General features: G+C 63.7%; 41 protein-coding genes, 1 tRNA gene and 2 pseudogenes. 23 read left to right on the top strand and 21 right to left on the bottom strand.

Features of this window, described 5'->3' with window-relative positions:
* The 3 genes from A3AI_RS46075 to A3AI_RS0108575 all read right to left on the bottom strand — a co-directional run.
* Positions 1-166: helix-turn-helix domain-containing protein (locus tag A3AI_RS46075; protein WP_156927678.1), on the bottom strand; the 166-nt coding region annotated here is incomplete at its 3' end.
* Positions 167-458: 292 nt separating this feature from the next.
* On the bottom strand, positions 459-3,836 hold the full coding sequence (locus tag A3AI_RS0108580) for an AAA family ATPase (protein ID WP_024515197.1): 3,378 nt from the start codon (positions 3,834-3,836) through the stop codon (positions 459-461).
* Between the two features lie 172 nt (positions 3,837-4,008).
* Positions 4,009-4,815 carry an N-acyl homoserine lactonase family protein gene (locus tag A3AI_RS0108575; protein ID WP_024515196.1) on the bottom strand — a complete coding sequence of 269 codons (807 nt, stop codon included), beginning with the start codon at positions 4,813-4,815 and terminating at the stop codon, positions 4,009-4,011.
* Positions 4,816-5,168: 353 nt separating this feature from the next.
* Here A3AI_RS0108575 and A3AI_RS0108570 point away from each other — a divergent pair, with 353 nt between their 5' ends.
* The 4 genes from A3AI_RS0108570 (at position 5,169) to A3AI_RS0108555 (ending at position 11,600) form a co-directional block, all read left to right on the top strand.
* Positions 5,169-6,632 carry a caspase family protein gene (locus tag A3AI_RS0108570; protein WP_024515195.1) on the top strand — a complete coding sequence of 488 codons (1,464 nt, stop codon included), beginning with the start codon at positions 5,169-5,171 and terminating at the stop codon, positions 6,630-6,632.
* A 160-nt stretch (positions 6,633-6,792) separates the two neighbouring features.
* Positions 6,793-7,452, top strand: a complete 660-nt coding sequence (locus A3AI_RS0108565) for an OmpA family protein (RefSeq protein ID WP_036047626.1) — start codon at positions 6,793-6,795, stop codon at positions 7,450-7,452.
* A gap of 78 nt (positions 7,453-7,530) precedes the next feature.
* Positions 7,531-8,451 carry an efflux RND transporter periplasmic adaptor subunit gene (locus tag A3AI_RS0108560; protein WP_024515193.1) on the top strand — a complete coding sequence of 307 codons (921 nt, stop codon included), beginning with the start codon at positions 7,531-7,533 and terminating at the stop codon, positions 8,449-8,451.
* Positions 8,451-11,600 (top strand): efflux RND transporter permease subunit, encoded by a 3,150-nt coding sequence (locus A3AI_RS0108555; RefSeq protein WP_024515192.1) that lies wholly within the window; start codon positions 8,451-8,453, stop codon positions 11,598-11,600. Before A3AI_RS0108560 ends, A3AI_RS0108555 begins: the two co-directional genes overlap by 1 nt.
* A gap of 13 nt (positions 11,601-11,613) precedes the next feature.
* On the opposite strand, the gene A3AI_RS0108550 is transcribed toward A3AI_RS0108555, so the two are convergent.
* Together A3AI_RS0108550 and A3AI_RS0108545 are read right to left on the bottom strand one after the other, a co-directional pair.
* The gene (locus tag A3AI_RS0108550) at positions 11,614-12,579 is read right to left on the bottom strand and encodes a DNA-methyltransferase (RefSeq protein ID WP_024515191.1); all 966 of its coding nucleotides are present in this window, start codon (positions 12,577-12,579) and stop codon (positions 11,614-11,616) included.
* 21 nt (positions 12,580-12,600) lie between these two features.
* A complete protein-coding gene (locus A3AI_RS0108545) occupies positions 12,601-13,275 on the bottom strand; it encodes a Crp/Fnr family transcriptional regulator (protein ID WP_024515190.1) in 675 nt (224 codons plus the stop codon).
* Between the two features lie 212 nt (positions 13,276-13,487).
* Between A3AI_RS0108545 and A3AI_RS0108540 the strand changes: the two genes are divergently transcribed.
* Positions 13,488-15,530 (top strand): AsmA family protein, encoded by a 2,043-nt coding sequence (locus A3AI_RS0108540; protein ID WP_024515189.1) that lies wholly within the window; start codon positions 13,488-13,490, stop codon positions 15,528-15,530.
* A gap of 307 nt (positions 15,531-15,837) precedes the next feature.
* Positions 15,838-18,294, top strand: coding sequence for an adenylate/guanylate cyclase domain-containing protein (locus A3AI_RS0108535; RefSeq protein ID WP_024515188.1), 2,457 nt, complete (start codon positions 15,838-15,840; stop codon positions 18,292-18,294).
* A 97-nt stretch (positions 18,295-18,391) separates the two neighbouring features.
* Here the strand turns inward: A3AI_RS0108535 and A3AI_RS0108530 are convergent, their stop codons facing one another.
* Entirely contained in the window at positions 18,392-19,600 is a 1,209-nt protein-coding gene (locus A3AI_RS0108530; protein ID WP_024515187.1) for an MFS transporter, read from the bottom strand.
* A 123-nt stretch (positions 19,601-19,723) separates the two neighbouring features.
* Here A3AI_RS0108530 and A3AI_RS0108525 point away from each other — a divergent pair, with 123 nt between their 5' ends.
* Positions 19,724-20,236, top strand: coding sequence for a winged helix-turn-helix transcriptional regulator (locus tag A3AI_RS0108525; RefSeq protein WP_024515186.1), 513 nt, complete (start codon positions 19,724-19,726; stop codon positions 20,234-20,236).
* A 32-nt stretch (positions 20,237-20,268) separates the two neighbouring features.
* Here A3AI_RS0108525 and A3AI_RS0108520 read toward each other — a convergent pair whose 3' ends face one another.
* Positions 20,269-22,119, bottom strand: a complete 1,851-nt coding sequence (locus A3AI_RS0108520; RefSeq protein WP_024515185.1) for an outer membrane protein assembly factor BamB family protein — start codon at positions 22,117-22,119, stop codon at positions 20,269-20,271.
* A 225-nt stretch (positions 22,120-22,344) separates the two neighbouring features.
* Between A3AI_RS0108520 and A3AI_RS0108515 the strand changes: the two genes are divergently transcribed.
* Positions 22,345-23,247: an efflux RND transporter periplasmic adaptor subunit gene (locus tag A3AI_RS0108515; protein ID WP_502685739.1), complete on the top strand. Its 903-nt coding sequence runs from the start codon at positions 22,345-22,347 to the stop codon at positions 23,245-23,247.
* A gap of 42 nt (positions 23,248-23,289) precedes the next feature.
* On the opposite strand, the gene A3AI_RS0108510 is transcribed toward A3AI_RS0108515, so the two are convergent.
* A complete protein-coding gene (locus tag A3AI_RS0108510) occupies positions 23,290-24,156 on the bottom strand; it encodes a caspase family protein (protein WP_024515183.1) in 867 nt (288 codons plus the stop codon).
* A gap of 425 nt (positions 24,157-24,581) precedes the next feature.
* Here A3AI_RS0108510 and A3AI_RS0108505 point away from each other — a divergent pair, with 425 nt between their 5' ends.
* The 6 genes from A3AI_RS0108505 to A3AI_RS0108480 all read left to right on the top strand — a co-directional run bounded on the left by A3AI_RS0108505 (position 24,582) and on the right by A3AI_RS0108480 (position 34,924).
* Positions 24,582-26,312, top strand: a complete 1,731-nt coding sequence (locus A3AI_RS0108505) for a hypothetical protein (protein ID WP_024515182.1) — start codon at positions 24,582-24,584, stop codon at positions 26,310-26,312.
* 121 nt (positions 26,313-26,433) lie between these two features.
* Positions 26,434-27,156, top strand: a complete 723-nt coding sequence (locus A3AI_RS0108500; protein WP_024515181.1) for a thermonuclease family protein — start codon at positions 26,434-26,436, stop codon at positions 27,154-27,156.
* A 142-nt stretch (positions 27,157-27,298) separates the two neighbouring features.
* The gene (locus tag A3AI_RS0108495; RefSeq protein WP_024515180.1) at positions 27,299-28,486 is read left to right on the top strand and encodes a pyridoxal-phosphate-dependent aminotransferase family protein; all 1,188 of its coding nucleotides are present in this window, start codon (positions 27,299-27,301) and stop codon (positions 28,484-28,486) included.
* A gap of 159 nt (positions 28,487-28,645) precedes the next feature.
* Entirely contained in the window at positions 28,646-30,754 is a 2,109-nt protein-coding gene (locus A3AI_RS0108490; protein WP_036047718.1) for a S9 family peptidase, read from the top strand.
* 157 nt (positions 30,755-30,911) lie between these two features.
* A complete protein-coding gene (locus A3AI_RS0108485) occupies positions 30,912-31,346 on the top strand; it encodes a response regulator (RefSeq protein WP_024515178.1) in 435 nt (144 codons plus the stop codon).
* Positions 31,347-31,417: 71 nt separating this feature from the next.
* Positions 31,418-34,924, top strand: a complete 3,507-nt coding sequence (locus tag A3AI_RS0108480) for a PAS domain S-box protein (protein ID WP_024515177.1) — start codon at positions 31,418-31,420, stop codon at positions 34,922-34,924.
* A 133-nt stretch (positions 34,925-35,057) separates the two neighbouring features.
* Here the strand turns inward: A3AI_RS0108480 and A3AI_RS0108475 are convergent, their stop codons facing one another.
* Positions 35,058-35,696: a response regulator transcription factor gene (locus tag A3AI_RS0108475; protein ID WP_024515176.1), complete on the bottom strand. Its 639-nt coding sequence runs from the start codon at positions 35,694-35,696 to the stop codon at positions 35,058-35,060.
* Between the two features lie 147 nt (positions 35,697-35,843).
* Between A3AI_RS0108475 and A3AI_RS0108470 the strand changes: the two genes are divergently transcribed.
* Positions 35,844-36,089, top strand: coding sequence for a hypothetical protein (locus A3AI_RS0108470; RefSeq protein WP_024515175.1), 246 nt, complete (start codon positions 35,844-35,846; stop codon positions 36,087-36,089).
* A gap of 129 nt (positions 36,090-36,218) precedes the next feature.
* Here the strand turns inward: A3AI_RS0108470 and A3AI_RS0108465 are convergent, their stop codons facing one another.
* From A3AI_RS0108465 to A3AI_RS0108435, 7 genes are all read right to left on the bottom strand, one after another.
* Positions 36,219-36,545: a hypothetical protein gene (locus A3AI_RS0108465; protein WP_024515174.1), complete on the bottom strand. Its 327-nt coding sequence runs from the start codon at positions 36,543-36,545 to the stop codon at positions 36,219-36,221.
* Positions 36,546-36,547: 2 nt separating this feature from the next.
* Positions 36,548-37,429 carry a CheR family methyltransferase gene (locus tag A3AI_RS0108460; RefSeq protein ID WP_024515173.1) on the bottom strand — a complete coding sequence of 294 codons (882 nt, stop codon included), beginning with the start codon at positions 37,427-37,429 and terminating at the stop codon, positions 36,548-36,550.
* A gap of 18 nt (positions 37,430-37,447) precedes the next feature.
* Complete coding sequence (locus A3AI_RS0108455; protein WP_024515172.1) at positions 37,448-37,837, bottom strand: response regulator; 390 nt, start codon at positions 37,835-37,837, stop codon at positions 37,448-37,450.
* 69 nt (positions 37,838-37,906) lie between these two features.
* Positions 37,907-38,380, bottom strand: a complete 474-nt coding sequence (locus tag A3AI_RS0108450) for a chemotaxis protein CheW (RefSeq protein WP_024515171.1) — start codon at positions 38,378-38,380, stop codon at positions 37,907-37,909.
* Between the two features lie 46 nt (positions 38,381-38,426).
* Positions 38,427-41,222 (bottom strand): hybrid sensor histidine kinase/response regulator, encoded by a 2,796-nt coding sequence (locus A3AI_RS0108445; protein WP_024515170.1) that lies wholly within the window; start codon positions 41,220-41,222, stop codon positions 38,427-38,429.
* 194 nt (positions 41,223-41,416) lie between these two features.
* A complete protein-coding gene (gene chpT / locus A3AI_RS0108440; protein WP_024515169.1) occupies positions 41,417-42,064 on the bottom strand; it encodes a histidine phosphotransferase ChpT in 648 nt (215 codons plus the stop codon).
* A gap of 194 nt (positions 42,065-42,258) precedes the next feature.
* Complete coding sequence (locus A3AI_RS0108435; RefSeq protein ID WP_024515168.1) at positions 42,259-42,786, bottom strand: YHS domain-containing (seleno)protein; 528 nt, start codon at positions 42,784-42,786, stop codon at positions 42,259-42,261.
* A 173-nt stretch (positions 42,787-42,959) separates the two neighbouring features.
* Here A3AI_RS0108435 and A3AI_RS0108430 point away from each other — a divergent pair, with 173 nt between their 5' ends.
* The 3 genes from A3AI_RS0108430 (at position 42,960) to A3AI_RS0108420 (ending at position 45,182) form a co-directional block, all read left to right on the top strand.
* The gene (locus tag A3AI_RS0108430) at positions 42,960-43,565 is read left to right on the top strand and encodes a DUF1134 domain-containing protein (protein WP_024515167.1); all 606 of its coding nucleotides are present in this window, start codon (positions 42,960-42,962) and stop codon (positions 43,563-43,565) included.
* Positions 43,566-43,695: 130 nt separating this feature from the next.
* Positions 43,696-44,973, top strand: a complete 1,278-nt coding sequence (locus A3AI_RS0108425) for a coiled-coil domain-containing protein (RefSeq protein ID WP_024515166.1) — start codon at positions 43,696-43,698, stop codon at positions 44,971-44,973.
* Positions 44,974-45,107: 134 nt separating this feature from the next.
* A tRNA-Val gene (locus tag A3AI_RS0108420) sits at positions 45,108-45,182 on the top strand.
* 227 nt (positions 45,183-45,409) lie between these two features.
* Here A3AI_RS0108420 and A3AI_RS0108415 read toward each other — a convergent pair.
* A complete protein-coding gene (locus A3AI_RS0108415; protein ID WP_024515165.1) occupies positions 45,410-45,940 on the bottom strand; it encodes a phospholipase effector Tle1 domain-containing protein in 531 nt (176 codons plus the stop codon).
* 264 nt (positions 45,941-46,204) lie between these two features.
* Between A3AI_RS0108415 and A3AI_RS46070 the strand changes: the two are divergent.
* Positions 46,205-46,468, top strand: a pseudogene (locus tag A3AI_RS46070) (transposase); the annotation flags it as partial.
* A 4-nt stretch (positions 46,469-46,472) separates the two neighbouring features.
* Here A3AI_RS46070 and A3AI_RS0108405 read toward each other — a convergent pair.
* The 3 genes and pseudogenes from A3AI_RS0108405 to A3AI_RS0108390 all read right to left on the bottom strand — a co-directional run.
* A pseudogene (locus A3AI_RS0108405) lies at positions 46,473-46,784 on the bottom strand (chemotaxis protein CheW); the annotation flags it as partial.
* Positions 46,785-47,043: 259 nt separating this feature from the next.
* On the bottom strand, positions 47,044-47,424 hold the full coding sequence (gene flbT, locus A3AI_RS0108395) for a flagellar biosynthesis repressor FlbT (RefSeq protein ID WP_024515162.1): 381 nt from the start codon (positions 47,422-47,424) through the stop codon (positions 47,044-47,046).
* A gap of 132 nt (positions 47,425-47,556) precedes the next feature.
* Complete coding sequence (locus tag A3AI_RS0108390) at positions 47,557-49,110, bottom strand: flagellin N-terminal helical domain-containing protein (RefSeq protein ID WP_024515161.1); 1,554 nt, start codon at positions 49,108-49,110, stop codon at positions 47,557-47,559.
* 774 nt (positions 49,111-49,884) lie between these two features.
* Between A3AI_RS0108390 and A3AI_RS0108385 the strand changes: the two genes are divergently transcribed.
* Both A3AI_RS0108385 and A3AI_RS0108380 read left to right on the top strand, forming a co-directional pair.
* Positions 49,885-50,601 carry a Crp/Fnr family transcriptional regulator gene (locus A3AI_RS0108385; RefSeq protein WP_024515160.1) on the top strand — a complete coding sequence of 239 codons (717 nt, stop codon included), beginning with the start codon at positions 49,885-49,887 and terminating at the stop codon, positions 50,599-50,601.
* 116 nt (positions 50,602-50,717) lie between these two features.
* On the top strand, positions 50,718-50,969 hold the full coding sequence (locus A3AI_RS0108380; protein WP_024515159.1) for a hypothetical protein: 252 nt from the start codon (positions 50,718-50,720) through the stop codon (positions 50,967-50,969).
* Positions 50,970-51,100: 131 nt separating this feature from the next.
* Here the strand turns inward: A3AI_RS0108380 and A3AI_RS0108375 are convergent, their stop codons facing one another.
* Positions 51,101-51,733 (bottom strand): helix-turn-helix domain-containing protein, encoded by a 633-nt coding sequence (locus tag A3AI_RS0108375; RefSeq protein WP_024515158.1) that lies wholly within the window; start codon positions 51,731-51,733, stop codon positions 51,101-51,103.
* A 371-nt stretch (positions 51,734-52,104) separates the two neighbouring features.
* On the opposite strand from A3AI_RS0108375, the gene A3AI_RS0108370 reads away from it, so the two are divergent.
* A complete protein-coding gene (locus A3AI_RS0108370) occupies positions 52,105-53,280 on the top strand; it encodes a hypothetical protein (protein ID WP_024515157.1) in 1,176 nt (391 codons plus the stop codon).
* Between the two features lie 271 nt (positions 53,281-53,551).
* Positions 53,552-54,883, top strand: coding sequence for an MFS transporter (locus A3AI_RS0108365; protein WP_024515156.1), 1,332 nt, complete (start codon positions 53,552-53,554; stop codon positions 54,881-54,883).
* Positions 54,884-56,876 lie beyond the last annotated feature (1,993 nt).

The raw sequence follows: 56,876 nt of genomic DNA, 5'->3' as shown, positions 1-56,876 counted from the left end.
GGTCCTCAACGTCCTGGTCGGCCCGCCATCGCGCAAGCCATTTGTAGCCCGTATCGGGATGGATATTAAATCGCCGGCAGAGCTCCCGCCGATTCGCTTTTTCCTGCATCGCAAGTCGAACGAACTCCCGCCGCTGATCCATAACCGACACCTCTCGCCAGGGCATGGACTTGGCCTCCCACACTGCCAAATCCGTGCACTATGATGTGTCGGCTATGTCCCCGAACACCCGTCGGTCATGTCCCCGGGCTGAACACTCGACCGGGCGATCCAGCATTCCGCAAACGCCGGAGTTCTCGCTGAGAAGCCTCTGGAATACTGGATGCCCCGCTTCCGTGAGGTCTGACACCGAGAGAGCATGAAACAGCATTCTCGCGACGATATTCGTCCGAGCTCCAACGATGACCCTCGAGAAGTCGAGGGCGCAAGGAAGGCCGGGTGGCCGCTGCACCCGGGGGTCAATGAAGCTCGTCGAGCAAGGCCTCGGCCTGTCGCAGATCACTGGTGTCAAAACCTTGGCTGAACCAATCGTAGATCGGGGCGAGGAGGTCACGTGCTGTTTGCCGGTTGCCTTGATCCTTCAAAAGCCGCGCCATGCTCATCGCCGCACGCAATTCCCACGACTTTGCCTGCTGTGCTCGCGCAAGGGCCAGGGATTGCTCGAAATGGGCCCGTGCTTTGGTTACGTCCCGTTCTGGCGACCTGAGCACGATTTCACCGGCAACGCGATGAACCTCGGCCTCGCACCACCTTTCCTGGGTCGCTTGCATTGCCGTCATCGCATTGTCGATGCAGCGCCGCGCATCGTCAAATCGGCCTAAATTTGAATGGGCGATGGCCAACATGAACTCATGCTCCGGCGTGAATATTGTCGATCCCGCCGCGCGCCATAAGGCGATACCGGACGAGACCATCTCGACTGCCTTCGCTGCTTCTCCCGCAAGCGTGACGATATACCCTCGCCTTACTACCCCTTCCGCCTTTCGGAAGGGGGCGCCCTTCTCCTCCGCCAGGACGACAAGCTCATCGAGCAGCGCGTTTGCCCGCTCGTAGTTCCCGCAATAGGTATTGACGAGAATCGGGAAATTCAGCGTGAACATCAAGGTCGCCGCATGTCCGATCTGGCGCGCCTCCGTTAGCGCGCAATCCGCATCCTCGAGCGCCTCCTCGGGATAACCAAGCAGCCACAAGGCCATTGAACGAAAGCCCAAGCATGTAACCCGGAGGTCCTGGCCAAATCGCGTCATCAACCGCCTGTGTTCGGCGGGACTGTAAAGAGCGAGCGCTTCATTGTAGTGCGCTCGAGCCTGAACGAGGTTTCCCATCAGTGCGAGCGTACTGCCCATGGTGCGGTGTCCGACGATAAGGGGCACCGTCCCGTCCTTGTCGCCCAGCGCCAGAAAGCGCGCCGCGAGCTCTCGCGCAATGTCACCATCAAAGCTTATGAAGTTGACAATCCACTGACCAAAGAGAGCCGAGAGCAGCAACGAAGCATCGTCGGGAGATTCTCCCAGCCGTTCCGCCTGCTCGATCGATGTCTTCACCTGGGCTACGGCAGCCTTGGTTTCGGGCGCGCCGTATCCCTTGACATGCATGAGGGTATTCAACAGCGCGACTTGCCAGATGATCTGCTCGCGTCGCAGGTCGGCCGCGCTGGGCAAGGTCGCGATTTGCGCCAGAGCCTGGCTAAGCTGCTCCGCGGCCTCGATCAGCGCTGAAAGCTCCTGCGACCGCTGTCCGGCCTTGCCCCACAGGCGCGCCGACTTCTCGATCAGGTCGGCCTTGGTGTAGTGACGCGCCAGCAACTCGGGCTGACCCTCGGCAATTTCGGCGAACTGACTTTCGAGGATGTCGGCGATGCGCGCGTGGAGCACGCGCCTCGGATCCCGCAACAGCGTACTGTAGGCTACGTCCTGCACCAGCGCATGCTTGAACAGGTAGCTTGCATGCGGCGGGGTGCCCTGTCGAAACAGCAGACCTGCTGCAATGAGTCGATCGAGGTCGGCATGCAATTCCGCCTCCGGCTTTCGCACGACCGCAGCCAGCAACATGTGGGGAAATTCGCGCCCGATCGCCGCACCGATCTGCGCCACCTCTTTCGCCGGACCGAGCCGGTCGAGCCGCGACATCAGCGAAGCCTGCAGGCTTGCCGGAACCGTCACGCCACGCGTCTTTTCTCCTGCGACAGCCAGCCGCGCTTTGCTCTCGCCTTCCGCATCCAGCACCGCCTTCGTCATCTCTTCGACGAACAGCGGAATGCCATCGGTGCGCTCGATGATATCCTGGCGGACGCCCGCCGGTAACGACCGGTTACCGGCGACTTCCTCGATGAGGGACTCGACGGCGCGCCGCGTCAGCCGATTGAGGGTCAGCGCTGTCACATGCGGCCGCCCGATCCAGGGCGGGCTGAATTCCGGCCTGAAAGTAACAAGTATCAAGAGCCGACGGCTGGCCGCCAGATCCATTACCCGGGAGAACAATTCGAGGCTGGTTGGATCGACCCAGTGCGCGTCCTCCAAAATGATCAGGACGGGATTGGCTCGTGCAAGCGACTCGAGCTGCGAACAAAGCGCCTGCAGCGTTTTCTGACGACGAAGCTGAGGCTCAACTTCGACCGGAGGATAGCGTCCGTCGTGAGGAAGCGAGAGCAACTCGGCAATCAGCGACGCGTCCTCCGGCGAAGTTGAGCTGAGCCTCAGGAGCACATCGAGCTTGTCCAATTTGGTTTGCGGGCTGTCATCATCTTCCAACCCGGCGGCGCGCATCAGCTGGTTGATGATCGGATAGAGCGCGCTGTCGGTATGCTGCGGCGAACAGACGTAGCGCAGGCGCACGTGCGGCTCCCGGGCGAGCTCTTCCAACAGCGCGAAAGTGAGCCGTGACTTGCCGATGCCGGCCTCACCGGAGAGCAATACCACCTGACCTTCGCCGCTCTTGGCGCGTGACCAGCGTCGCAGCAGCAACTCCAGCTCTTCATCTCGCCCGACCAGGGGTGTCAGGCCCCCCGCGTGCAACGCCTCAAAGCGGCTCGCTGCTGAGCTTGGTCGCAGCGCCGCCCATGCGCGCAACTCACCATGGAGGCCCTTGATGTCCTTTGTTCCGAGGTCCTCCAGCTCGAACAGATTTCCGAGAAGCTTCCGTGTTCCGTCCGCAATGACCACCACATTGGGTGGCGCCATCGCTTCCAGCCGCGCAGCCAGATTAGGGGTCTCACCGACAATGCCGCGTTCCTGAGCTTCGCCCGACCCGATCATGTCTCCGACGATCACCACTCCGGTCGCTATGCCGACACGGATTTGCAGCAGAACCGGAGCCTTGAGCGCAGATATCGCCGCGATCAACTCCAGCCCGGCCCGTACCGCGCGCTCAGGATCATCCTCGTGAGCCTCGGGATAGCCGAAATATGCCAGCGCGCCGTCACCCATATATTTGGCGACGAAACCATCGAACCGTCGCACGGTATCGGCGACGCATCTCTGATACGCCGAGATGATGTCCCGTAGATCTTCCGGGTCCATGCGGGCGGAGAGCGCCGTCGAGCCAACAAGATCGCAAAACATCACGGTAACCTGGCGGCGCTCGGCGAAATCCGGCGGACGCGCCGCGCTGGCCGCGGCAGCCGGCCGGCTGTCCTCAGGCGCAGGTCTTTCCGGGTTTTTCAGCTCCGCGATCGCCCGCAGCAGCCTGCGGCGATGGCCAAGCGACAGCACGCCGATCTTTTCGAGATCGGATTCGTCCAGATCACGCAGAATCAAAAAATCAATATCGTTCTCGGCGAAGCAGCGTATGTACTGCTGAAAGCCAAGACCTATGAGCCAGTCCGCAATGTCCGGCATCGCGGCCTCCAAACGCTCAACTTGTCAGCTAACGAACTCGGAAGCGAAAATTCCAACTGTATCCTGATGAGTTCCGCATCGCATCTCATTCATTGGGTCTTGGTTGCTGACCTATCGGGTCGGGATCAATAGGCTCGCAGATTCCTCGGCTTGCCGCAGGCACGACGACCAACTACTTCACAAACGAGCGCGATGGCACCGCGTGCAGGGCAAACGCATCGACCTTGTCGCTCGCCCGCGGATAGATTTCCGCCACAATCGGATCGTGCCCTGGGATGAAACGGTCGGGATGGCCGGCCAGCCGCTCCACGGTCTCCCAGCCCGCCGCCATGTCGCCGACATTGTAGACGATCGGAAACGGGCTGCGGCGTTGCAGATTGGCGTAGTAATGCGCGGCGTCGGAGGCAAGCACCACGGGGCCGCGCGCGGTTTCGACCCTGACCACCTGCAAACCATCCGAATGGCCGCCGACACGATGCACGGTGACGCCGGGCGCGACCTCGCCATCACCGGAATGGAAGGTGACGCGTTCGCCATAGACATGGCGAACCATCTGCGTCACGTGCTCCACGGTGAAGGGATGACGCAACAGACCGTTGCACATGCAGCGGCCCGTCGCATAGGCCATCTCGCGCTCCTGTAGATGGAAGCGGGCATTGGGAAAGCGGTCGAGATTGCCTGCATGATCGTAATGCAGATGGGTGACGATGATATCGCGGATGTCACCGGCCGCGACGCCAAAGCGTGCCAGCGCATCGACCGGATTGAGCGTGAGCTTGCGGGCGCGCAGCTCCGCCTCTTCGGCATTGAAGCCGGTGTCAACCAGGATATCGCGCCCCTGCCCGCGCACCAGCCAGACAAAATAGTCCAGCGCCTGTGCCGTGGTCTCGTGCGGATCGGGTGACAGGAAGTTCATGTGCGGCGTGCGCGGCGACATGGTCGCATAGCGCAGGGCATAGATCTCGTAGGCGTTTCCCATTGTTTTTATCCTGCGAAGGGAGTGGCGACACCAAGCCACCGCTCGCGCGAAAGGTCAAATCGCGCGATTCGTCGCAGGGCTTGTCACCGACTTGACGCAGACCCGTCGCAATGTGAGCCCAATCACATTATTACTCCCGTCGGGAACTTAAGGATTTGGTGGCGGCCAAGCTTCCCGAAGCGACCGGCGGTGGGCGCCGTCGCACTGTTTGCCGCGCGCCGCGCAGCAGCAATTGCTGCGAGTCTCCAAGTGGTTGACGGGTGGGAGGGGCGGTTTGATAATGCCCTATGCGTAGAGTAAGGTCGCTGGGGCGCAAGCTGGTATCGGCGCCATTTTCGCTGGACCGCTAAGTGATGAAGATTTGCCTCGCAATATTGCTTGCCCTGATTGTCTCGGTCGCCTCGATCGTTCCATCGTCCGCCGCCGGTGATCGTTATGCCCTTGTCATCGGCAACGCCAAATATCCCGACGCCGACACGCCGCTGAAGGAACCCGTCAACGACGCCCGTGACGTCGCTGACGAGCTCAAGCGGGACGGATTCAAGGTCGATATCGGCGAGAACCTCAACGGCGACGGCATGCGACGCGCCTTCGACCGGCTCTATGCCAAGATCAAACCCGGCGATGTGGTGCTCCTGTTCTTCAGCGGTTATGGCATCCAGTCCAACCGCCAGAGCTACATGATGCCGATCGACGCCCAGCTCTGGCAGGAGTCCGACGTCCGCCGTGACGGCTTCAGTCTCGAAGCCGTGCTGGGCGAGATCAATAACCGCGGCGCGGGCGTCAAGATCGCGCTGCTCGATGCTTCCAGGCGCAACCCTTACGAGCGGCGCTTCCGCAGCTTCTCCGCCGGGCTCGCGCCGGTCGTCGCGCCCAATGGTACGCTGGTGATGTATTCGGCGGCGCTGTCGTCGGTGATATCAGACAATGGCGGCGACCACAGCCTGTTCGTCCAGGAGCTCTTGAAGGAGATCCGCGTCCCCGACCTGATGGCCGAGGAGACGCTGAACAAGACGCGTATCGGCGTCAGCCGCGCCTCGCGCCAGGAGCAGATTCCCTGGATTTCCTCGTCGCTGTCCGAGGACTTTTCCTTTGTCCCGGGAGCCGGCGGACCGCGCCCGCCGGGCCCGGTCGCGACACTCCCCTCACCCCAGACGCCGGCGTCCCCGCCGCCCGCCCCTGCGCCCAGTTCGACGGCGGTCGTCAACCTACCGCCACCTCCGCCGCCGCCGAAGGTCGAGATACCGGCGCCACCTGCCCCGGCGACGCCGCCCGCGGCGACCGACAGCCAGCCGGCGCAGCCGACCCAGGTGGCGCTCGCCGACGATCCCACCATCAAGAGCCTGACCGCCAAGATCGACGCCAATCCTGACGACGTCAACGCGCTGTACCGGCGCGGGCAGGTCTATGCCAGCAAGGGGGCTTATAACCTCGCGATCAAGGATTTCGACGACTCGATCCGGCTGAACCCGAAGGACGTCGAGGCGCTCAACAACCGCTGCTGGGCCCGCTCGGTCGTCGGCGATCTGCAATCGGCGCTGAAGGATTGCAACGAGGCGCTGCGCCTGCGCCCGAATTTCGTCGACGCCCTGGACAGTCGCGGCCTCGTCAATCTCAAGGCTGGCTTGAACAAGAACGCCATTGCGGATTTCGACGCGGCGCTGAAGATCAATCCGCGGCTGACCTCCTCGCTCTACGGGCGCGGCCTTGCCAAGCAGCGGAATGGGTCGATTTCCGAGGGCAATGTCGATATAGCCAATGCCAAGGCCATGGACCCCAATATCGCGCAGGAATACGAGGGTTACGGGGTTCGCTGACGCAATATATTCGAGCAGGCGGGCAGACGCTCACGCGCGAACCGATCCGTGCCGCAGGCGACATAATAATAGGATAATAGGCGGCTGGGACCGGCGATTGGGCCGCCTTTCTTCCGAAAATGATTTGGAACCGTGCTGCACGGCGCAGGAGGGACTGGCAATGTTAGGGGTGTCGGGAAAACGTTTCAGCGTGCTGCTTTCTGCCGTGGCCATCGGCGCTGTATTCCTGTTTGGGCTCGCGCAGGCGCGGGCCGGCGACGACAATGTCACCGAGGATCAGATCGTTCGCGCGCTAGCCGCGCCCAAGAAGCCCTTGACCCGTGGATTATCGATTGGCCGGCAGGCCGACCCGGCCGCGACCGAGGCCGAAGGCAAGTTCGTCCAGAGCATCCGCGGCCGCGCCACGCGCTCGCTGTCCACGGCCGAACGCGAGGAGATCGCCACCATCGCCAAGGACAAGCCGAATATCGATCTCGAGATCACCTTCGACTACAATTCCGCCAACATCAGCGCCAAATCTTTGCCCTCGGTACAGGCGCTCGGCCGCGCGCTGACCAATCCCGACCTGAAGGGCTCGACCTTCATCGTCGCCGGCCACACCGACGCCGCGGGCGGCGAAGGCTACAACCAGGATCTGTCGGAACGGCGCGCCGACGCCATCAAGCGCTATCTGATGCAAAGCTACGGCATCGCGCCCGCTGACCTCGTCACCGTCGGCTATGGCAAGAGCAAGCTGAAGGATCCGAACCAGCCGCTCGCCGAGGTGAACCGTCGCGTGCAGGTGGTCAACATGGAAAACAAGGCGACCGCGTCGAAGTGACCGGCGCGTCGCTATTCTGACGCTCAAGACGCGTCCCGCAGGGTTGCGGGACGCGCATTTGTCTGGATTGATCTGACGATGAAGCTTACCGAGTACGTAAAGCCCGCTGGCGGCGTGGTGTTCTTCGCTGCGTTGATCGGGTTCTATTATTGGTTCGAACATCGTCCGCGTCCCGTGGAGACGGAGAAGCTGCGCGAAGCGCAGGTGGTGGTGACCAAGTCCACCAATGGCTGCTTCTCCGACCAGGTGCGCGTGACCGGCCATCTCGTTCCGCGCCGCGAAGCGGTGGTGGGAGTCGACCAGGAAGGCTCCAAGGTCACCGACCTCTTTGTCCGCGAAGGCGATCTCGTCACCGACAACCAGGAACTCGCGCGACTGTCGGCGCCGCCGCAACAACCCGGCGCCCCGGCCGGGCGCTCCGGCCCGATCTCGCTGCGCGCCCCAGGCCCCGGCCTCGTCACCGAGGTGAGGACCGCGGTCGGCGCACCGGCCTCGCCCCAGGCCGGCCCGATGTTTCGCATCTCGATCAACAACGACATCGAGCTCGATGCCGAGGTGCCCGCGGTTCATCTGCCCAAGCTCAATCCCGGCGCGCCTGCGCGCGTGAGCCGTGACGATGCCCCTGACATGGTCGGGCGGGTCAGGCTGATCTCGCCGGAGATCGACCGCGCCACCCAGCTCGGCCATGTCAGGATCGCGCTCACCAACAATCCGACCCTGAAGATCGGCATGTTCGCCCGCGCCAGCATCGACGCCAAGCGCAGCTGCGGCGTCTCGATTCCGAACAGCGCCATCGATCATTTGACCGTCCAGGTGGTCAAGGCGAACACCATCGAGACGCGCAAGGTGCATATCGGGCTGGTCACCGACACCGATACCGAAATCACCGACGGGCTCGAAGTCGGCGAAATCGTCGTGGCCGACGCCGGCAGCTCGCTGCATGATGGCGACCAGGTGAAGACCGTCTTCGCCGAAGAACTCGACCGACAGGTACGCTGATGGCACTCAATATCTCGGCATGGTCGATCCGCAACCCGCTTCCGCCGGTCGTCTTCTCGATCATCCTGCTGGTGCTCGGCTGGCTCAGCTTCACCAAGCTCGCGGTCACGCACCTGCCCTCTGCCGACATCCCCGTGATCTCTGTTGCGGTCGCGCAATTCGGCGCAGCGCCTGTCGAGCTTGAATCCCAGGTCACCAAGGTCATCGAGGACGGCGTCTCCGGCGTCGAAGGGGTGCGGCACATCTCGTCCTCGATCACCGACGGCTTGTCAGTGACCACGATCGCCTTCGCGCTCGAGACCAACACCGATCGGGCGCTCAACGACGTCAAGGACGCGGTCACCCGCGTGCGCTCCAATCTGCCGCAGAACGTGACGGAGCCGTTGATCCAGCGCGTCGACGTGATCGGGCTGCCGATCGTCACCTATGCCGCGATCTCGCCCGGCAAGACGCCGGAGCAGCTGTCCTATTTCGTCGATGATGTCGTCAAGCGCGCGCTGCAGGGCGTGCGCGGCGTCGCGGAGGTGGAGCGCATCGGCGGCGTCGACCGCGAGATCCTGGTTTCGCTCGATCCCGACCGGCTGCAGGCCGCGGGGCTCACGGCCGTCAATGTCAGCCAGAGCCTGCGCGGCACCAACGTCGATCTCGCCGGCGGACGCGCCGAGATCGGCACCAACGACCAGGCAATCCGCACGCTCGCCGGCGCCAAGTCGCTGAACGACCTCCGAGGCACCATGATTCCGCTGTTCGGCGGCGGCACGATGCGGCTGGGCGATCTCGGCACTGTCACCGACACCATCGCCGACCGCCGCACTTTCGCCCGGTTCAATGGCGAGCCCGTGGTGGCCCTCGGCATCAAGCGTGCGAAGGGCGCAAGCGATGTCGTGGTCGCGGCCGCGGTGCAGAAGCGTATCGACGAGCTCAAGGGCGAGCATCCCGATGTCGACCTCAAGCTGATCGACACCTCGGTCGACTTCACCAAGGGAAACTACGAAGCGGCAATCTCGACCTTGTTCGAGGGCGCGATCCTCGCGGTGATCATCGTGATGCTGTTCCTGCGCGACATCCGCGCCACGCTGATTGCCGCGATCTCGCTGCCACTGTCGATCTTTCCCGCGTTCTGGGCGATGGATATCCTCGGCTTCTCGCTGAACCTGGTGTCGTTCCTCGCCATCACGCTGTCGACAGGTATCCTGGTTGACGACGCCATCGTCGAAATCGAGAACATCGTGCGCCACATGAACATGGGCAAGACGCCCTATCGTGCCGCGCTCGATGCCGCCGACGAGATCGGCCTTGCCGTCATAGCGATCAGCTTCACCATTATCGCAATCTTCGCGCCTGCAAGCTTCATGCCCGGCATCGCCGGACAGTTCTTCAAGCAGTTCGGCATCACGGTGTCGGTGCAGGTGTTCTTCTCGCTGCTCGCCGCGCGCTTCGTGACACCGATGCTTGCGGCCTATTTCCTCAAGCACCACTCTCATGGGGAGCCGCCGGCGGGACGGATCCTCAACACCTATCACCGCGTGGTCGCCTGGTCGGTGAAGCACCACTACATCACCGTGCTGATCGGCATCGGCATCTTCGCCGCCTCGATCTGGAGCATCACGTTGCTGCCGCAGAGCTTTCTGCCGGCGCAGGATTCGTCGCGCTCCTGGCTAGGGCTGGAGCTGCCGCCCGGCACCCAGCTCGAATACACCGAGAAGGTGACCGAGGATATCGTCGCGCGCCTGCGCAAGCGGCCGGAGATCAGAAGCGTATTCGTCGATGGCGGACGCTCGCCGCAGGGCGCGGAGGAAGTACGCCGCGCCACCCTCATCATCAACTATACGCCCAAGAACCAGCGCAAGATCACCCAGCGCGAACTCGAACTGGCCATTGGCCGCGAGCTCGACAACATCCCCGACATTCGCTTCTGGTTCCTTGACGACCAGGGCAACCGCGCGATCTCGCTGACCGTGCTCGGCGCCGACAGCAATATCGTGAATAATGTCGCGAGCGAACTCGCGACGCAGATGAAGCGCATTCCGCTGGTTGCCAATGTCGTGTCCGAAACCGCACTGGACCGGCCCGAGTTACGCATCCGGCCGCGCCTCGACCTGGCGGCACGGCTGGGCGTCTCCACCGAGAGCCTGTCGCAGACCATTCGCGTCGCGACCATCGGCGATGTGGGTCCTGCGCTCGCCAAATACGACGCCGGCAACCGGCTGGTGCCCATTCGGGCGCAGCTCGAGGATTCCGCGCGCGCTGACTTGAAGACGCTGGAGCAGTTGCGAGTGCCGCTCGGCGAACATGGCGAGAAGGGCGGCGTGCCGCTGTCGGTAGTCGCCGACATCAAGCTCGACCAGGGCCCGACCAGCATCAGCCGCTTTGATCGGCAGCGCCAGGCCACCGTCGCCGCCGATCTCGCGGGCACCGCGGCTTCCGGCGAGGCGATGGCGCAGATCGACAATCTGCCGGTCATGCGGAGCCTTCCCACCGGCGTCAAGGTGACCGAAGGGCAGGATGCGGAAGCCATGAAGGAGCTGCAAGACGGCTTCTCCAGCGCGATGGCCACCGGCCTGATGATGGTCTATGCGGTGCTGGTGCTGTTGTTCGGCACCTTCCTGCAGCCGATCACCATCCTGTTCTCGTTGCCGCTCTCGATCGGCGGCGCCATCGGCGCGCTGTGGCTCACCGGCAAGCAGCTCACCATCCCCGTCTATATCGGCATCCTGATGTTGATGGGCATCGTGACCAAGAACGCCATCATGCTGGTGGAGTTCGCGCTCGAATCGATCCATGCCGGCAGACCGCGCGAGGAAGCGATGATCGACGCCGGCTTGAAGCGCGCGCGTCCAATCGTGATGACCACCGTCGCCATGGTCGCCGGCATGACGCCGAGCGCACTCGCGGTCGGCGCCGGCGGCGAATTCCGCTCGCCAATGGCGCTCGCCGTGATCGGCGGCCTGATCTTCTCGACCGTGCTGTCCCTGGTGTTCGTGCCGGCGATGTTCATGGTGATGGACGATCTCGGCTCGCTGATCTGGCGCTTGGGCAGGCGGCTCGTCGTCACCCACCACGATGACGCCGATCACACGACCGGCGGCACGCATGATACATCGCCGCACGCAGCCTCGTCCGACAAGCCAGCGGCCGCCGCGGAGTAGCGCATCGGGCGCATCACGGTGAGGCCGCAGCTTGTGAAGCCGTCCGGAACAGCGGATGCGCCGTCCAGTCGGCGGGGTCGATCAGCACATAATCCTTCGGCAGCAGGCCGCCGCCATCGATCTGGTCGAGGTGGCGGCGGAAATAGGTTGGGAACATCGAGTCCACATCCGCCGAGACCGAATGGCGCCGGGTTTCGATCGCGACCCGGCTGGTGACGCCGCTGCCGGCGAAAAAATCCAGCACCGTCGATTCCGGATACGAGAGCGCGCGGACGAGCCGCTCGATCAGCTGTTTCGGCTTCTGTGTCGGATGGCCGACGCGCTCACGGGAGTTGCCGTTGAGCCGCGGAATCCGCCAGACATTGGTCGGATTGATGCCCTTGTCGAGATTGTCAGGATTGAGCCGCTTGTCGCGTTTGTAACGCTCGAGCCTCAAGACATCGAGCTTGCTGCGCACCGCATCGAGATCGAAATAATATTTGGGCGATTTGGCGAACCAGGCGATCTCTTCATGGCGGTTGGCGAAGAAGCGGTGCGCGCCGAGGCCGTTCGGATAGTTCCAGATGATAAGATTGGCGAGCCGCATGTTCGCGTGCGCGCGCATCCAACCGATCAGACTGACCAGGTCGCCGCTACCGGCCTCGCCCTGATATTGCAGGCCGCCGAAGATGACGAGATTGCCTGACGGCGCCAGCACGCGTTCGACCTCGGACAGCCATTGCCCGGCCCAGTCGACATACTGCGCGCGGTCGTCCCAGCTGGCGACATTGATGTTGTAGGGCGGATCGCAGACCACGAGCTGGATCGACCCGGACGGGAGGCCGCGCAGGAGCGTCAGGCAATCCATCACCGCGATGATGTGCGAGGTCGGCGCGGTGCTTGGCGCCATCGCAACATTCGCCGAGGAATGCTTGAGCCCCCGCTTCCGCAGGAGGTTCATCGCGATGTGGCGGGCGTTGTGATGCGACCTGTTTGGCATCTCAGGGCCCGCCAGGCGATGCTATTCGTTTCGCGCGATCGCGTGCAGCCGCTGCAGGTTCTGCAACAGGATGCGACCGCGCTGCAGGTCGAGGATGCCGTCCTTGCGCCAACTCTGCAGCTGGCGGTTGACGCTTTCGCGCGCGGCGCCGACGAAGATGCCGAGCTGCTCCTGCGAAATATGCACCTCCGAGCCGAAATCGGCAGCGAGCGCACAAAGCCTGCGCGCCAACCGCACCGGCAGAGGCTGCAGCACCGATTCCTCCATCCGCTCGCTCTGCCAGCGAATGCGCTGGCACAGAAGCGCGATGATCCTGATCGCGACCTTCGGTTCCCGTTCGAGGAAGTTCAGGAAATCCTCACGCCGCAGCACGAACAATTCGCTCGCCTCGCCTGCGGTCGCATCCGCCGTGCGGCTCTGGCCGTCCAGCACCGCGACCTCACCGAACAGGTCGCCCGGTCCCATGAAATTCAGGGTCAGTCGGCTGCCATCGGGCGCCCCGGTCTCGATCCGGATCTGACCCCGGCGTACGCCGAACAGGGCATCGCCCGAATCGCCCTTCTGGAACAGGACCGCACCGGCGTTGAGATGCTGGGTGTGGCAGAAATTGGAGAGCCGGGAGAGCTCGTCGGCCCCCAGATCCGCAAACATCGGATTCATTTTTAAAATGACCGCAAATTCGGCCTGTTTACTCATTGCAATGCCTTTGAATGTCGATGCGAGGACCTTAAATGCGTCCTGCGCCACGGAAGTGTGCCATAAGTCACATAAGTTTGCAGCACCCCGGATTATTTTTAACCTCTTTTGAGCAGCCCCTGCGTTTTGCAGGATAAGCTCGTAACGCACGGTCCGGGGGGATGGCTGCCCGGGCCTGACATGATGCCGTTTGCCCCGGTTGGAACGTCGACATGAGAGTCCTCAAAGTCGCAGGCGCTGCGATCGCCGCCATCGTTGTCGTGATCGCGCTGCTATTGGTGGTGGGAATACCCTCCGGCTTCGTCAACGCGAGCATCCGCGACCATGTCGAGCATGCGACCGGCTATCGCCTGACCGTCGATGGCACGACCAGGATCAGCCTATGGCCGCGGCTGAATGTCACGCTCAGCCGAATTACGCTGCAGGATCCGAAGGACCGCGACGGCGCGGGCCGTATCACCATCGGCAGCGTCGAGGCCGTCATGCCGCTGTCGAGCGCCTGGTCCGGCAAGCCTGCAATCAGCGAGCTGATCATTACCAGGCCTGTCGTCCATGTTCCGCTGTTGCGCAACCGCGAGGCCGTCCCAGCCACCAAGCCCGCCAAGCAAGCGGGCGAAGCGGAGGCCGTCGCCGTCGACCGCGTCAAGGTGACCAACGGCTCAATCATATTCTCCAACCCGCACGACCGGATCGAGAACCGCATCGACGGTATCGAGGTGGATGCCACGATCGGCGCCGACCAGAAGGTCAGGCTGACGGGCTCAGCGGGCACCGAGTCTTCGCCGCTGAAATTCGATATCACGGCGATCGCGCCGCGACCGCCGATCGAGCGGCAAAATATCCCCGTCGACATCAAGATCGACGCGCCGGAGCTGTTGCATGCGCCGCTGGCGGCCAAGGCGGAGCTGCGCCTCACCGGCACGGTGATCCGCTTCAACGGCGTCAGCGGCACGCTTGGCGACGGCAGTTTCAGCGGCTGGGCCTCGATCGACGCATCGAGCAAACCGCTGGTCAAGCTTGATCTCGACTTTCAGCGTTTCGATATCCCACTGCCCAAGACGCCACCCGGCGCACCCGTGCAGGCCTGGAGCAATGCGCCGTTTGACTTGACGGGCCTGAACTATATCGATGCGCAGGCGCGCGTCTCCGCTGCGCAACTCACCATTGGTCAGGCGCAATTTGCGCCGGCGGCAATCGACGCGACGCTGGCCGGCGGCGTGCTGAAAACCTCGGTCGAGAATCTCGGCGCCTATGGCGGACAGGCGAGCGGCGAGTTGATCGTCGATGCCACCGCTCCAAACCCGACTTTTGCGATGCATTGCGACCTCGTCAATGTCGGCGCGCTGCCGCTGCTGACCTCGCTTGCCGATTTCGACAAGATCGACGGGCGCCTGCAGGCCAAGGTCGTGGCACGCTCGGCCGGCAACAGCCGGCAGGCGATCATGTCCAATATGTCCGGCACAGTGTTCGCCAACTTCCAGGACGGTGCGATCCGCGGCATCAATGTGGCGCAGATGATCCGCAACCTTTCCGCCCAGACCTTGACGGGCTGGCAGGAGGACGCGACCAAGGAGCAGTCGACCGATCTCAGCCAGCTCTCGGCCTCCTTCCGCATCGACCGCGGCCAGGCCCAGACCACCGACCTCAGCCTGGTGGGACCGCTTGTCAAGGTGACCGGCGCCGGCACCATCGATCTCTCCACCAAGCAGATCGGCTTCCGTGTCGAGCCCAAGCTCGTGCTGACGACGCAGGGCCAGGGCCGCACCTCCGATCCCGTCGGCTTCGGCATTCCCGTGATGATCGAGGGTCCCTGGTCCCAGCCGCGCATTTACCCCGACGTAGCCGGGGTGTTGGACAATCCCGACGCCGCCTATGCCAAGCTGCGCGAGATGGGCAACGGCCTGTTCGGACCGAATAGCGGGCTGAACGGCATCCTTGGCGGTCTGGCCGGTGGCGGCCAGACCAGCGGCACGGGCGGGACTGGCGGCGCAGACACTAGCGGTGCAGGCAATCCGCTCAGCGGCCCGCTCGGCCAGACCCTGGGCAATATGATCCAACAAGGGCTTGGTGCGGCCCAGCAGGGCGGCGAGCGCGGGACGACGCGCCGCAGCCGGTCGATCCCGCCGATTGAGGGGACGCCGCCGCAACCCCCGCAGCCGGACGGCGGTTCGACCGAGGCCCCGGGCAACCAGCGGGACGGCCCGCAGGACAGCCAGCCCATGAATGATGTGCTGCGCCAATTGTTTAGCCGGTAGGCTCACGCCAATTCCCTGACCTTTCCGAGCCGTTATCCGGCTCATTCACCCGTCATCCTGCGATGCCGGAACCCGGCGCAGGCCTCGCCGATGAACGGCCCCGTAGCCGGGCCGTCGCCACTTGAGACGGCGCTTTCGCGGCCTCCTCAGGGTGACATGGTTCATACGATCGGGGCGCCCACGGTGCTAACCACACCGACGAGCCCTTCCGGCAGGTCCTCCCCGACTGTGCTAGAAGCGGATCGTCAGCGCGGCCCGTCCCTGGCAATGCCGTATCCTTGCGAGGGCAGGCGCACGAGGGTCTTGGATGATCGGCGTCAAACCGAAGGTCTGGTTTCTTCGCGAGGGTCTGTTTGTCAAATACGTGGTCTCCCTCGTCGGCCTCGTCTTGTTCGTGCTGGCGGTGAACGGCGCAATCGAGACCTTCATCAGCTATCGCGCCACCAAGGCTTCCCTGACCGCCGCAATGAGCGAGAAGGCGGAGGCGACCGCCAAGCACATCGACCAGTCGATCTCGGAGCTGGAGCGCCAGATCAGCTGGGTGACTCGCGCCAGCGTCAACACACTGGAGAAGCGTCGCAACGACTACACCCAGCTCATGAACCAGGTCGCCCCGGTGAGCCAGCTCATCTGGCTCGACGGTCAGGGCCGCGAGCTGCTGCGCCTGTCCCGGACCGAGGCCGTGTATTCCAGCGGCATCGACTTCTCGCACGACTTGCGCTTCGTCGAGACGACGGCGCGCGGCGTGAGCTTCACGCCCGCCACCTTCTCCGGCGACCGCCCCTCGATGTCGATCTCGGTCGCGCATTCCGGCTTCAACAACGGCATCACTATCGCCGACATCGATCTGCGCTTCCTCTCCGATTTCCTGGGGGATGCCCAGGTCGGCAAGGCGACCTTTGCGTATGTCGTCGACTCCCATGGCAAGGTGTTGGCCTCATCGAGCAAGGGCCCGGATGTCGGGCGCGACCTCTCCTCACTACCCCAGGTCGCCGCTTTGATCGCCCCCGACGGCAGCCCGCTCGCATCGGGCCGCGATGTCAACGGCGATTCGGTGCTGACTGCGTCCACAAGTTTGCCGAAGCTCGGCTGGGTCGTGTTCTTCGAGCAGCCGACCGCACTTGCGCTGGAACCGATCCGCGATCAGTTGGTGCGCGTGGCGCTGCTGCTCGGGCTCGGCCTGATGGTTGCGATCGCTGCCGGCATGGTGCTGGCGCGCCGCATGCTGGTGCCGATCACCGCACTCCGCACCGGCGCACGCAAGCTCGGCGCCGGGGACTTCAGCCATCGCATCGACGTCAACACCAAGGACGAACTGCAGGAGCTCGCAGGCCAGTTCAACAGCATGGCGGGCCAGCTGCAGGAGACCTATTCCGGCCTCGAAACCAAGGTCGAGGAGCGCACGCGCGATCTCGCGCGTTCGATCAACGAGCTCAAGGTGCTGGAGGAGGTCGGCCGCGCGGTGGCGTCCTCGCTCGATCTTGACGCCGTGCTGCCGACGGTTGCGGCGCGCGCGCTCGAGATCACCCATGCCGATGCGGTGCTGATCTATGGCTACGACGCAGCGAAGCGCCAATTCACGCTGGTGGAAGCGAGCGGCATCGACAAATCGGTCGAGGGTGAGCATCTCACCGTCGATGGCGGCCTCAATATCCTCGCCCAAGCCGCCGAGAAGGGCGAGCCGATCGAAGTGCCCGATCTCGCCGCGGCCGGCGACCATCCCTTGCACGACATAGCGATCGCGGCCGGCTTCCATGCGGTGCTGGTAGTGCCGCTGGTCGACCAGCAGGGCGCGCTCGGCGCGCTGGTCGTGCTGCGAAGCAAAGCCGGAGAGTTCGCGCCTAATCTGATCGGACTGATGCGCACCTTCGGCCATCAGGCGGCGCTCGCGATGCGCAATGCGCGGCTGTTTACGGAGGTCGACCACAAGGGGCGCGAGCTTGCCTCTGCGCACACCACCGTGCAGCAGCAGGCGGCGAAGCTGCAGGAGCAGACCGACGAGCTGCGCAACTTCAACCGCTCGCTGGAGGATCGCGTCGAGAAGCAGCTCGCCGAGATCGAGCGCATCAGGAAGCTCGAGCGCTTCCTCGCACCGCAGGTGGCGCAACTGATCGCCTCCTCCGACGGCCACGATACGCTGCTGCAGAGTCATCGCCGCGAGGTGACGGTGGTGTTCTGCGATCTGCGCGGCTTCACTGCGTTCACCGAGGCCACGGAGCCGGAGGAGGCGATGAACGTGCTGCGCGAATATCACGCAGCGCTCGGCGAATTGATCTTCAAATATGAGGGCACGCTCGACCGCTATGCCGGCGACGGCGTGATGATCATGTTCAACGCGCCGATCCAGTTGGAGGACCACACCAAGCGTGCGGTGAAGATGGCGGTCGAGATGCGCGAGGTGATCGGCGAACTGACGCAGCGCTGGCGCAACCGTGGACACAGTCTCGGTTTCGGCGTGGGCATCGCGCTCGGCTATGCGACGCTCGGCCAGGTCGGCTTCGAACACCGCCTGGAATACGCCGCCATCGGCAGCGTCACCAACCTCGCCTCCCGCCTCTGTGGCGAAGCCAAGGCCGGCCAGGTCGTGGTGAGCCGACGCGTCTACGGCATGGTCGAACAATGGGTCGACGCCGCGCCAATGGATGATCTGCAGCTGAAGGGCTTCAACCATCCCGTGCTGGCGATGGAGATTTTGCGCTGGCGCGAGGAGGTGGACAAGGTGGTCGATGCGACGGCAGCGGCGGTCGCGCGGCGAAGGAAGTAGCGACGCGCGGAGGAAGCAGCCCCGCCGATGCACGGGAGATCACGCTGCGCGGTTTTGCCGTCTTACGTTGCGGCGAATTGTGCTTCGCGAATCCGCCCTACGATCGTTGCGCTGTCCGCAGCCAGAACAAGAGGCCCGCCGCTGCGAAGGAGGCTCCCAATCCTGCCACGCCGGCCCAGCCGGCGACAGCGTACATCCCGGTGGATGCAATCGCGCCGGCGCCGCTGCCGATCGAGTAGAACAGCATGTAGCAGCCGACCAGGCGGCTGGTCGCCTCCGGGCGGCCGGCGAAGATAACGCTCTGGTTGGTTACATGGATCGCCTGGACCGCGAGATCCAGCAGGATGATGCCAAGGACCAGGGCGCCCATCGAATGATGCAGAAGTCCGATCGGCACCCAGGAAGCCAGGAGCAAGGAGAGTGCGGATACCGTCGTCAGGTCGGCCCAGCCCCGATCGGCCAGGCGGCCCGCAGATCTCGCCGCGGCCGCGCCGGCCATGCCAGCGAGGCCCAATAGTCCGATCTCGGTGTGAGACAGCGACATGGGCGGCGCGCGCAGCGGCAGAACAATGCTGGTCCACAATGTGCTGAAGCTGGCAAACGTCAGCATCGCCAGCGTTGCGCGTGTCCGAAGCAACGGATCGGTGCGCAAGAGAATCGTCATCGAGCGCAGGACGGCGCCGTAGCTTTCACGACTCCGGCAAGCCCGATCGTTCGGGAGCAGCCAGGCGAGTGCCAGGCCCGCCGACAACGTCAGAATGGCAGACGTCAGGTACACCGCGCGCCAGCCGCCGATGTCCGCGATGGCACCGGACACCGACCGCGCCGCGAGAATTCCGATCACCACGCCGCTGGTGACGAGGCCGACCGACGCGCCGCGCTGCGAGGGCGTGGCCAGCGCGGCGGTGTAGGCGACGATCACCTGAATGACAACGGCGAGCAATCCCATGACGACCATCGCGATGAAGAGCGTCGCGGGACTTCGGGCGGTGCCGACAGCCAGCAGCGCAACAGCCGAAGCCGCGACCTGCGCGACGATGAGCCTCCTCCGATCGATGATGTCTCCGAAGGGAACGAGAAAGACAAGTCCGAGCGCGTACCCCACCTGGGTCAAGGTCACGACCATCCCGATGGTCGAGGCAGGAATGGCGAAGCTGCTCGCGAGCGCGTCGAGCAGCGGTTGAGCGTAGTAGATATTGGCGACGCTGATTCCGCAGGTGATGGCGAATGTCAGCAGGATCGGCGTGGACAATCCTTCGCGGCTCGTGCGCGAAGTATCGGTGCAGCAGTCGGCTGTCGCGTTCATGTAATCTTCCGGACCTCTGGGGCATGCGGTCTCATTATAAGACCAGTTGCCGATCACACAGTCTAGTTCTAAATTAGCACCAGCTTGACCGACCTTCCTTGACCGACCTTGGAGTTCGCCGTCATGGTGAAAAGAACGACTTTCGCCTCCGCTGATTGTCCGGTTGCGCGATCGCTGGATGCAATCGGCGACTGGTGGTCGTTGCTGATCATTCGCGACGCGTTCGATGGCGTCAGGCGGTTCAGCGAATTTCAAACAGGTCTGGGGATCGCCAAAGGCATGTTGTCGACCCGGTTGCGCGACCTGGTCGCACGCGGGGTCATGACGACGATGCCGGCGTCGGACGGGAGCGCCTATCGCGAATACGGGCTGACAGAGCGCGGCGTCTCCTTGTTTCTCGTCATCGTCGCGCTTAGGCAGTGGGGCGAGGACCACCTCTACGAGCCGGGCGAGGCGCATTCGATGCTCGTCGACAAGGAGAGAGGTCAGATGGTGGCCCGGCTGCAATTGCGATCCCGCGCCGGAAAGCCACTCGCCTGGACGGACACCCTTGTGCGCAAGGCCGATCACAAACCGGACAGAGGCGGACGCCGAAAGGCTCGCGAGCGCTCTGCAATCGGGCAAAGGGCAACCTAATCAATCATCCCGGAGAATTCGCGCGATCAGCGCTACCTCGCTCCGCCTGCGGGCACTCCAAACGCGAGCAACACGTTGCCTGGAATGCCACTCCACTGCGCGTAGCCCGAATTGACATAAACCATGCCGTCGACAATGACCGGCCCGGGCCCGTCCATCGCTCCGCCGTGCGCCGAAACGCCGTTCACCGTAGTGTAGTCGCGCGCGGTATCAAACTCCCAAAGCAGCCGCGCACCTTCTGTCGCGTATGCGCGCAGATAGCCGCTAACACTGCCCGAAAAGACCACACCCGGGATGACAGTGACCGCCGCGGAGAGTGCCGGACTGCATCGCTCGCGTTCACCACAGGGGACCGGCGGCACCTGCATCGTGACTTTGCCGTCCGATAAATTCAGCCCGAACAGTCCGCCTCCTTCCTTCGGATCGAGACGCCGAGTGCCGTCGCGCAGAAATCGCACGTCGGAGTTCGCGACATACACACGTTCTTGATCCGCAGCCGAGCCCCATTCGCTGCCGCCGAGTGGTCCGCCTTTGCCGATCCGCGTCTCCCAGAGTGCCTTGCCTTCGTGGTCAGGGTCCAACGCGTGAACGACTCCCGATTTCTGCCCGATGACCAGTTCGCGGTGCCCATCGGGCAACGTGACCAGGATAGGTGATTGACCGAAGTCGTGATCGGGACCGTGGTCCTGCGGACAGTTGGTCTGGTCTACGCCGAAACATGCCACGACGAAGCTATCGCTGGGCGTGGCCTGCCGGTGCCACAACATTCGACCAGTCTTCAAATCGAAAGCCAGGACGGCATCGCTGGTATCGGCCGGCGGATTTGAATAGGAGTTGCTGGTTGCGACATAGAGCGCCTCGCGCTGAACGTCGATCGTCGGGGCCGACCAGACCGAAGCGCCGGAGGGACCGTAGAGTTGCGTTCCGACCGCATTCTTGGTCGTGGGACGTGGCACCTCGGGAATGGTGTACGACTTCCAGATCACGCCACCGCTCGCCGCATCCAGCGCCGCCACGCTGCCGCGGAAAGTGCAGCACTCGTAGGTCGGACGCGATCCGGTCGCTTCTTCGATGGAGGAAACCGGGACATAGAGGACGCCCGAATATGGCGTCGGCGCGCCCGTGATCCGGGCCGCTGGATGATCCTCCACCTTCTTCTTCCAGATCAGCGCGCCGGTTGCCGCGTTCAAGGCGTAAGCGTTGGCACGCACGTCACCGAAGAACACTGCGAACTGATCTGTCCCGGATAGCGGACCAAAACTGATCGCCGTACGAACCGGGGCCTCCGTTGCATAGGTCCAGATCGTGCATCCGCTCTTGGCATCCAGGGCATGCACCTTGTAATCGCCGCCTCCGACAAACAGCACTCCGCCAACGACCGTCGGCTGTGCATTGGCAGCAGGAGTATTTGCAAAGCCGAACGCCCATTTCAGCTCCAATCTTGGCACCTGATCTGGCGGAAGCCGTGCGGCCTCGGCCGGCTGAAAGCGGCTGTTGTTGAGGTCCGCGCCCCAACCGTTCCACTGCCGTCGGTCGAGCCGTCCGGCAAATGTTAGCGGAGCTTTGGCGCACTCCCTTGAGGTGTCATTGGTGGCGGAAGCGTCGTTCGCAATTCCGCCCGTGGCGTAGGAAGCAATGGCCTTGAGCTCATCGTCAGTCCGCCCCTGGGCCATGGGTGCCATGGTGCCCGATGTGATTGTCCTGAGAACATGCTCGAACGACATCGACTGCAGCGCGCCGCGGCTGGGAGCGCGACTCTGCGGCCCGCCTCCATCGTGGCACAGGGCGCAATGTTGGGCATAAAGGGTGGCACCGCTCTGCTGCGCCAGTGCAGGAAGCGAACCCAGCAGTAACAGCCCGGCCACCGCAGCGCTTAGCTTCATGGAAATCTCCGAGGTCGGCTCGTGATTTCAGATCTTGCTACCTGTAATGATAGTCTGATTGAAAGGCTCGGAAAAGGCTATGCCGGAAACAGAGGCGGTCCCTTTGTTCACTGGCTCCGAATTGCGGATATGCGCGGAGCAATCGGCTGACATCGCGCCGAGGTTTGACCTCGTTGGCGTGACGTATGTCCTTCTGATATGCATATCGCCCTGAACCTCGCCAACATGCCAACGACCAATTTCACGATGACCCCCATTCGCCGCACCTTCCTGTTCCCCCTCGCCGGCCTGCTCTGCCTCGCCGCCGGCGCCACCCGCGCAGACCAGACCACCGTCGAGCCGCGCGGTGCGGCCGTTTCCGTCCTCAAGGCCACCCGGACCTGCTTCAACAACACGGTGGAGGTTTCCGGCACGGTGCTTGCGCGGGAAGAGACGATGGTGCGTCCCGAACGGCCGGGGTTGAAGGTGTCGGATGTCTCGGCCGATGCCGGGGATACGGTGACGGCGGGGCAGGTGCTGGCGCGGCTGACGCTGCCGGAGGGCGGGTCGATCAATGTGACGGCGCCGGTGGCGGGCGTGATCGCCTCCTCGACCGCGACCATCGGGGCGATCGCCTCGCCGCGCGGCGAGGCGCTGTTCTCGATCATCGCGCGCAGCGAATATGACCTGGTCGGCCTCGTGCCGGTCGAGGATCTCGGCAAGCTTCAGGCCAACCAGCAGGCGATCATCAACATCATCGGGGCCGGCACGGTGCAGGGCGTGGTGCGGCGCGTGGCGCCGACGGTCGAGCCCAACAGCCAGCTCGGCCAGGTGTTCATCGCGATCACCACCAACCGCAGGCTTCTGATCAATTCGTCGGGCCGCGCGATCATCCGCACCACGCAGAGCTGCGGCCTGTCGGTGCCGCTCGCCGCGGTGCTCTATTCGAATGCCGGCACCGTGGTGCAGGTGGTCAAGGGCCAGCGGATCGAGACCCGGCGGGTCGAGATCGGGCTGATGTCGGGCGGCAATGTGGAGATCAAGGGCGGCTTGAGCGAAGGCGACGACGTGGTCGCGCGCGCGGGCTCGCTGCTGCGCGAAGGCGATCCGGTGCGGCCGTTCGTGAATGGGGCTGAGGCGAAGCAGTGAGCTTTTCTGCAACCGCAGACCAGTGAGCACCGCTCTTGGAGATCAGCTTCCTGCGTTAGCGGATTCAGTAGCGCCGAAGCGGACGTCCTCCAGCAGGGAGGACGAGACCGACGGGACCTGTTCGCCGTCGGAGGCGCGGGAGACGGCGACGCGGGTCTGGTTGAAGACGGCTTCCGCACCGCTCTCCTTGACGCTGAGGTTATTGAGCAGCTCGGAAATCAGCACGCTGTTCTCGCCCTTGCTGTCGTCAGCGACCTTGCCCGGCGTAGCCGAGGACAGGATCAGCGCATTGTCGGGCGCGGCGATCGGCGCAAGCCCGTGCGAGAAGGCGCGGAATCGCCGCTCATAAGGGTTGCGGCGGGAGGCGTCGAGCACGACCAGCTTGGCACGCGCGCCGTGGTCCTTCATCACGTCGAGCACGGATTCGACGCTGACGCCCTCGCGGCGAACGTCGCTTTCCTTCCAGATCGTGGCGTCGACCGGAATCATGTAGCTCTCGCGTCCGGTCTGCACGCCATAGCCGCCGAAGAAAAGCATCACGACGGCGTCTTGCTTGATCCGGCCCTTCAGCCGCTCGATGGCGCGGCTCATGTCGTCCTTGGTGGCGTCCTCTACGACGTCGACGTCGAAGCCGTCGCGGCGCAGGGCACGGGTGAGCGAGCGGGCATCGTTGATCGGCTGCGCCAGCGGGTCGCCGGCGTCGGGATAATGGCCGTTGCCGATGACGAGCGCGAGCTTCGACGGCTTGTTGACCGGCAGCGCCACCTGCTCGGTGGCAACGGCCTTGGCGGCATCGAGCGCACGAACGGACAACGCAGCATGGGCGCCAATCGCCAGCGACAGCGTGCCGACAAGGCCGGCGGCAATCGCAAGCGAACGGCGGGAGATCGGAAGCTGCGTCAGTTTCATCAGGCGTGTCCTACTCAACAACGCGCGAGGCCCATTGATCGCGCCAACATGATCTTGGTTTTTGGGATGGGCGGGGTGTGTCGTCGAATTGTGCTCGATTTGCGGCATTGCAATAAGGCTCCCTTAACCCGCATCCGCCCGCATCGCAATACGCCAGATCAATTCTCGATTAATTGGCTGAAATCACTGGATATTTTCCCATGCGACGATTTGTTCCGACCGCCGTCCCCCCGGCATCATGCGGGCTCGGGCTTCGTTGCCACTGTAACCACCATCACATTCGGTTTTGCGCCCGTAACCATCGCCGGATTGCGTTTCGGAGGGGTTTGGGCCAGTTTTCAAGCACTTGAGGGGACGACCGCCAGTCATCATGGGGCCGGCGGCCTGCCTTGAGAACGGCCGGCCTACCCTGGGGGTTAGCACAATTGATTTTGCGTCATTTCGCCGCCGCGACCTGCCGCGCGCTGACGGCGGCCAAGCGCGGGCCCTCGCTCTATGACCTCTGCGACCCCGTGCTCGCGGTTCCGCATCGGGGCGACGCGCATCTGTCGAAATTCTACAAGACCGCGCTGTGCAATCCGGCCCTGCGGCTGTTGTTGCGGCGAGCCGGCCTGCCTGAGCTGGCCGAGAGTGGCCGGCGCGATGCGTTGCAGGGCGCGCTGCTGCGCGCCCGCGACGATGCCGCGCCGGATTGGGCTGCGGTCGGCGCCCCGATCGCCGAGTTGCTCGACACGGTGAAGCTCAGCCATCCTCACCCCAAGCCGGCCTCCGCAAGCGGAACGGCACCGCGGCCTGCCGAGATCGACCACGCGATCCAGGTCGCGAGCGCGCATCTGTTGCGCTCGTTCAGGAGAAACGGCTTCATCCCGACCTATGCCGCGTTCAACCTGATCGGCGATCCCGACCTTGGCGGCCGAGAATTCCTGATGGCGCTGACCGGACTCAATGCCCGCGGCTACAAGAACTCGACGCTGCTGTTCAACCTTGCCCGCGTCTTCATCGCACGCTCGCCTTTGGGCACGCTGATCAACCCGCCCTGGACAGGCATTGCCGAGCCGATGTGGGCGCCGGTGCAGATCCGCCACCGCTCGGCTTACTACGATGCCTTCTTCACCGAAGCGCTGCTCGCCTTCATCGAGACCGGGCTTGCGACAGCCGAGGAGACTGCGGCCGCGCGGAAGGCGATTGCCGACATGGTGGCGTTCTGCATCTCCACCAGCCGCGAGGAGGTGCGCGGCGCGGACGGCACGCCGTTCGATGTGATTACCGCGCTGGCGCCGCCGCCGCATCCGCGCTTCTCGAAGTTTTTCGCGCAGATCAAGCAGGACCTCGGCTTCGGCATCTATGTGCCCGATTGCGACACCACCGCCTGCTCTTTCTCCGCCGCGACACAGGCCGGCTCCAACGATCCGATCCTGAACCAGCCGTTGCTCGACTTCTATGCCGGCTACCAGGTGCGTGCCGGCGCCAATGAGCCGCGCGTCACCGTGCCGCTCAACGACAACATCGATTTCGAGGGCGGCATCGCCACCTGGATCGACAATCTCGCCGGCGAGCGGCCCTATGGCAACGATCTCGACCCGACGCTCAATCTCGATGTGCTGGAAGTGAGTTTCCGCAATCTCGCCCGCTGGAAGGTTCTGGAGACGCCATCACGGCTCGAGACCGTGCAGCGCATTATCGGCTTCCAGCTGCGCCTGGCCGAAAGCGGCGCGTTCAAGAATCCGCGCTCGCACATCTATTATCTGCCGGAGCTCTATTGTGCCTATTTCGGCCGCTGCTTTGCCGCCTTCCGCGCGCTGTCGCGCGAGGCGCAGGCCGCGATCGATCCCGAGGGCGCGTTCGAGGCGATCCGCGGGCACGTGCTCTGCTATGTGCAGGTCGAAATGCTCGGCGCGGAACTGAACGCGTTCGATGCGGCGCTGGCGCTGATCGCGCTCGCCCATCTCGGCGCCGACGTCGCAACCTTTGCGCCTGCGCTGACCTGCATCATCGCCTCTCTCGGCGAGGGTGGCCGACATGGGCCGTTCAAGGCCTATGAATGGAACAAGATGAAGACCCCGACACGAATCCTGGTCGGCGGTCCGGAAGTCACCTCCGCCTTCGTGCTGATGGGGCTCGCGCTGGCGAGGCAGGCGATGGCGGGACGCAGATGAGAGGATTTGGGTGATAATCCCGGAACTCGAAACCTGCCCGCCACATTGTCACTTTCCCTTCAGCCCAATCCGCACCACAATCCCGGCATTGATCGCCTGTTACGCTTGACCGGCTCTTTGCATGTCCAGATTTGCTGCAGCACTCCTTGCTCTGCTCGTCCCGTCGCTGGCGTATGCGGCCGACGTCTCGGGCGTGCCGAAAATCCGCGAGGCCGACCTGGTCCAGATCGGCAACAGCCGCGTCCGCCTGTCCGGCATCGACGCGCCTTCGGTGGACCAGCTCTGCCTCAACACCAGGGGCGAGCGCTGGACCTGCGGCGTCGCGGCGCGCGACGAGCTGATCAAGCATGTCGAGGGCAAGAGCTGGACCTGCCATCTCGGCCAGGCGGACCGTCGCGGCCGCATGCTGTCGCGCTGCGAGGTCGACGGCGAGGACATCCAGAAATGGCTGGTGCGATCGGGCTGGGCGCTCGCCTTTACCCGCTTCTCGCACGACTATGAGGCGGACGAGAAAGAGGCGCGCGAGGCCAAGGTCGGCATGTGGCAGGGCGCCTTCATCGCGCCCTGGGACTGGCGCGTACGCAACAAGAGGACCGCGATCCTCGGCGCTGTGAAGGTGCCGGAAAATGCGCATGCGATCTTGTTGGCATCGGCGTCCGGCCCGGTGGCGCCCTCGCCCGACTGCACCATCAAGGGCAATGTCAACTCGTCGGGCGAATGCATCTATCACCAGCCGACCAGCCGCTGGTACGCCCAGATCAAGATGCAGATCTCGAAGGGCACGCGCTGGTTCTGCTCGGTGGAAGAGGCGGAAGCCGCCGGCTGCCGCGAAACGCGGCGGTAGGGGCTGTTTTGCCTCACGCCGCCGAAGGACCAGATCCCAGGAAGCATAACGGATGCGCCGAAATCGTGATGGCTGGAGCCTTGAAATTCCGCGCCATTGACGGCATCCATGACCCGTCCCAACGCTCCAAGGAATCCACCCAATGACCGTTCGTGCCGGCCGGGAATTTCTGGCCATTCCCGGACCCACCAACATGCCGGACGAGGTGTTGCGTGCGATGCATCGGCCCGCGCTCGACATCTATTCCGAGCAGATGGAGGAGCTGAGCGACAGCCTGCAGCGCGATCTCTCGAGGCTCTTCGCGACCGAGGGCAAATGCTACATCCACATTGCCAACGGCCACGGCGCCTGGGAAGCGGCGCTCTCCAACGTGCTGTCGCGCGGCGACAAGGTGCTGGTGCTCGAGAGCGGCCGCTTTGCGGTCGGCTGGGGCAACGCCGCGGGCGCGATGGGCGCCGAGGTCGAGGTGCTCAAGGGCGACTGGCGACGCGCGGTGCGCCCCGAGGAGGTAGCGGCGCGGCTGCGCGCCGACAAGAACCACGACATCAAGGCGATTCTCGTGGCGCAGATCGATACCGCGTCGGGCGTCTGCAACGATGTCGAGGCCATCGGCAAGGCGATCAAGGCGACCGGTCATCCCGCGCTCTACATGGTCGATACCGTGGCCTCCCTCGGCTGCATGCCGTTCGAGATGGACAAATGGGGCATCGATGTCGCGATGTCCGGCTCGCAGAAGGGCCTGATGACGCCGCCGGGCCTCGGCTTCGTCGCCGCCAATGAGCGCGCGCAAGCCGTGCACAAGAAGGCGGACATGCGCACGCCCTATTGGGACTGGACCGAGCGCGAAGGCACCGAGCACTACCGCCGCTACGCCGGCACCGCGCCGGTGCATCTGTTGTTCGCGCTGCGCCAGGCCATCGATCTGCTGGTCGCTGAGGGCCTCGACAAGGTCTTCCGCCGCCATGCTCTGCTCGCGGAAGCCGTGCGCCGCGCGGTCGCGGTGTGGGCCGAGGGCCAGGTGCTCGGCTTCAACATTCTAGACAGCGCCGAGCGCTCCAACACGGTGACGACCGTGCTGGTCGGCAACGGCCACAACCCGATGAAGCTGCATCGCTACTGCAAGGAAAGATGCGGCGTTGTGCTCGGCGTCGGCATCGGTGATCTGCAGGGCCAGGCCTTCCGCATCGCCCATATGGGCCACATCAACGCCCCGATGATTTTGGGCACGCTCGGCGTGATCGAGGTCGGTCTCAACGCACTGCAGATTCCGCACGGCAAGGGCGGAACGGAGGCGGCGATCGCCTATCTCGGCGAGAATGTAGCGGCTTAATCACGCTCGCTCTGTCACCTCTCCCCGCTGGGGTGAGGTGCCCTTCGCCGCACGAGCCAGGCTCACCTCGTCAGGCGCGCGTATGGCAATCCGCGCCGTCGACGCCCATATGTGCGGGGCCTCTCCCCTCTCGCGCACACGAGGATCCGAGTGACCGACATCAAGGACAAGCAGGCTGCCACAAGCGCTCCGGTGGCTCCCCGCCGCCCGCATTCCTTTGCGCGCCACGGCATTACCGTCCCCGACGATTATGCCTGGCTGAAGGACTCCAACTGGCAGGAGGTGCTGCACGATCCGAAAGTGCTGGATGCGGATATCCGCTTCTATCTCGAGGCGGAGAATGCCTATGCCGAGGGGCTGCTCGGCCATACCGCGCCGCTGCAGAAAAAGCTTGTTGCGGAAATGCGCGCGCGCATCAAGGAAGATGATTCATCCGTCCCCTCGCCTGACGGCGCCTACGCCTATTTCCGCAAGTTCCGCGAAGGCGGGCAGCATGAGATGTTCGGCCGCAAGCCGCGCGACGGCGGTGAGGAAAAGATCGTGCTCGACGGCGACGCGCTCGCCAGCGACCACGGCTATTTCAAGTTCGGCGGCAGCCGCCATTCCTGGGACCACCGCTTGCAGGCCTGGAGCGCCGACACCAAGGGCTCGGAATATTTTGCGATCCGCATCCGCGACTGGGACACCGGTCGGGACCACGCCGATCTGGTCGAGGAGACCGATGGCGGTGTGGTGTGGAGCGCGGATTCAAAGAGCTTCTTCTATGTCAAGCTCGACGACAACCATCGCCCGATGCAGGTCTGGCGTCATCGCCTCGGCACCGCGCAGGCCGACGATCTCCTCGTCTATGAGGAAAAGGACCCGGGCTGGTTCACCCATCTGCATGAATCCACCTCAGGCCGCTTCTGTGTGATTGCCGGTGGCGACCACGAGACATCAGAGCAGCGGCTGATCGACCTGAACCATCCCGACGCGCAGCCGCTGCTCGTCGCCGCGCGCGAGACCGGCGTGCAATATTCCATCGCCGATCGCGGCGATGAATTGTTCATCCTCACCAATGCGGACAAGGCGATCGATTTCAAGATCGTCACGGCGCCGCTCACCGCGCCCGAGCGCGGCAATTGGCGTGACCTGATCCCGCACCGCGCCGGCGTCTACATCCTCGACCATGATCTCTATTCAGGCCATCTGGTGCGGCTGGAGCGCGCCAACGCGCTGCCCTCGATCATCATCCGCGATCTCGACAACGGCGAGGAGCACGCCATCGCGTTCGACGAGGCGGCCTATTCGCTCGACACCATGGGCTCCTACGAATTCGACACCACCAATCTGCGCTTCTCCTATTCGTCGATGACGACGCCGTCCGAAGTCTACGATTACGACATGGCAAGTCGAACGCGGACTTTAAGGAAGCGCCAGGAAATCCCCTCAGGCCACAATCCGGCCGACTATGTCACCACCCGCATCATGGCGCGGTCGCATGACGGCGCCGAGGTGCCGATCTCCCTTCTGCACCGCCGCGACTTCAAGCGTGACGGCCGCGCGCCGCTGCTACTCTATGGCTACGGCTCCTATGGCATGGCGATGCCGGCCTCCTTCAACACCAACCGCCTGTCGCTGGTCGATCGCGGCTTCGTTTACGCGATTGCGCATATCCGCGGCGGCACCGACAAGGGCTGGGGCTGGTATCTCGACGGCAAGCGCGACAAGAAGACCAACACGTTCGATGATTTCGCCGCCTGCGCCCGCGCACTGTGCGAGGCGAAATACACCAGCCAGAGGCGGATCGTCGGCCATGGCGGCAGCGCCGGCGGCATGCTGATGGGCGCGGTCGCCAACCGCGCCGGCGAATGGTTCGGCGGCATCGTCGCCGAAGTGCCGTTCGTCGACGTGCTTAACACCATGCTCGACGACACCCTGCCGCTGACGCCGCCAGAATGGCCGGAATGGGGCAATCCAATCGAGAGTGAAAAGGACTTCCGCACCATCCTGTCCTACTCGCCCTATGACAATGTCGCAGCAAAGGACTATCCGGCGATCCTCGCCATGGCGGGCCTCAGCGATCCGCGCGTCACCTATTGGGAGCCCGCCAAATGGATCGCGCGGCTGCGCGCGACCATGACTGGCGGCGGACCCGTGGTGCTGCGCACCAATATGGGCGCCGGCCATGGCGGCGCCTCCGGCCGCTTCAACCGGCTCGACGAAGTCGCCATCGTCTACGCTTTCGCGCTGTGGGCGGTGGGCATGGCGGAGAAGGAAGCAGCGTGAGCCGTATGCCCGATATCGTGCATACGGGGCCTGACCTTCCCCGCGCCTGGCACAATCCGGTCGCGTCGAGCCAAGCCCTTGCACTGGATTTCGCGATTGGGCAGACCTCCGCAACCTGTCGTTGTTCCTGATTCATTGCACGCCGGGAGATTTGGCTTTGGCTAACATTCTCGTTGTCGATGACGATCCCGCCGTACGGATGACGATCCAGCTCTTGTTGGAGCGGAGCGGACACCGCGTCGTCGCTGCAGGCGACGGACGCAAAGGACTTGCGGCGTTCGAAGCAGGCAATTTCGATCTGCTGTTTCTCGACATCTTCATGCCGGGCATGGACGGGCTCGAGACCATGCGGCTGATGCTCCAGCAGCGGCCGGGTCTCCCGATCATCGTCATCTCTGGCCGCCCGATCGGGTCGGACGCGATGGGCGAGCCTGACTTCCTGGGCATGGCGATCAAGCTCGGCGCCGTCAGGACCCTGCCGAAGCCGTTTCGGCCCGTGGAGCTGCACGCCGCGGTTTCCAGTTGTCTTGAGGCCGCAAAGGAGACATCGTTGGACCGGGGGCAGGATGGCGATATCGCATCCGGCACCTGACGCTTGCGGGCGGCGGCGCCGAACCGCGCGGCGGCGGCACCAAGAGCGCGAGGCGGCGACTTTAGAGAGAGATGACGCTCACCACCCGGTTAGCCATCGCGATGATCCTGCTGGTCGCGGTTGCGGTCTCCGCGGTCGGTTGGCTGAGCTATCGTAGCCTCGAGCACGCTCTGTTGCCGCGCATCCTCGACCGTATCGAGGCGCACGGCAGGCTCGTCGCCAACGAGCTGCAATCCTATGTGCGCGGCGCCCGCGCGGATGTGACGACCTTTGCTGCCGACGCGGCGACGCGCGGCATGGTGACGGCGCATTTCAACGGCGGCATTGATCCGGTCGACCACATTACGGAGGGCGCGTGGCGTGACCGTCTGGCGACCCGGCTGGTGGCCGACCTCGAGGCGAAGCCTGCTTACGTGCAGTTCCGCCTGATCAGCGTCGAGGATGGCGGGCGCGAGGTGCTCCGCGTCGACCACTCCGCCCGGAACGGCGGGATCCGGATCGTCCCCGAGTTCGAGCTGCAGCGGAAGGGTGATCAGCCGTATTTCACGGAGACCGTCAAGCTGCCGGCCGGTGACATCTATGTCTCGCCGATCGACCTCAATCAGGAATATGGCTCGCTCGAGATCCCCTATGTTCCGACCATCCGGATCGCCTCGCCCGTCTATGCGCCCGACGGCAGGCTCTATGGCATCGTCGTCATCAACGTCGATTTGCGTACGGCGCTGGACCAGATCCGCGACGCGGCGCGCGACAGCGAGGTGGTCTATCTCGTCGATGCGAAGGGCGACTATCTTGTGCATCCCGACAGGATCCGCGAATTCGCCAGCGACCTCGGCGGACCACACAGCTGGCAGGCGGATTTTCCCTATTTCGCCTCGCTGGCAGGCTCCACCAGAAGCGCGTCGCAAGCCGTTCCGGATGCTTCGGGCCGGCCCGGCGGCGCGGCGCTGGTACCGGCCTTGCTTGTCGGCAAGGAATGGGTCGGCATCATCGAGACGGTGCCGAACGCCGTGTTCCTCGCCAGCGCAACCGCCATCGGCCGGACGACTCTTCTGGTCGGCCTGGTCGCAATGCTTTGCGCGGCAGTGCTTGCGCTGATCGTTGCCCGCTCGCTGACGCGGCCCATCAACCAGCTGCGCTGGGCCGTGGAGGGCATCGGCCGCAACGAGCTGGTCAGGATTCCCGCCGACGCCAGCGGCGAGACCGGCGTACTGGCGCGGGCGTTTGAGCGCGTCATCGGCGAGCTCAAGGCCAAGACCGCCGAGCTCGAGCGCGAGGTCGAGGAACATCGCCGCACCGAAGCCGCGCGCGCCCATCACGCCGCGCGCGAGCAATTATTCAGCGCGGCGGTCGAATCTTCAAACGACGCGATCGTCACCAAGTCGCTGGACGGCACCATCACGGGCTGGAATCCCGCGGCCGAGCGCATGTTCGGCTACAGCGCAGAGGAAGCGGTCGGCCAGAGCATTGGCCTGATCGTTCCTTCCGACCGCACCAACGAGATACAGGCGATCCTGCGCCGGATCGCCCGTGGCGAGCGCATCGAGCACCACGAGACCATGCGCCGCCGCAAGGATGGCACGTTGGTGGAGGTCCAGCTCAGCATCTCGCCGATCGAGAACCAGGCCGGCGTGATTGTCGGCGCCGCCAAGATCGCCCGCGACGTCACGGAGATCAGGCGCACCGAGCGGGCGCTGCACCAGCAGATTGAGGAGCGCGAGCGCATCTTCGAGACCTCGCAGGATCTGATCCTTGTGCTGGATTCCAGGGGCTATCTGGTTCAGCTCAGCCCGAGCTGCGAGACCATTCTGGGCTACCGGCCCGACGAGATGATCGGCCATAGCGGGGAAGAATTCATCCACCCCGACGATCTCGAGATGTCCCGCGGCGAAATGCGCGCCCTTCGGCACGGCGAGCGCGGCAAGATTTCCGATACCCGCGTCATCCACAAGGACGGCCGCGAGGTGACGCTGTCATGGCTCGGCACCTGGTCCGACCCGGTCCAGCGCTACTTCTTCGTCGGCCGCGACATGACCGAAAGCCGGATTGCGCAGGAAACCCTGCGCGAGAACGAGCGCATGGCACGCAACATCGTCGAGACGGCGCTCGACGCCTTCGTCCAGACCGACGAGGGCGACGCCATCCTGAACTGGAATTCCGAGGCCGAGCGGATCTTCGGCTGGCCGCGCGAACAGGTGCTGGGCAAGAAGCTGATCGACCTGATCGCGACGGAGTCCGACAAGGAGGATATGAAGGAGCGGCGGGATCACCTGCTGCAGACCGGGCATCAAGACGTGCTGCGCCGTCGCCGCGAGCTCTGGGTGCGCCGGCATGACGGCGTCGAGTTCAAGGCCGAGCTCAGCGTCACCGCGCTGAAGACCTCGGGCGGCATGGTGTTCAACGCCTTCTTCCGCGATCTGACTGACAAGATCGCGGCCGAGGAGCGCATCAGGCAGTCGGAGAAGATGGAGGCAGTCGGCCAGCTCACCGGCGGCATCGCCCATGACTTCAACAACATCCTCACCGTCATCACCGGCACCATCGAGATTCTCGCGCAAGCGGTGGCCAAGGAGCCGCAGCTCGCCGCCATTACCAAGATGATCGACGAGGCGGCGGCGCGCGGCGCCGACCTCACCCAGCATCTGCTGGCATTCGCGCGCAAGCAGCCGCTGCAGCCGCGCGAGATCGACATCAACGCCCTGGTCATCGACACCGCCAAGCTGCTCCGCCCGACGCTTGGCGAGCAGATCGAGATCGAGTCCGTGTTCGAGGACGAGGCCTGCATCGCGGTGGTCGATCCCAATCAGCTGGCGACCGCGATCCTCAATCTCGCGCTCAATGCGCGCGACGCCATGCCGGGCGGCGGCAAGCTGATCCTGGAAACCGCCTCGATCTTTCTCGACGAGACCTATGCGAGCCTGCACGACATCCGCTCCGGTCGCTACTCACTGATCGCAGTGAGTGACACCGGAACCGGCATTTCCACGGGAATCATCGACCGCGTGTTCGATCCCTTCTTCACCTCCAAGGGCCCGGGCAAGGGCACCGGCCTTGGCCTCAGCATGGTCTACGGTTTCATCAAGCAGTCGTCCGGGCACATCAAGATCTACAGCGAGGAAGGCCATGGCACGACCATCAAGATGTACCTGCCGCCGGGAACGGGCGGCACGCTTGCGCCGGAGAACCAGCTGGTTGCAGATATCCAGGGCGGCCACGAGACCATCCTGGTGGTCGAGGACGACCGGCTGGTGAAGGACTACGTGCTCGCGCAGCTGCGTTCGCTGGGTTATGCCACGCTGGATGCAGCGAACGCCGCCGAGGCGCTCGCGCTTTTCGAACAGGGACGCAAGTTCGACCTGCTGTTCACCGACGTGATCATGCCCGGCACGATCAACGGGCGACAGCTCGCCGACAGACTCCTTGAGGAATGCCCCGACCTGAAGATATTGTTCACCTCGGGCTACACCGAGAACGCGATCATCCACCACGGCCGGCTGGATTCCGGCGTGTTGCTGTTGGCCAAGCCCTACCGCAAATCCGACATGGCGCGGATGATTCGCAGGGCGCTGGACGCGTGAGGGCTGCGCGGGTTGCTGTACTTGGCGCGCGCGCGGGTAGCGCGAGCCTGCGCAGATTCCTCGCCTCAAAATATGCAGCTCGAGCCCCTCATCCCGCCCTTCTCTCCTCGAAGGGCGGGGAGAAGGGGAAGAATCACGACACCCGCTGCTGCGCGGTCATCACGATCCGCACCAGGTCGGCCGCGTTCTTGGCGCCGAGCTTCTTCATGATGTTGGCGCGATGATCCTCGATGGTGCGCGGGCTGATGCCGAGCGTCCGGCCGGCTTCCTTGTTCGAGGCGCCGGCGGTGAACTGCTCCAGCACCTCGCGCTCGCGCCGGGTCAAGGGCTCGCGGCCCGGGAAATGCAGCGTGGCGATGTTGGAGCCCGCGAATTGTGCCTGCCGGCGTGCATAGGCGCCGATCGCCTCCTCCAGCCGGGTAACGAGCTCGCTGCCACGGAACGGCTTCTCGATGAAGTCTAGCGCACCGTTCTTGATGGCACTGACCGCCATAGCGATATCGCCGTGGCCTGAGATCATGAAGATCGGCGCGGGATAATCGTCGCCATGAAGTTCCCTCAGGATATCGAGTCCCGATTTTCCGGGAATGTGGACATCGAGCAGGATAGCGGCGGGTGTGCGGCTCCTGGAGACGGCGAGCAGCGCTGCGCCATCTGCAAAGCAGATCACCTGATAGCCCGCCGTCGACAACACCAGGGACAAGGTGTCGCGAACGGCAGGATCGTCGTCCACCACGAAGATTTCACCGCGGGAGGCAACTTTATCGACCATGTGCCATCGTCCGAATAGTTAGCAATGACGCGCACCTGCCAAACCATTAGCGTTCGGCATGGATTCGACCCACCCGTATTTGTACGGGACAACCACTTAACTCACAAGTAGCAGCAACCCTCCTAAAACGCATTGGTGGAGAACAGCATGCAAAACGCGCCTGTCCGGGACGCGACGGTTCCGCTCGGGGATGAGGCTCTCCATGTGGTCGTATTTGACCCCGTAGTAGCCCTGATCGACCGCGTCCAGGCCAGCATCAAGGTGATCGAGACCGCGCGGGCTCGCCTGGTAACCGCCGAGGCGGAGGCTACCGATGTCGTCGTGCTGGACGATGTCACACACCACTTTACGCGAAGGCGGGCGCGGCGCTCGACGCCTGCAATGCGAGCCTGAGCGCTGCCTTGCAGTTCCTATCGCAAGCACCGACGTGACGCCGCGTGACTGAAGCGCGTTCCACTTTGCGGATACGGCGCGCGATGCGACGCATGCGCAGTCAGCATAGCCGCATGCCACGCCGTCCGCTCAGGCGTCGATCATGGCCTCATCGGCCGCGGTGCCGCCTGCGCGCTTCTTCTTGTTCTTCCCCTTGATGAACTGAATGTCCATCTCCGCGCCGTTGACGCGCACCAGTTCGCAGCGGCGATAGGCAAGCCCCGTCGACGACAACAGCAGAAAGAACTCCTTCAGGTTCAGACCCTGGATCGAACCTTCGACCGTCAGGATTGCGTCATTGTCGGAGATGGCGTTGAGCTGGCAGTTCCGCCGCCAGGTTCCGTCAATCGCCATGATGCAGACGTCATAGCCGCGGCTGAAGGTGACGCGGTCCGCGCCTTTGTTGTCTTCTGACATATTTACAATCCTGCTACTGCCGCCAGCTTGGGCGCAGCCGCGCCTGCCGGCAGTCCTTTACCCGGCGCGCTTTGCGCGCCGTTCGGCCGATAGAGACCTCGCCGATCCGGGAATGGTTTGAAGACTTCGGTCAACCCGACCACCGTTTCCGCAGCACCAAGTACCAGGAAGCCGTCCGCCTCGACCCCCTTGGCGAGCCGGGCGAAGATCTTGCTCTTGGTGTCCTGGTCGAAATAGATCAGCACGTTGCGGCAGAAGATCACATCGAAGACGCCGAGCTGCGAGAAATCATGCAGCAGGTTGAGCTGGCGGTGCTGCACCATGCCGCGGATGTCGGGATTGATCTGCCAAAGCTCGCCGATCTGTTTGAAATGCTTGACCAGCAGCTGGATCGGCAGGCCGCGCTGCACCTCGAACTGGCTGTAGATGCCGGCCTTTGATTTTTCCAGCACTTCCTGCGACAGGTCGGTGGCCAGAATCTCGATGCGCCAGCCGGCAAGCGCCGCGCCCATCTCCTTCAGGCACATCGCAATCGAATACGGCTCTTGCCCCGTGGAGCCCGCGGCACACCAGATCCGGATGTTCTTGCGTAGGGCGCGGGCGCGCAAGACATTCGGCAAGATGGTGTCGCGCAGGTGATCGAACGGCACCTTGTCGCGGAAGAAGAAGGTCTCGTTGGTGGTCATGGCTTCGACCACCTGGTTGATGAGCGCGGACGAGCCGCCCTTCATCTTCTGCACCAGCGCGGCAATGTCCGACAGGCCGGACTTCCGCGCCAGCGGCAAAAGACGGCTCTCGATCAGGTATTGCTTGTCGGCGGAAAGGTCGAGACCGGAGAGGTCCTTCAGAACTTTGCGCAGGTACTCATAATCGGGCGGATTCACAGGGGGCCTCTTGAGGGATCAGATCGACGCCGGCGACGTCAGTTGCACAAGACCAACTTCCATAAATTTCGCGGCAACAATGTCCTTGTCAAAAGGCTTCATGATATATTCGTTGGCTCCGGCCTCCAGCGCGCGCGCGATGTGGTCGATGCCGTTCTCGGTGGTGCAAAACACGACTTTCGGCACATCGCCGCCAGGCATGCGACGGAGATTTCCGAGGAATTCGTAGCCGTCCATGACCGGCATGTTCCAGTCGAGCAACACGGCATCGGGAAGGGCGCGCCTGCAGGCTTCCAGCGCCTTCTCGCCGTCCTCGGCTTCGATGATCTCGAACTGCATCTCTTCGAGGATGCGCCGGGCGATCTTCCGCACCACGCTCGAATCGTCGACGACCAGACAGGTTTTCATTGGCTTTCTCCCGTGGGACGCGGTTCTGTTACGTTGTTCTCTTGGAATGTTGTTTTGGGACCATGGCCTTCAGGCCGCTTTGGCGATCCTCGGCGCCATTTCGAGCACGCGATCGACGTCGAGCACGACCATGAGCTGGCCGTCGAGGCGATGGACGCCGCCGGCAAGCTTGGCCATGCGCGGATCGAGGTTGACCGGGTTCTCCTCGCGGCTTTCCTCGGGCANCCTCAGGACCTCGCCGATCTGGTCGATCAGAAGGCCATAGGATTCGCCGCGCAGATCGACGCCGACCGCCATCGGCGGCTTGCCGTCAGAGGCCTTGGGCAGGCCGAGGCGNGCGCGCATGTCGATCACGGTGACGATGCGGCCGCGCAGGTTGAGAACGCCNGCGATCTCGCTGGAGGCGAGCGGAACGCGCGTCAGCCGCTCCGGCATGAACACGTCCTGGACGCGGGAGATCGGCAGGCCGAACAGCTGGCCGCCGATCACCGCGGTGACGTACTCGGCCATCGCGCCCTCGCTTGTGTGCGTCTTGCTGGTCATCTCGGTCATGTCAGGTCAATCCTTCAGGCCGTCAGGCTGAACTTGTTCATGCCGCCCGGTCCATCTCATTGTGGGCATGCGCCGTCTGCTCCTTCAGCGCCGCGATCAGGCCGGGGCGGTCGAACTTGGCGACATAGTCGTGGAAGCCGGCGAGCTTGCCGCGCTCGATCGCGGCAGGCGACACCAGCGAGGACAACGCGATGATCGGCATCTGGCCGAGATGCTGGTCGGAGCGGACCACTTCGGCGAACTCGTAGCCGTTCATGTCGGGCATTTCGATGTCGGTCAGCACCACGTCGAAGGCCTGGCCCGAGCGCAGCGTGGCAAGCGCCTCCTGCGCACCGGTCGCGGTCCGCACCTTGTAGCCGGCCGCTTTCAGCACCGGCGCCAGCATGTTGCGGAAGAAGGCACTGTCGTCGACCAGCAGCACCGATTGCGAAGCCATCGACGGGCGCATCTCCTTGCGGGTGAACCAGTCCGAGAACGCCATCGGCAGGAAGTGGCCGACATCGATCACTTCGGTGGCCTGGCCCTTGATCACGGCCGAGCCGAGGATGCCCTGCCCGCTGGAGCCGGCCACCTCGATGTGCAACCGCTCCTCGACGATGTCGATGATCTCGTCGACCACGAGCCCCATCGAGCGGCCGTCATCGGCGAACACCAGGATCGGCTGCGAGCCGGTCGCGCGCACCTCGACGCCCTCCATCTGCACCAGCGGCATCAGCTGCTCGCGGTACTGCACCATGTAGCGGCCGTTCGAGAGCTCGATCTTGTCGGCGCCGATCTCTTCGAGCCGGGTGACGAGGCCGAGCGGCACCGCCTTGGGCTGGGTGGAGCCGGCACGGAACACCAGGAGCGAGGTCAGCTGCTCGCCGCTTCCCGCATGCTGGCCGGCGGTCTCGTCGGCGAGGTCGCGCGAGGCGGAACCGGCGGCGCCGAGCGCCTTGGCAATGCCGTTGGGGTCGATGATCATGATCACCGCGCCGTCGCCCAGAATGGTGTTGCCGGAGAACATGTCGATGTGGCGCAGCTTGGTGGACATCGGCTTGACCACGATTTCCTCGGTGTGGAACACGCCGTCGACCACGATGCCGAAGGTCTGGCTGCCGACCTGCGTCACCACGATGAAGCCGTTCTCGGGATCGCTCGAGGAGCCGTCGTCGATCTTGAGGAGCTTCTTCAAATGCATCAGCGGCAGCAGCTTGTTGCGCAGACGCAGCACCGCGGTGTCCTTGATGCGCTCGATGCGGTGCTCGGAGTTGGCGCGCGCCCGCACCAGCTCGACGACGGACAGTTGCGGGATGGCAAAGCGGTCGCCGGCGGCTTCCACGATCAGCGCCGAGACGATGGCCAGGGTCAGCGGAATCTTGATGGTGACGGAGGAGCCTTCGCCGGCAACCGACTTGATGTCGATGGTGCCGCCGATCTGGTCGATATTGGTGCGCACCACGTCCATGCCGACGCCGCGGCCGGAGACCGAGGTGACGGTGGCCGCGGTCGAGAAGCCGGGCGCAAAGATGAACTTGTGGATCTGGGCTTCCGTCATCTTCTCCAGATCGGCCTCGGTGACGAGGTTGTTCTGCAGCGCCTTGGCCTTGATCCGCTCGGTGTTGAGCCCGCGGCCATTGTCGGCGATGCAGATGATGATGTGGCCGCCCTCGTGATAGGCGGAGAGCCTGATCGTGCCGATCTCCGGCTTGCCGGCGGCCGAGCGCTCGGCGGGCGTCTCCAGGCCATGGTCGGCGGAGTTGCGCACCATGTGGGTGAGCGGGTCCTTGATCAGGTCGAGCACCTGGCGGTCGAGCTCGGTATCGGCACCGTGCATTTCCAATTCGATCTGCTTGCCGAGTTCGCCCGAGAGGTCGCGCACGATGCGCGGCAGCTTCTGCCAGGCATTGCCGATCGGCTGCATGCGCGTCTTCATGACGCCTTCCTGCAGCTCGGCGGTGACGTTGGAGAGCCTCTGCAGCGGCACCTTGAACTCGGTATCCTCGTTGCGGCGGGAGATCTCCAGGAGCTGGTTGCGGGTCAGCACCAGCTCGGAGACCATGGTCATCAGGTGCTCGAGGGTGTCGACATTGACGCGGATCGACTGGTTGGCGACGCGGTCGCCTTCGGCGGCCTCCTCGCCCGTGGACGAGCCCGCCTTGCGCGCGGGCTTGGCCTCTTTCTTCGTGTCCTTCTTCGCCTCGGGGGCCTTGGCCTCGGCAGCTTTGGCCTCGGCAGCTTTGGCCTCGGCAGCTTTGGCTTCGGTAGCTTTGGCCTCGGGGGCCGGTGCGGGAGCAACCTCGGCTTCGACCGCGGTCTCGCGGAAGGCGCGCTCCAGATCGTCCAGCGACACCTCGCCCGGACGCAGCGGCCGCTCCAGCGTCTGCACCACCAGCGAGCCTTCGGTGACATTGGCCGCAGCCGGCACGGGAGCCGGTTCAGGCGCGGTCGCAACCGGCGCCGCAGCGCCCGCTGCCATGCCCTGCACGACCATTGCCTCCAATTGATCGATCAGGTCGCGGTCATTGCCTTCCGGCTCGGCTTCAGTCGCCTCAAGTCCACCCAGGATCTCCTTGATGCGATCGAGCGAGGACAGGATCACCGTCACCGCTTCCGCACGCACCGGCATGCCGTCGCGGAATTTGCCCATCAAGGTCTCGCCGGCATGCGCCAGCGCTTCCAATCGCGGCAGTCCCAGAAAGCCGCACGTCCCCTTGATGGTGTGAACAAGGCGGAAGATGTTATCCAGGATCTTGGCGTTGTTCGGCTCCTGCTCGAACTTCACCAGCTGATTGTCGACGGTATCCAGACTCTCGCTGGTCTCCGTCAAAAACTCCCGCAACAGATCATCCATGAAACTGGCCTTCGCACGCAACGGCGCGCGACCTCGACGCGCCTACTTGAGAATGCCGCCAGCTTCACCGCAAAGCGTTTAATATTGGTTGAGTAAGCGGAAACGAATGGGCTCAACAAAGACATAAGAGCACGCAATCATTCTGCGGTGCTCTCTCAACTTTTGATTAACCATACTTTGGGGTAAGCGCCTCGTCAGGACGCGGTCACCACGATCGTCTCGCCTTCGGGCGCGAGCCGGACGCTCAAGCCACAGGCCTGTGCGAGCAGGCGCGTATAATAAGGCTGCACGGCATGCGCATCGGCAGCCGGCGCCTCTGTCGAACTCAAGAGATCGGCGATATTCTGCGGCAGACGGGCATGAAGGCCCGCCGCGGTGACGCGGAACGCCATCGTCTCGCCTTCGCCGATCGGATCGACCGTCAGCGTGCCGCCGCGCGGGATGGTCTGCTGCGCGATCACCAGCATGTTGAGCAGCAGCTTGACGCGATTCTTGGGCAACAGGATCCGCGGCAGATTCCAGCTGATCGAGACCTTGCCGTCCTCGATGTGTCCGCGCGCCATCGCCTGTGCATCGCCGACGTCGATCTGCGCGCCGGCCGAACCCGCCGCCCCGAACGCCAAGCGGCAGAATTGCAGCCGAGCGGAGGCGGTCTTCGCGCTCTTCCGAATCAGCTCCAGCGCGAAATCGCGATCTTCTGGCTTCGGATTGTCGTCGAGAACCTCGAGCCCGTTGACGATGGCGCCGACCGGGCTGATCAGGTCGTGGCACACCCGCGAGCACAAGAGTGCAGCCAATTCGAGCGCGTCGGGAGCGGGACCGGGTGAAGTGGTGCCAGACATTCGATCTTCCCAGAAATTTTCCGAAGAAATCCGCAGGCTGCGGCGAATCACGCGTACCTAAGGGCTTGATACACTGCGCCCGCGCGGCCTGCCAACCCGCCGTGCAGTGGATAGACACATCCTGTCAGGGAACTTGAGGCCGGCCTGAGACGTTCAGGCGGCGGATTTGCGAGCGCCTTTATTATTGTGCGAGATTATTGTGCGAGCCCCTGCTCCAGCGCCGGCCAGCGTGTTCTTGCCTTAGCGAGGAACCCTTGCGGGTCGGCGGCAAAGGCGTCGCGATTGGCCTCGAACCCGAACAGATAGAGCCGCTCGCCCGCGACCACCCAGAACAGGGGATTACCGGCCACGGTCACGCCGCGCGCCACGTCAACGGGATCGTAACCTCCGAATTGCGGCCCATAGACTTCGGGATGGGCGAGAAAGGAGGCGCGGTTTCCCTCATTGTGGAAGCGCCAGACCACCCCATCCTTCCACGCCTCGAACTGGCGCAAGCCGGCGACGGGCGCACCATCGACGAAATAGGCCACGGGATCGAAGCCGTCGATGGCAAGGCCCGAGAAGCGGCTGGTGACTATTCGTTCGGTGGTGGCAGCATGGGCGGCCCAGCCTGGGACAGCCGCTTCCCGAGCAGCATCGAGAGCGAGACTCAACCCCGCCAGCAGCGCGATCGCGGCTATTCGGGGGCGGAGACCGTATCTTTCTTGCCGTTGTGCCGTCATAGTTGGTGCCGATAACGTTGAGTCTCGGGAATTAAGTGGGACTTCCCGGGATTGAGCGACGTGGGGACTTACAGAGACTGACTTTGAGAGACTTGGGACACTAGGTCGTAGGCTAGAGCTTTGCTGTTGGCGTCAGGTTAAGGCCGCGGCCGGTATTCGGATGGGGTAGTTTGATGAATGGGGTTTCGCGCCTTGCCGCCGTGACGCTCGCGGCGCTGACGTGCTGGGTCATGCCCGCCTGCGCGCAGTCGGCACCGCCGCCCGATCTTCCGCCGCCGCAACGCACGCCGGGTCCCAATAACTATGGACCGGACGAGCTGGTCGGCGCCGGCCACCGCTTCTTCGGCAACGTCTCGCGGGGACTGGCTTCGGTGATCGAGCGCGCGGTCAGCCAATGGGGCCTGCCGAATGGCTATGTGTTGGGCGAGGAAGGCTCCGGCGCGTTTGTCGCCGGCCTGAGATATGGCGAAGGCACCCTCTACACCAAGAACGCCGGCGATCTGCGGGTCTACTGGCAAGGGCCCTCGGTCGGCTTCGACTGGGGCGGCGACGGTGCCCGCACCATGACGCTGGTTTACAACCTGCCGGCGACGAGCGCGATCTACCAGCGCTTTGTCGGCATCGACGGCTCGGCCTATATCGTCGGCGGCTTCGGCATGACCGCACTGACTTCGAACGGCATCGTGCTGGTGCCGATCCGTTCCGGCATCGGGCTAAGGCTTGGCGCCAATGTCGGCTATCTCAAATATACGCCGCGGGCGACCTGGAACCCGTTCTGATCGATCGCGCCTGCCGGCCACCGGAAAACTCCGGTGAGATCAACGTTAATGCTGCGACGGGCTGGCGTTTTGCGCCTCGCCCGTGGCATTGTCTTTGGTAAATTTTCTCTTGCACGCTTAAGGAGTCTCCATGATCGAGCCGATCATGTATGGCGCGATCGGTTTCCTGATCTCGATGCTGTTTGGCCTGATGATCGTGCCGCTGGTGCACAATCGCGCGGTGCGGCTGACCACGCGCCGGCTCGAAGCGGCGACGCCGTTGTCAATGGCCGAGATCCAGGCGGACAAGGACCAGCTGCGTGCGGAATTTGCCATGTCGGCGCGGCGGCTGGAGATGAGCGTCGAGCAGCTCAAGAACAAGACCACGAGCCAGCTCGCCGAGCTCGGCAAGAAGACCGATGCCATCAACCGCATGAAGATCGAGCTTGGCGAGAAGAACGCTACGATCTTCGCGTTGGAAGCGCGCGAGAAGGCGGTGAAGGAGCAGCTGCGGGCCACCGAAGAGGAGTTCGCGACCAAGACCGAGGGGCTGCGCCAGGCCGAGAGGGCGCTGACCGACAAGCAAGGCGAGCTTGCAAAGATCAACACCGAGCTGAATGACCGTTCGATGGTCGCCGACAGCCGGCAGGTGGAACTGGTCGCGGTGCGGGCGCAGATCGAGGAGTTGAAGAGCCGCGTCGGCGATGCCGAGAAGGACTTTGCCGCGACGCAAGCCCGCCTGGTGCAGGAGCGCGCCGATTCCGAAGGCGCGACCAGGAACCTCCAGGATGCGCGTGGGCGGGTCGAAAACTTGAACCAGCGCGTCACCGATCTCGACCGCCAGCTGATCGTACAGGTCAAGGAAGCCGAGATGCTGTCGGGCCGCGTCAACGAGCTCGAAGGGCGGCTCGCCGCGCAAGGCAAGCTGCTCGCCGAGCGCGACTATGAGAACGGCCAGCTGCGCAAGGCCAACGAGGTCGCCGAGCGTACGCTCAACGAGATGCGCCAAGAGCTCAGCCGGAACGATTCGGGCAATTGGCCGGCGCTGGAAAAGCTGAAGACGGAAAAGGCCGCGGTCGAGGAACAGCTGCGCCTTGCGCGCGACGAGCGCGCCAAGCTGCAGCGCGACATCAACGCGATCCAGCAGCAGGCCGAGAGCTCCTGGGCGACCGAGCGGATGGAGAATGCGCTGCTGCGCGAGCGCATCAACGACATCGCGGCCGAGGTCGCCAAACTTGCGATGCAGCTGGAGGGCCCGAACTCTCCGATCGAGGCCATGCTGGCCGCCGAGCCTGTGCCAGCCAAGCCCGCCAATGGCGCTGTAGTCGCCAATGGTGCAGCCACGAGCGCCCCGCAAGGCGGCACGCTCGCAGAACGCATCCGCGCACTGCAGGCCCACGCCTCGAGGGCGCGGCAACAGGGGGCATGAGGGCATTAAGGGATTGATTGCCCGGTATTTGCCTTGACACTGACGGGTCCGGCTTCGTAAATCCGGGCTCCGATTGAGGCCGTGTGTTGGTCTTGGCTGGTTTTCCAAGCCATTGGCCGTGCACATAGTTTCCCGGGCGCATAGCTCAGCGGGAGAGCGTTCCCTTCACACGGGAGAGGTCCAAGGTTCGATCCCTTGTGCGCCCACCATAAAGCCTTGCAAAACAATGCTTTAGCGGCGCGGTTCCCTACGGATGTGCCCTCAAAGAACTAGGGCACATCAGGGGCACATTAATCCAGCTCGTGGAAAAAAATGCGCAAATCTCCTGTGCAAGCTGCGGCGATCTCGACGTCAATTAAGTGAGTAGACGCGGGTGATCCCTCGCGACGACGGCAAGGTCATACGTTCACATCAATTCGAGCGTGCAAATTCGGCGTCAGGAAATCCGCGTGCCAGCCGCAACTGCGCGACGCGAGCCGACCTTCAGAATGCCGTCGATGGCGATCAATCCGGCGAGCGCTCTCGCGGTATATGCGCCGCGGCTGAAGCCGAAGATGAAGATTTCGTCGCCGTCGTTGTAGTTCTCGATCAGCCATTCGTAGGCTAAGCGAATGTTGTCATCTAAGCCTTGGCCGAACATGCCGCCAATAACGCCATTGACGCCCACCGAGTAATAGACGAGCTGCGGCCTGTCGTCCTTGCTCTTCGACGCGGTAAGCGCCCGCATCCGCCAGACGTTCGTGTTGCTGTCAACAGAATTCCATGTGCCGTCGAGATATGCCGCGAGGCGCTTCTGCTTCTGATCCGCACCGGCGAAAGTCGGTTGGCTCCCGCTTTCCGCGGGTCGACCGACTATCACGCCGATCCAAACGATGGCCACGATGCCGAGAAAAAGTGCGAACCAGTGAGCGATACGTTCGACAAATCGCAAAATTTCTTCAAGGGCCGGCTCCGGGCTCAAAAACACTGACCGTCATAAGATTTTCGACGACCTTCCGATGGATACTCGGTCCGATGATTTCGATGCACGTCCTGTGTTTGTTTCGTGGGCCCGATTCAGTCGTCCGTGAAGAATTCAGATCGTGCTGAGACATTAGCGGAATTGGTCTTGATATAGTATTTGATTTTGCAGGAAAGCTGGGTGTTGGACCTCGCTTTCTTGCGGTTTGGGATTTTGCTTTTGGGCGATTCGTGATTCCCTGTCGGCAGGTCATCGACATTGGGGAAGGCGATGAGCAAACCGCGGGACGATCGTCAGAAAGACCTGCTGCTTCCGGCCCTGGATCGGATCATCGACATGAGCCATCCGCTGGTGCGGTTGGCTGCGCTGATCGACTGGAATGTCCTGGATGAGCGCTTCAGTTCGGTGTGCCAAGCAGGGTCGGGGCAGCCTGGCCTTCCGACGCGGCTTGTCGCTGGCCTGTTCATTTTGAAGCACATGCACAACCTGTCGGATGAGGTGTTGTGCGCCCGCTGGATCGAGAACCCCTATTACCNAGGACCTCGCCGATCTGGTCGATCAGAAGGCCATAGGATTCGCCGCGCAGATCGACGCCGACCGCCATCGGCGGCTTGCCGTCAGAGGCCTTGGGCAGGCCGAGGCGGGCGCGCATGTCGATCACGGTGACGATGCGGCCGCGCAGGTTGAGAACGCCGGCGATCTCGCTGGAGGCGAGCGGAACGCGCGTCAGCCGCTCCGGCATGAACACGTCCTGGACGCGGGAGATCGGCAGGCCGAACAGCTGGCCGCCGATCACCGCGGTGACGTACTCGGCCATCGCGCCTTCGCTGGTGTGCGTCTTGCTGGTCATCTCGGTCATGTCAGGTCAATCCTTCAGGCCGTCGGGCTGAACTTGTTCATGCCGCCCGGTCCATCTCGTTGTGGGCATGCGCCGTCTGCTCCTTCAGCGCCGCGATCAGGCCGGGGCCAACACCCAAGCGATAGCCGTAACGGCTTGTCTTTCCCGTTAATTTCCTCGTCCGTTCTAATACGGGTGCACAAACGGTAAACCATGCCGCATGATGGCCGCCGCTATCCAGAGCATACTTTGATCGGGGCACCTGCACGCCTCACACCATCGATGGCTCAGGCGCGCGCTTGATCAACTTGCGGATCTCCTTGAGCGCCTTGTACAGCAGGCCCTTCGACACGAGCTCTGCAACGACTGCGATGACGTCGCGACAGTCGGGTATCTCCCGAACCAGTTCGTCAAGCAGGCCGAGACAGGCGGTCCGGTTTGGCTCCGGATCGTTCTTCAGGTACATCGTCTGGACGCAGAGATAGAGCCGCTTCGCCGTCGTGTCGGCGGTCTCGGCGGTGATCGTATCCTGCTCGCGCAGGATCGGCACCTCACCGTCGACGAGGAAGCAGGTGCGGCTGGCGGAATTGATGATCACGCTCTGGCCGATGACGATGCGTTCGAACGGCTTCAGTTCGACCCTTAGCGGCATTGTCGTCGCTCCTCTCTGGGAGACGGCCCGAGCGTAAGTGATTTCGACACGCGGCATTGTAGCCGGTCATGAAACGGGAGAGAGGCGGCGGGGTATCCCCGCCGCCTCGAGGATTTGAGAGCTCAGCCGCTACTAGCGGAGCAGCTGCAGCACGCTGGCCTGCGACTGGTTGGCGAGCGACAGCGCCTGGACCGCGATGGACTGGCGGGTCGACAGCGCCTGGCTGTCGGCCGCGAGTTCATTGGTGTCGGCGAGCGTCAGGTTCGACGAACCGGTCTGCAGCACGTCGATCAGGCTCTTGTTGAAATCCTGACGGACCTGCACGATCGACAGGTTCGAACCGAGCGTCGAAGCTTCCGACCGCAACGTGGTCGAAGCGCTGTTGAGCGCGGTCAGGACCTTGTTCGCCGACGCGTTGTCGAGGAAGTCAGTGCCCGAGGTCAGGTTCGAGAGGCCGAGGCCTGCCGAGTTGTAGGTCACGCCGGTGATGCTCAGCGTTGACTTGCCGGTCTCGTCGAACACGAGCTTCAGGGTGTCACCATTCAGCAGGTTGACGCCGTTGAAGGAGGCATCCTGCGCGGTCGAGTTGATCTGCGACAGCACGTTGTTGTACTGCGCTACCAGACCTGCGCGCTGCGACTGCGACGTTGCGTTAGCAACAGGAGCCGCCGCGGTCAGGCCGTTGAACGCCTGGCTTGCTGCGGTCGCGGTGCCGGTGATCGCGCCGATGGTGGAAGACGCCGCATCGTTCGTGGTCGTGATGTTGATTTGGCCGTTGGTGACCGTGGCCTGCAGGTTGTTCGCCGCCAGCGCCGTGTTGAGCTGGTTCAGCGTCGAGACCTGCCCTGACAGCGTGCCGAAGGTGATCGCGGTCGCCGTGCCGCCGCCGGTGGCAGCGATGCTGAGCGTCTCGCCCTCCAGGCTGTTGCCGGTCGCGGTGAGGCCGAGGTCGCCGAGAACCGCGGCCGAGCCCCCAATGGTCACGCCGGTCGTGCTGGACGTTGGCGCAAACGTGATCTGGCCGCCCGAGATGCTGGAGGTGACGCCAGCCGCGGCATCGACCGTGGACAACAGATGCGCCACGGTATCGCCGATGCCGATCGAGGTGCCGGAGCTGGAGGTGCCGGCCACGAAGCCGAAGGTGACGCCGTTGACGACCAGCGAGTCGGCGGTGGTGAGCCCGGTGGCGAGGTCGTTCGAGCCGGTGCCGGCGGTGCCCGACAGCAGCGTCGAACCGGAGATCGCGGCCGCGTTGCCGCCGGTGGCGTCGTTGTTGACGGCGGTGCCGACGAGCGGGCCGGCGTTGAAGTTCAACAGGTTGGTCGAGGTGGCGCCCGTCAACGTCGTCGAGGTGACGTTGGACTTGGTGTCGTAGCCGACCGGGCTCTGCAGCACCTGGTTGGCGATCGACTTGGCACTGTCGACGAGGCTCTGCAGCGACGTGATGCCGGTGTTGGCAGCCTGCAGCACCTGCACGCCGTTGCCGATGCTGTCGAGCAGGTTGCTGATGTCGCTGGCGCGGTTGTTCAGAGACTGCGCGGTGAAGAAGTTGGTCGGGTTGTCGAGAGCGGAGTTGACCTTGTTGCCGGTGGCGAGGTCATTCTGCGTGGTGGCGAGCAGCGAAGCAGTCGACTGCAGCGAGAGCAGGTTCTGCCGAACCGAGGACGAAAGAACAATACCTGACATGATGTTTCCCTTCTGGATGAACACACAAGTGACGAGCCGCCCCGCACTTCTGCGGGCGGTGTCGGCAGACTGTGCTTTGCTGCCCTACCCATTGGTTAAATCGGGCAGGTCGCGTCAGGCGAAACACCGGCCTCGCGTTGTTAATACTAACTCGGGCTGAATCCATCGCGCCGCATTATCGGCAATGTCGGCACGATCCGGCACGCAGGAGGCGGCTTGCGAGCAGGCTTTGCGCCGATGCATCGCGCATATGAATTGATTCACGATCTTCGTTGGGCGTCCGCTAACCATCGCTTGCGGGCAGGACAAGGCGGAATTAACCATGCGCGCTACGGCAACGCGCATTTCGCCGTCAGCAGCGACACGGCTTCGAGATCATGCGCCTTAAGGCGCGACGGCGACTGCAGTCTGGTGGAGCTGGCGCGACTGCGATGTCATCGTCGTCGCGTCCGTTGCGCGTACGCGACCCCCGCGATGGCAATGCGCTGCCGCCGATGCAGGGAGTCTGGCGCGCGCGGTCGGTGTGCGACGCAATGCCATCCCGAGGGTGGCTCACGCGTTGCAGCAAGCCGAGCAGCCTATCGGGATACGGCAATGAGCGGGTGGGTTTGCACGCTAACGAGCATAAGGGTACGCGCAGCCTGCGTTGCAATTCGGTACAAATTTTTCTTGTCAACGATTGGCCCCGAACGCATGCTGAAATGATATTTGATGTCAATTGTGGCTGGCGATCGCGGAAGGCCTGTTTTGCCCTTTTAAAGGCAGGAGACGGCTTTGGATTCGGTCTCTCGTCCACCAAATGGATTTTTGTCGGCACTGACGACAGATGATTTCGAGCAGATACGCCCGCATCTTCGCACGGTCGATCTGACCCAGGATCTCGTGCTCGTCGAAGTCGGGCAGGTGTTGAAGCGCGCCTACCTGCCACATCGCGGCGTGATCTCGATCGTGGTCGACCTGTCGCGCGGCGAGCATGTCCAGGCCGGGCTGGTCGGCCGCGACAGCGTCTTTGGTGCCTTCGCGACCCTCGGCGATCCGGTTGCGCTGAACCGCGCGGTGGTGGTGGTTCCCGGCGCGGCTTCCACCATCGATCTCGATCGCTTTCGAGCGGCCGCCGACTCCAGCGCGACCTTGCGCACGCTGCTGCTGCGGCATGGTATGACAGTGTTCGCGCAAATTCAGCAGACCGCCGGTTGCAACGCCTCCCACACCGTAGAGGCCCGTCTCGCGCGATGCCTGCTGCAGACTCACGACCTTTCCGGCGCGGGTGAATTGGTGCTGACCCAGGAGGCGCTGGCGCAGATGATCGGCGCACGGCGCAACAGCGTCTCGCTGGTTGCCAACACGCTGCAGCAGGCGGGCTTCATCAATTACAGCCGGGGACATATCCGCATCACCAATCTCGAGGGGCTGCGCAAGACGGCCTGCGAGTGCTATGCGACGGTGAGGCGACATCACGAGCGTCTTCTCAATCCGCCCGTGCCGCCCTGAACATTGCTCTCGCAGCGCGAGCGTGCAAAGGCTCCAACCGTGTTTCTACGGCGTTCGATCTTCATATCCGGCTAAGGATGAAAGGAGATAGTTCACCGCGAGCACAGGAGAGCCTCATGTTCACATTCGAGACCGCCGACGAGAAGGAAGTTCGGCGTTTCCGTATGGCGCAATTCAACGGCAGAACAGCCGCCATCAAATCCGGCAGCGAGACGATCATCGGCCATGTCCGTTCAGTGCAGGAGCAGGACGCGGCGGCGCCGCCGCGCTGGACCATCACCATCGTCCCGGGCCCTGCCAAGCCGGCAGCTCGGCCGCCGCGGCCCGCCGCGCCGCGGCTGCATTCGATGATCGAGGATCTCTGCTGAGAGGTGCCAGGCCGGCGCAAGCCGCGCGCGCTCGATTGCCGCGAGCGCAAATGTCAGGGCGTCGCTGTCGCGCGCCCATTTCCCCGGCACGCTACCGTGAAGCTTTAACCGGCTCGACGCGACCCATGGCTTCAGTCGAGCCGCTCGTCGATTCGCAGCAACAGCGCGGTGCGGACGAGCTCGGCGGTGTTGCGCGCGCCGAGCTTGCGCATGGCCTCGGCGCGATGGCTTTCGAAGGTGCGGGGGCTGATGCGCATGCGCAGCGCGCCCTGCTTGTTGGAATGGCCCTCGCTGATGAGCTGCAGTACCTCGCGCTCCCGCTTGGTCAGGGGACGCTGGCCGCCTGCGGCTGCAATCGTGGCGCGCGGCGCTCGTCCGGAATCGCCTGTCCGTCCGCTGCGCCCTTCATCCTCACGCCTTGCACCCGTCATCAGCGCCGGCTCGTCGGCAACGGCGATCTGCTTGACCAGGGCGCACACCCGCTCGGTCTGCTGCAGGGCATTGTCGACGATCTTCTGCAGATACGCCCGGTCCTCCGCGCTTGGCGAGAGTTGGCGGCTGTGCTGCTTGATTTCGCCCATATAAAGCAGCAGTGCGGTCAGCGGCCCGTTGAGCTCGCGCGCGACGGCGACCGTCGCCTCATCCGTGGGGCGCGGGCGCGCAACCCAGTGCCGGACGGCTTCGAACTCGCCGAGCGGCGCGTCGATATCGACCTGCTCGGCAACGCCGATTTCACTGATGCTGCGGCTTTCCTGCTGTGACATATCGGTTGTTTAACGGATGCAATGCGGTTCTGCGGTTAATAATTTGCACCGTAAGACTACGGTAATCTTGGGCCAAAACGGCACAGAAATCGCTGATCCACACTTATTGCGAGTAAAATAATCGCGTAATTTCCGTGTAGGTTGCAGCGTACTGGACAAATCGGCTTCGGCAGCACCTGCGATGCCGCAACGTGCCGCAACCGCAGCTGGCGATTCGGTCCTGTTGCCCGCCGTAAGGCGTCTGACCACCTTACCACTTAATTAACGATAGCTTGCTTTGCTTGGGTTCCCGGTTCCGAGCGCGCAAATGCCTCTCGCCACCCGATACACCGGATGAAAGACTCCGGAACAGTTGCGGAACACTGCGTGCCATGCTGCCAGCCGACCGGATCGCAGATTACCTCAAGCGGCTGACGCCGCAGGCGCGCAGCAATCTGCTCAACGAGCTCGAGCGGCTTCAGCTTTGCGGCGCCGACGTACCGGGTAACGGCGCCCTGCTCGAGAGCCTGCGCGCGGAATTCCGCAAGGACGGCCAGACCCACAACCGGATGGGCAACCCGTCGCGCTATTTCTTCGCCCCGCTCGAGCCGTTTCTGATGGACGGCGATCCGGACTATCCCAATCCGGGGCGCATCTCGCGCGGCTCGCTTTCACCGATCTGGGACTGGATCAGCCGCGACCTCCTGCCGACCATGGCGCGCGACTATGCCGAGCAGATGAGGAGCCTGATCGCGAGCGACAAGAAGAGCGAGGCGCAACGGGCGGCGAGCACATTCCAGACCAAGGTGATCAAGTCGCTGGAAAACACCTTCGCCTCGGCTGACGCGACCGAGCAGGCCCGCGCCAAGCTCGCCACCTATACCGCCTCGCGCGCCGTGTTCGGCGACCTTGGCAAGATGGTGAGCGTGCTGCGCGCGCGCGAGGCGCTGGCAAGGCTTGCGAGCGAGCTGCCGGAGAAGATCTCGAAATTCGACGACGGCAAAGTTGCCAGCGTCAGGGAGCTAATCGACGCCTTCGTCAAGACTGGCAAGGAGGGCGACAGGGAGGCGGTGCCGTTTGCCCTGACGCTGGTCGCCAACCGCCTCAAGACGCCATGGCAGCTGATCCGCTTCGCCACCAAGGCAGCCGCCAGCAAGGCTGCATCCGATGTCGCGGCAACTCCTTATGCGGTTGCGGTCACCATGGTGCTGGACCTCATCGAGGATAAGAAACTCGCCTTGCACTTCGCGCTCAGGAACAATCGCGTGCTGGTCGCCAGGGAGCTGCTGGTCAGCATCTACGATACGGAATATGCGCTGCAAGTTCGCATCGACAATCTCGAGCCATCCGATTGGGGCGTCAGGCTGCATCGGCTGATGGAGGCGATCGCCGCACTGGTCGAAGCCGAGGTCAGCCGGTTTCCGGGCGAAGTCGGCCACGTGCTGGGATCGAGCAGCCTGCGCAGCCACCAATCGTTCTCGGGACGGCTGACTCATCTTGCCTGGAAAGGGCGTGACGCCATGCACGAAGGCGCAGCGTTCTTCAAAGGGTTGATGGGCCAGAGCTAGATCCTGGCGTCTGCTGGACGCGCAGGAAGCGCTCGAGGAAGCGTCCCGACAGGACGATCCTGAACCACCAAGACAACATCCGCCGCATATTCATTCGATCGCGCCTTCGCGTTCTGCGAGCCCGGCCTCACCCCTATATAGCGCAGATGCAGCATGACCAGTGTGAGATGCTTCACACTTGGGCGAAAGGAAGGAACCTAACGGCAGGTGATGCGTTGAGCGCCAATTATACCCACTTAGTCATTGCTCGGGGGCGACAGGGAGAAGCCCCATGAACATATCGCACGCCGACCCCACGCCCCTCTCCTCGTCGGAGCATCAGGTGCAATTGCGCCGCGCGGTGATCGCTTCCACGATCGGAACCGCGATCGAATGGTACGACTTCTTTCTCTATTCCACCGTCACCGGCCTCGTCTTCGCGAAACTGTTTTTCCCGCATTCCGACCCCTGGGTCGGCACGCTGGAGGCGTTCGCCATCTACGCCGTCGGCTTCATTGCGCGCCCGGTGGGGGCTGCCATCTTTGGCCATTACGGCGACCGCATTGGACGCAAGTCAACGCTGATCGCGACCCTGCTCTTGATGGGCCTTGCGACTTTCGCAGTAGCATTGGTGCCGACCTATCAGAGCGTCGGCATCTGGGGCGCTGTCATTCTCACCGTCCTGCGCTTCGTCCAGGGCATCGGTGTCGGCGGCGAATGGGGCGGCTCGGTGCTGATGTCGATGGAGTGGGCGCGCAACGACCGGACGCGCGGGCTGATCGCCTCGTGGCCGCAATTCGGCGTGCCCTGCGGATTGTTCCTCTCCAATCTCGCCGTGCTCGCCTTCAGCCAGATGTCGGGTGAACAGTTTCTGGCCTGGGGCTGGCGCATCCCCTTTGCGCTCAGCCTGATCCTGGTCGGCGTCGGTCTCTACATCCGGCTCGGCATCATGGAGACGCCGGTTTTCACGCGGCTGATCGCCGAGCAGAAGATTGAGCGCACGCCGATGCTCCAGGTGCTCATTGAGCATCCCAAGGAGATCCTGTGTTCGGCCTTCGCGCGCATGGCCGAGCAGGCACCTTTCTACATCTTTACCGCGTTCATCTTTTCCTACGGCACACAGAGCCTGCACGTCTCGCGCGACTTCCTGCTCACCGCGGTTCTGACGGCTTCCGTGCTGTCCTTTGTGTCGATCCCCTTTTTCGGGCATCTGTCGGACCAGATCGGCCGCAAGAACATGTACATGATCGGCGCGGTGGTCACGGGCGTGTTCGGCTTCATCTATTTCGGCATGCTCAACACCGGATCAGCCGTGGTGATCTTCGTGGCGATCATCCTGTCGCTGGTGCCGCATGACATGATGTACGGACCGCAGGCGGCACTGATCGCCGAGAGCTTCACCGGCCGGCTGCGCTACAGCGGCGCCTCGCTCGGCTATCAGCTCGCTTCGGTGATCGCGGGCGGCCCCGCGCCGCTGATCGCGACATGGCTGTACGGGACCTATAAATCCGCCACGGCCATCGCGATCTATATCGCCGTCTGTGCGGTGATCAGCCTGATCGCCACCGCCTTGATGACCGACTACACCGGCCGGGACATTTCCGGCGAATACAAGATGCAGTGAATCACAAGCCTAGTTTAGGCGCGTCCGCCGATATGGCGATGCGTAGCGCCTGCAGTTCGCCGCGGTACCGGCGGCGAACTGCAGGCGCTCACTCGTCGAGATTACGTCCCGGGCCGCGGCTGGTCCAATATTTCTCTCACGAGTTGCTGAGCTCTGGCGTAGGTAGTTAACGTTGTCAACGCGGCCGCGATGCTATCCCGTGAATGACCTAAATCATGCTGTTGCCTAACCCACTGCACGCCTGTTGGTGTCAGGACCGTTCCCTCGCTCGGCGAAACAGCATTCTGCGGAGGATTTCGAGGAATTGCTCGCCGTTCCGCATACCGCGCCATATCATAGGCACTAGCTTGCCCAGCGCCAAGCCTATCCTCGCGCGCCCTTTTTTCCCTATATTCGGTGTTTGCCGCTGTTAACTGTGCCGGGAGGGCTTTTTTGGATGCGGCTCTGTTCGCATAAAAGGCTCGTGCCGCCTCGGGATCGATGGGTGTCTTGCCCGAGTTATTCAGACTGCTCAGTTCTTCTTCGAACCGCGCCATAGTCCTTGGCGCCAGCTTGCCAATCTTCTTGGACTGAGCAAAGGTTTGAACGCGCGCTGTCGCCGCTTCCAACGATCCCTGACGGTCTGGAGGAATCTCGGGCTGCTGCGACGGCGGCTCTCCGCTTCCTGATGGCGGGGCAGCGCTTTGGGGCCGATTGCCGATAGCGGAGGTGCCAGAGCGGGACGCGGCAGGGCGATTGCTCGGCCCCGCTTCGGGAAGCGCCGAGGGCGGGAGCTCTGACGACCGCCGCCCATAAGCGGTGTCCAGCGAAGCGAGTCTCGCCTGCTCCATTCCCGGCCACCCGTCAGAAGGCATAAGCTGTAACGACGGGTGAAGCGGGGCATGGCCACTTGCTGAGGCTGGCGCCTGCAGGATGGGTCCGGGTTCGCGTGCCTTTCCCTTGTCCCGCGCCGGTGCGCCGCCGCCTTTATCCGCTGCCGCTGCGCCAGCAGACTCTGGAGCGTTGGGCGCTCGGGTGCGGCGATTCATCGGACCAGAAAGCCCTCCCCGAAATGCGCTCTGCATGGAACCCGGCACGGGATCATTAGCTCGCCTTGCGACCCTCGGCCTCGGCGGTCCCGGTGGCTCATTGGCAGCAGACCGCTTTGCCCCATGTGTTCCACCCGCTGATGACGCTGCACTGCTCGATGTGGCGCCTGGACCGCCGGCGGACCCTGGGGGATGCCCGCTCAGAGGAGCGCGAGCGTCTCCGCGAAAGTCGCCTCCCGGCGACATCATTGGGAGATGTGGGCGTTCGCGAACGACGGGAGACCGCGGGTCGTGTGGCGACAGTGACAACCCAGGCGTTGGCGATGCCCGGGTCGACAGATTGGGCCCGCCAGCGTCGAACACTAGTGAGCCTCCTAAATTGAAGGGCGATTGCGGGGCATGGAGGGGCGAGAGCGGGCCATGGAGGGGCGAGAGCGGGCCATGGAGGGGCGAGAGCGGGCCATGGAGGGGCGAGAGCGGGCCATGGAGGGGCGAGAGCGAGGCATGGAGGGGCGAGGGCGGACCGTCACCGAAATTGATCAAGTCTCGCTCCGCCCGATACATACGGTCATAATCCGGGCCGATCGTGCCCTGCTGGGGCGTACGCGGATCCCGATCGCCTCGTCCCGGGGAGCTGGTAATGCCAAGCTGAGTAGCAAACGCATCACCAGTCGGATCCGAGGACAGATGCGGTTCCTCATGCGGGACCGACGAGTCTCGAAAAGGGGGGATCGACGACATGTGTGTTGCTCTCGGTTGTGTTGCTCTCGGTGTCACGAACGGTATCGTCCGCGTTTCGCAGTCCCAGCGCAACGATTTTTCGGCTACGCCTGAAACAGCGGCCGCCATCGGTAGCACCAACTCCGCGGTCGTGATTCACGGTGATCGACTGCAGGTCCTAACATTCGGCCGCCGCCATCGCGATCTATATCGCCGTCTGTGCGGTGATCAGCCTGATCGCCACC

This window comes from Bradyrhizobium sp. Tv2a-2 (assembly GCF_000472425.1).
Classification (GTDB): Bacteria; Pseudomonadota; Alphaproteobacteria; order Rhizobiales; family Xanthobacteraceae; genus Bradyrhizobium.
This window is presented reverse-complemented; position numbering and strand designations above follow the sequence as displayed.

Bases quoted from the DNA above. Each gene is read 5' to 3' on its own strand.
- A3AI_RS0108580 (WP_024515197.1), bottom strand. From the start codon at position 3,836: ATGCCGGACATTGCGGACTGGCTCATAGGTCTTGGCTTTCAGCAGTAC.
- A3AI_RS0108575 (WP_024515196.1), bottom strand. From the start codon at position 4,815: ATGGGAAACGCCTACGAGATCTATGCCCTGCGCTATGCGACCATGTCG.
- A3AI_RS0108570 (WP_024515195.1), top strand. From the start codon at position 5,169: ATGAAGATTTGCCTCGCAATATTGCTTGCCCTGATTGTCTCGGTCGCC.
- A3AI_RS0108565 (WP_036047626.1), top strand. From the start codon at position 6,793: ATGTTAGGGGTGTCGGGAAAACGTTTCAGCGTGCTGCTTTCTGCCGTG.
- A3AI_RS0108560 (WP_024515193.1), top strand. From the start codon at position 7,531: ATGAAGCTTACCGAGTACGTAAAGCCCGCTGGCGGCGTGGTGTTCTTC.
- A3AI_RS0108555 (WP_024515192.1), top strand. From the start codon at position 8,451: ATGGCACTCAATATCTCGGCATGGTCGATCCGCAACCCGCTTCCGCCG.
- A3AI_RS0108550 (WP_024515191.1), bottom strand. From the start codon at position 12,579: ATGCCAAACAGGTCGCATCACAACGCCCGCCACATCGCGATGAACCTC.
- A3AI_RS0108545 (WP_024515190.1), bottom strand. From the start codon at position 13,275: ATGAGTAAACAGGCCGAATTTGCGGTCATTTTAAAAATGAATCCGATG.
- A3AI_RS0108540 (WP_024515189.1), top strand. From the start codon at position 13,488: ATGAGAGTCCTCAAAGTCGCAGGCGCTGCGATCGCCGCCATCGTTGTC.
- A3AI_RS0108535 (WP_024515188.1), top strand. From the start codon at position 15,838: ATGATCGGCGTCAAACCGAAGGTCTGGTTTCTTCGCGAGGGTCTGTTT.
- A3AI_RS0108530 (WP_024515187.1), bottom strand. From the start codon at position 19,600: ATGAACGCGACAGCCGACTGCTGCACCGATACTTCGCGCACGAGCCGC.
- A3AI_RS0108525 (WP_024515186.1), top strand. From the start codon at position 19,724: ATGGTGAAAAGAACGACTTTCGCCTCCGCTGATTGTCCGGTTGCGCGA.
- A3AI_RS0108520 (WP_024515185.1), bottom strand. From the start codon at position 22,119: ATGAAGCTAAGCGCTGCGGTGGCCGGGCTGTTACTGCTGGGTTCGCTT.
- A3AI_RS0108515 (WP_502685739.1), top strand. From the start codon at position 22,345: ATGCCAACGACCAATTTCACGATGACCCCCATTCGCCGCACCTTCCTG.
- A3AI_RS0108510 (WP_024515183.1), bottom strand. From the start codon at position 24,156: ATGAAACTGACGCAGCTTCCGATCTCCCGCCGTTCGCTTGCGATTGCC.
- A3AI_RS0108500 (WP_024515181.1), top strand. From the start codon at position 26,434: ATGTCCAGATTTGCTGCAGCACTCCTTGCTCTGCTCGTCCCGTCGCTG.
- A3AI_RS0108495 (WP_024515180.1), top strand. From the start codon at position 27,299: ATGACCGTTCGTGCCGGCCGGGAATTTCTGGCCATTCCCGGACCCACC.
- A3AI_RS0108480 (WP_024515177.1), top strand. From the start codon at position 31,418: ATGACGCTCACCACCCGGTTAGCCATCGCGATGATCCTGCTGGTCGCG.
- A3AI_RS0108475 (WP_024515176.1), bottom strand. From the start codon at position 35,696: ATGGTCGATAAAGTTGCCTCCCGCGGTGAAATCTTCGTGGTGGACGAC.
- A3AI_RS0108470 (WP_024515175.1), top strand. From the start codon at position 35,844: ATGCAAAACGCGCCTGTCCGGGACGCGACGGTTCCGCTCGGGGATGAG.
- A3AI_RS0108465 (WP_024515174.1), bottom strand. From the start codon at position 36,545: ATGTCAGAAGACAACAAAGGCGCGGACCGCGTCACCTTCAGCCGCGGC.
- A3AI_RS0108455 (WP_024515172.1), bottom strand. From the start codon at position 37,837: ATGAAAACCTGTCTGGTCGTCGACGATTCGAGCGTGGTGCGGAAGATC.
- A3AI_RS0108445 (WP_024515170.1), bottom strand. From the start codon at position 41,222: ATGGATGATCTGTTGCGGGAGTTTTTGACGGAGACCAGCGAGAGTCTG.
- chpT (WP_024515169.1), bottom strand. From the start codon at position 42,064: ATGTCTGGCACCACTTCACCCGGTCCCGCTCCCGACGCGCTCGAATTG.
- A3AI_RS0108435 (WP_024515168.1), bottom strand. From the start codon at position 42,786: ATGACGGCACAACGGCAAGAAAGATACGGTCTCCGCCCCCGAATAGCC.
- A3AI_RS0108430 (WP_024515167.1), top strand. From the start codon at position 42,960: ATGAATGGGGTTTCGCGCCTTGCCGCCGTGACGCTCGCGGCGCTGACG.
- A3AI_RS0108425 (WP_024515166.1), top strand. From the start codon at position 43,696: ATGATCGAGCCGATCATGTATGGCGCGATCGGTTTCCTGATCTCGATG.
- flbT (WP_024515162.1), bottom strand. From the start codon at position 47,424: ATGCCGCTAAGGGTCGAACTGAAGCCGTTCGAACGCATCGTCATCGGC.
- A3AI_RS0108390 (WP_024515161.1), bottom strand. From the start codon at position 49,110: ATGTCAGGTATTGTTCTTTCGTCCTCGGTTCGGCAGAACCTGCTCTCG.
- A3AI_RS0108380 (WP_024515159.1), top strand. From the start codon at position 50,718: ATGTTCACATTCGAGACCGCCGACGAGAAGGAAGTTCGGCGTTTCCGT.
- A3AI_RS0108375 (WP_024515158.1), bottom strand. From the start codon at position 51,733: ATGTCACAGCAGGAAAGCCGCAGCATCAGTGAAATCGGCGTTGCCGAG.
- A3AI_RS0108370 (WP_024515157.1), top strand. From the start codon at position 52,105: ATGCTGCCAGCCGACCGGATCGCAGATTACCTCAAGCGGCTGACGCCG.
- A3AI_RS0108365 (WP_024515156.1), top strand. From the start codon at position 53,552: ATGAACATATCGCACGCCGACCCCACGCCCCTCTCCTCGTCGGAGCAT.